The sequence below is a fragment of the Immundisolibacter sp. genome (assembly GCF_014359565.1).
Lineage (GTDB): Bacteria > Pseudomonadota > Gammaproteobacteria > Immundisolibacterales > Immundisolibacteraceae > Immundisolibacter.
The window spans coordinates 1-56,064 of record NZ_JACIZD010000014.1; the positions used below are offsets into that span (position 1 = coordinate 1).

55 protein-coding genes and 2 pseudogenes (1 of these 57 only partly in view) are annotated in these 56,064 nt (G+C 67.9%); 37 read left to right on the forward strand and 20 right to left on the reverse strand.

The window, feature by feature from the left end; all coding sequences use genetic code 11:
• Positions 1–248 precede the first annotated feature (248 nt).
• Positions 249–716, reverse strand: a complete 468-nt coding sequence (locus H5U26_RS12275; RefSeq protein WP_290620094.1) for a peroxiredoxin — start codon at positions 714–716, stop codon at positions 249–251.
• 101 nt (positions 717–817) lie between these two features.
• Here H5U26_RS12275 and dapA point away from each other — a divergent pair, with 101 nt between their 5' ends.
• Genes dapA through purL form a run of 5 tightly spaced genes read left to right on the forward strand, consistent with a single transcriptional unit; the run spans position 818 to position 7,820 of the window.
• Complete coding sequence (dapA, locus tag H5U26_RS12280; protein ID WP_290620096.1) at positions 818–1,693, forward strand: 4-hydroxy-tetrahydrodipicolinate synthase; 876 nt, start codon at positions 818–820, stop codon at positions 1,691–1,693.
• A 14-nt stretch (positions 1,694–1,707) separates the two neighbouring features.
• Positions 1,708–2,379 carry an outer membrane protein assembly factor BamC gene (gene bamC / locus H5U26_RS12285; RefSeq protein WP_290620098.1) on the forward strand — a complete coding sequence of 224 codons (672 nt, stop codon included), beginning with the start codon at positions 1,708–1,710 and terminating at the stop codon, positions 2,377–2,379.
• 10 nt (positions 2,380–2,389) lie between these two features.
• The gene (locus H5U26_RS12290) at positions 2,390–3,157 is read left to right on the forward strand and encodes an MBL fold metallo-hydrolase (RefSeq protein WP_290620100.1); all 768 of its coding nucleotides are present in this window, start codon (positions 2,390–2,392) and stop codon (positions 3,155–3,157) included.
• Between the two features lie 33 nt (positions 3,158–3,190).
• Complete coding sequence (purC, locus tag H5U26_RS12295) at positions 3,191–3,919, forward strand: phosphoribosylaminoimidazolesuccinocarboxamide synthase (protein WP_290620102.1); 729 nt, start codon at positions 3,191–3,193, stop codon at positions 3,917–3,919.
• 4 nt (positions 3,920–3,923) lie between these two features.
• A complete protein-coding gene (gene purL / locus H5U26_RS12300) occupies positions 3,924–7,820 on the forward strand; it encodes a phosphoribosylformylglycinamidine synthase (protein WP_290620104.1) in 3,897 nt (1,298 codons plus the stop codon).
• Between the two features lie 66 nt (positions 7,821–7,886).
• Here purL and H5U26_RS12305 read toward each other — a convergent pair whose 3' ends face one another.
• Together H5U26_RS12305 and H5U26_RS12310 are read right to left on the reverse strand one after the other, a co-directional pair.
• Complete coding sequence (locus H5U26_RS12305) at positions 7,887–8,135, reverse strand: YdcH family protein (protein ID WP_290620106.1); 249 nt, start codon at positions 8,133–8,135, stop codon at positions 7,887–7,889.
• Between the two features lie 137 nt (positions 8,136–8,272).
• Positions 8,273–9,526 carry a Rieske 2Fe-2S domain-containing protein gene (locus H5U26_RS12310; RefSeq protein WP_290620108.1) on the reverse strand — a complete coding sequence of 418 codons (1,254 nt, stop codon included), beginning with the start codon at positions 9,524–9,526 and terminating at the stop codon, positions 8,273–8,275.
• A gap of 141 nt (positions 9,527–9,667) precedes the next feature.
• Between H5U26_RS12310 and H5U26_RS12315 the strand changes: the two genes are divergently transcribed.
• On the forward strand, positions 9,668–11,473 hold the full coding sequence (locus H5U26_RS12315) for a bifunctional diguanylate cyclase/phosphodiesterase (protein WP_290620110.1): 1,806 nt from the start codon (positions 9,668–9,670) through the stop codon (positions 11,471–11,473).
• A 13-nt stretch (positions 11,474–11,486) separates the two neighbouring features.
• Here H5U26_RS12315 and H5U26_RS12320 read toward each other — a convergent pair whose 3' ends face one another.
• The 7 genes from H5U26_RS12320 to folD all read right to left on the reverse strand — a co-directional run bounded on the left by H5U26_RS12320 (position 11,487) and on the right by folD (position 17,379).
• A complete protein-coding gene (locus H5U26_RS12320; RefSeq protein ID WP_290620112.1) occupies positions 11,487–12,419 on the reverse strand; it encodes a hypothetical protein in 933 nt (310 codons plus the stop codon).
• 92 nt (positions 12,420–12,511) lie between these two features.
• A complete protein-coding gene (locus H5U26_RS12325; protein WP_290620114.1) occupies positions 12,512–13,882 on the reverse strand; it encodes a L,D-transpeptidase family protein in 1,371 nt (456 codons plus the stop codon).
• Positions 13,879–15,012 carry a succinyl-diaminopimelate desuccinylase gene (dapE, locus tag H5U26_RS12330; protein ID WP_290620116.1) on the reverse strand — a complete coding sequence of 378 codons (1,134 nt, stop codon included), beginning with the start codon at positions 15,010–15,012 and terminating at the stop codon, positions 13,879–13,881. Before dapE ends, H5U26_RS12325 begins: the two co-directional genes overlap by 4 nt.
• Positions 15,009–15,359, reverse strand: coding sequence for an arsenate reductase (locus H5U26_RS12335; RefSeq protein WP_290620118.1), 351 nt, complete (start codon positions 15,357–15,359; stop codon positions 15,009–15,011). Before H5U26_RS12335 ends, dapE begins: the two co-directional genes overlap by 4 nt.
• Before the next feature lie 7 nt (positions 15,360–15,366).
• Positions 15,367–16,011, reverse strand: coding sequence for a sulfotransferase family protein (locus H5U26_RS12340; RefSeq protein ID WP_290620120.1), 645 nt, complete (start codon positions 16,009–16,011; stop codon positions 15,367–15,369).
• The gene (locus H5U26_RS12345) at positions 16,008–16,400 is read right to left on the reverse strand and encodes a VOC family protein (RefSeq protein WP_290620122.1); all 393 of its coding nucleotides are present in this window, start codon (positions 16,398–16,400) and stop codon (positions 16,008–16,010) included. Before H5U26_RS12345 ends, H5U26_RS12340 begins: the two co-directional genes overlap by 4 nt.
• Before the next feature lie 112 nt (positions 16,401–16,512).
• A complete protein-coding gene (gene folD, locus H5U26_RS12350) occupies positions 16,513–17,379 on the reverse strand; it encodes a bifunctional methylenetetrahydrofolate dehydrogenase/methenyltetrahydrofolate cyclohydrolase FolD (protein ID WP_290620124.1) in 867 nt (288 codons plus the stop codon).
• Positions 17,380–17,526: 147 nt separating this feature from the next.
• Here folD and H5U26_RS12355 point away from each other — a divergent pair, with 147 nt between their 5' ends.
• The 8 genes from H5U26_RS12355 to H5U26_RS12390 are packed head-to-tail and all read left to right on the forward strand — an operon-like array spanning position 17,527 to position 24,148.
• Entirely contained in the window at positions 17,527–18,000 is a 474-nt protein-coding gene (locus H5U26_RS12355) for an SUF system Fe-S cluster assembly regulator (RefSeq protein ID WP_290620126.1), read from the forward strand.
• Positions 18,001–19,470, forward strand: a complete 1,470-nt coding sequence (gene sufB / locus H5U26_RS12360) for a Fe-S cluster assembly protein SufB (protein WP_290620128.1) — start codon at positions 18,001–18,003, stop codon at positions 19,468–19,470.
• 31 nt (positions 19,471–19,501) lie between these two features.
• Positions 19,502–20,257 (forward strand): Fe-S cluster assembly ATPase SufC, encoded by a 756-nt coding sequence (sufC, locus tag H5U26_RS12365; protein WP_290620130.1) that lies wholly within the window; start codon positions 19,502–19,504, stop codon positions 20,255–20,257.
• The gene (gene sufD / locus H5U26_RS12370) at positions 20,254–21,513 is read left to right on the forward strand and encodes a Fe-S cluster assembly protein SufD (RefSeq protein ID WP_290620132.1); all 1,260 of its coding nucleotides are present in this window, start codon (positions 20,254–20,256) and stop codon (positions 21,511–21,513) included. Before sufC ends, sufD begins: the two co-directional genes overlap by 4 nt.
• Positions 21,514–21,526: 13 nt before the next feature.
• Positions 21,527–22,780, forward strand: a complete 1,254-nt coding sequence (locus tag H5U26_RS12375; protein ID WP_290620134.1) for a cysteine desulfurase — start codon at positions 21,527–21,529, stop codon at positions 22,778–22,780.
• A complete protein-coding gene (gene sufU / locus H5U26_RS12380) occupies positions 22,777–23,229 on the forward strand; it encodes a Fe-S cluster assembly sulfur transfer protein SufU (RefSeq protein ID WP_290620136.1) in 453 nt (150 codons plus the stop codon). Before H5U26_RS12375 ends, sufU begins: the two co-directional genes overlap by 4 nt.
• A 34-nt stretch (positions 23,230–23,263) precedes the next feature.
• Positions 23,264–23,815, forward strand: a complete 552-nt coding sequence (gene sufT, locus H5U26_RS12385) for a putative Fe-S cluster assembly protein SufT (protein WP_290620138.1) — start codon at positions 23,264–23,266, stop codon at positions 23,813–23,815.
• A gap of 12 nt (positions 23,816–23,827) precedes the next feature.
• Complete coding sequence (locus tag H5U26_RS12390) at positions 23,828–24,148, forward strand: iron-sulfur cluster assembly accessory protein (protein ID WP_068807138.1); 321 nt, start codon at positions 23,828–23,830, stop codon at positions 24,146–24,148.
• Positions 24,149–24,273: 125 nt separating this feature from the next.
• Here the strand turns inward: H5U26_RS12390 and H5U26_RS14955 are convergent, their stop codons facing one another.
• Positions 24,274–24,432, reverse strand: a complete 159-nt coding sequence (locus H5U26_RS14955) for a phage integrase N-terminal SAM-like domain-containing protein (protein ID WP_366055949.1) — start codon at positions 24,430–24,432, stop codon at positions 24,274–24,276.
• 111 nt (positions 24,433–24,543) lie between these two features.
• Between H5U26_RS14955 and H5U26_RS12395 the strand changes: the two genes are divergently transcribed.
• From H5U26_RS12395 to H5U26_RS12405, 4 genes are all read left to right on the forward strand, one after another.
• Positions 24,544–25,569, forward strand: a complete 1,026-nt coding sequence (locus tag H5U26_RS12395) for an IS30 family transposase (RefSeq protein ID WP_290620142.1) — start codon at positions 24,544–24,546, stop codon at positions 25,567–25,569.
• 183 nt (positions 25,570–25,752) lie between these two features.
• Positions 25,753–25,965: a type II toxin-antitoxin system HicB family antitoxin gene (locus tag H5U26_RS12400; RefSeq protein ID WP_290620144.1), complete on the forward strand. Its 213-nt coding sequence runs from the start codon at positions 25,753–25,755 to the stop codon at positions 25,963–25,965.
• Entirely contained in the window at positions 25,962–26,150 is a 189-nt protein-coding gene (locus H5U26_RS14960) for a type II toxin-antitoxin system HicA family toxin (protein ID WP_366055946.1), read from the forward strand. Before H5U26_RS12400 ends, H5U26_RS14960 begins: the two co-directional genes overlap by 4 nt.
• A 54-nt stretch (positions 26,151–26,204) precedes the next feature.
• Complete coding sequence (locus tag H5U26_RS12405) at positions 26,205–26,708, forward strand: hypothetical protein (RefSeq protein ID WP_290620146.1); 504 nt, start codon at positions 26,205–26,207, stop codon at positions 26,706–26,708.
• A 212-nt stretch (positions 26,709–26,920) separates the two neighbouring features.
• Here the strand turns inward: H5U26_RS12405 and H5U26_RS12410 are convergent, their stop codons facing one another.
• Positions 26,921–28,309, reverse strand: coding sequence for a tetratricopeptide repeat-containing serine protease family protein (locus H5U26_RS12410; protein ID WP_290620148.1), 1,389 nt, complete (start codon positions 28,307–28,309; stop codon positions 26,921–26,923).
• A gap of 335 nt (positions 28,310–28,644) precedes the next feature.
• On the reverse strand, positions 28,645–29,127 hold the full coding sequence (locus H5U26_RS12415) for a glutathione peroxidase (protein WP_290620150.1): 483 nt from the start codon (positions 29,125–29,127) through the stop codon (positions 28,645–28,647).
• Positions 29,128–29,451: 324 nt separating this feature from the next.
• On the opposite strand from H5U26_RS12415, the gene H5U26_RS12420 reads away from it, so the two are divergent.
• The 4 genes from H5U26_RS12420 (at position 29,452) to H5U26_RS12435 (ending at position 32,858) form a co-directional block, all read left to right on the forward strand.
• A complete protein-coding gene (locus tag H5U26_RS12420) occupies positions 29,452–29,751 on the forward strand; it encodes a DUF2946 family protein (protein ID WP_290620152.1) in 300 nt (99 codons plus the stop codon).
• 69 nt (positions 29,752–29,820) lie between these two features.
• A complete protein-coding gene (locus H5U26_RS12425) occupies positions 29,821–31,194 on the forward strand; it encodes a hypothetical protein (RefSeq protein ID WP_290620154.1) in 1,374 nt (457 codons plus the stop codon).
• Positions 31,195–31,206: 12 nt separating this feature from the next.
• Positions 31,207–32,109 carry a zinc ABC transporter substrate-binding protein gene (locus H5U26_RS12430; protein WP_290620156.1) on the forward strand — a complete coding sequence of 301 codons (903 nt, stop codon included), beginning with the start codon at positions 31,207–31,209 and terminating at the stop codon, positions 32,107–32,109.
• Complete coding sequence (locus tag H5U26_RS12435; protein ID WP_290620159.1) at positions 32,106–32,858, forward strand: metal ABC transporter permease; 753 nt, start codon at positions 32,106–32,108, stop codon at positions 32,856–32,858. Before H5U26_RS12430 ends, H5U26_RS12435 begins: the two co-directional genes overlap by 4 nt.
• A 35-nt stretch (positions 32,859–32,893) precedes the next feature.
• Here the strand turns inward: H5U26_RS12435 and H5U26_RS12440 are convergent, their stop codons facing one another.
• The 4 genes from H5U26_RS12440 to H5U26_RS12455 form a co-directional block, all read right to left on the reverse strand.
• The gene (locus H5U26_RS12440; protein WP_290620161.1) at positions 32,894–34,165 is read right to left on the reverse strand and encodes a CNNM domain-containing protein; all 1,272 of its coding nucleotides are present in this window, start codon (positions 34,163–34,165) and stop codon (positions 32,894–32,896) included.
• Positions 34,166–34,171: 6 nt separating this feature from the next.
• A complete protein-coding gene (locus tag H5U26_RS12445; RefSeq protein ID WP_290620163.1) occupies positions 34,172–35,443 on the reverse strand; it encodes a heme biosynthesis HemY N-terminal domain-containing protein in 1,272 nt (423 codons plus the stop codon).
• Positions 35,440–36,330 (reverse strand): uroporphyrinogen-III C-methyltransferase, encoded by an 891-nt coding sequence (locus H5U26_RS12450; RefSeq protein WP_290620165.1) that lies wholly within the window; start codon positions 36,328–36,330, stop codon positions 35,440–35,442. The genes H5U26_RS12445 and H5U26_RS12450 overlap by 4 nt, the downstream gene beginning before the upstream one ends.
• A 124-nt stretch (positions 36,331–36,454) precedes the next feature.
• On the reverse strand, positions 36,455–36,958 hold the full coding sequence (locus H5U26_RS12455; protein ID WP_290620167.1) for an RNA pyrophosphohydrolase: 504 nt from the start codon (positions 36,956–36,958) through the stop codon (positions 36,455–36,457).
• A gap of 111 nt (positions 36,959–37,069) precedes the next feature.
• Between H5U26_RS12455 and H5U26_RS12460 the strand changes: the two genes are divergently transcribed.
• From H5U26_RS12460 to H5U26_RS12490, 7 genes are all read left to right on the forward strand, one after another.
• On the forward strand, positions 37,070–37,738 hold the full coding sequence (locus tag H5U26_RS12460) for an HAD family hydrolase (protein WP_290620169.1): 669 nt from the start codon (positions 37,070–37,072) through the stop codon (positions 37,736–37,738).
• Positions 37,739–37,970: 232 nt separating this feature from the next.
• Positions 37,971–40,172, forward strand: a complete 2,202-nt coding sequence (lptD, locus tag H5U26_RS12465) for an LPS assembly protein LptD (RefSeq protein ID WP_290620171.1) — start codon at positions 37,971–37,973, stop codon at positions 40,170–40,172.
• 29 nt (positions 40,173–40,201) lie between these two features.
• Positions 40,202–41,464: a peptidylprolyl isomerase gene (locus tag H5U26_RS12470; RefSeq protein ID WP_290620173.1), complete on the forward strand. Its 1,263-nt coding sequence runs from the start codon at positions 40,202–40,204 to the stop codon at positions 41,462–41,464.
• 7 nt (positions 41,465–41,471) lie between these two features.
• Positions 41,472–42,458 (forward strand): 4-hydroxythreonine-4-phosphate dehydrogenase PdxA, encoded by a 987-nt coding sequence (pdxA, locus tag H5U26_RS12475; RefSeq protein WP_290620175.1) that lies wholly within the window; start codon positions 41,472–41,474, stop codon positions 42,456–42,458.
• A complete protein-coding gene (rsmA, locus tag H5U26_RS12480) occupies positions 42,458–43,222 on the forward strand; it encodes a 16S rRNA (adenine(1518)-N(6)/adenine(1519)-N(6))-dimethyltransferase RsmA (RefSeq protein ID WP_290620177.1) in 765 nt (254 codons plus the stop codon). The genes pdxA and rsmA overlap by 1 nt, the downstream gene beginning before the upstream one ends.
• 2 nt (positions 43,223–43,224) lie before the next feature.
• Positions 43,225–43,998, forward strand: coding sequence for a 16S rRNA (uracil(1498)-N(3))-methyltransferase (locus H5U26_RS12485; RefSeq protein WP_290620179.1), 774 nt, complete (start codon positions 43,225–43,227; stop codon positions 43,996–43,998).
• 82 nt (positions 43,999–44,080) lie between these two features.
• Positions 44,081–44,521, forward strand: coding sequence for a hypothetical protein (locus H5U26_RS12490; RefSeq protein ID WP_290620181.1), 441 nt, complete (start codon positions 44,081–44,083; stop codon positions 44,519–44,521).
• Positions 44,522–44,569: 48 nt separating this feature from the next.
• Here the strand turns inward: H5U26_RS12490 and H5U26_RS14965 are convergent.
• A pseudogene (locus tag H5U26_RS14965) lies at positions 44,570–44,656 on the reverse strand (oxidoreductase); the annotation flags it as partial.
• Between the two features lie 40 nt (positions 44,657–44,696).
• Between H5U26_RS14965 and H5U26_RS12495 the strand changes: the two are divergent.
• Positions 44,697–44,948: a type II toxin-antitoxin system ParD family antitoxin gene (locus H5U26_RS12495; RefSeq protein ID WP_366055947.1), complete on the forward strand. Its 252-nt coding sequence runs from the start codon at positions 44,697–44,699 to the stop codon at positions 44,946–44,948.
• Positions 44,945–45,278, forward strand: a pseudogene (locus tag H5U26_RS14970) (type II toxin-antitoxin system RelE/ParE family toxin). The gene H5U26_RS12495 and the pseudogene H5U26_RS14970 overlap by 4 nt, the downstream one beginning before the upstream one ends.
• Before the next feature lie 100 nt (positions 45,279–45,378).
• Here H5U26_RS14970 and H5U26_RS12505 read toward each other — a convergent pair.
• Together H5U26_RS12505 and H5U26_RS12510 are read right to left on the reverse strand one after the other, a co-directional pair.
• The gene (locus H5U26_RS12505; protein ID WP_290620187.1) at positions 45,379–46,125 is read right to left on the reverse strand and encodes a 3-oxoacyl-ACP reductase family protein; all 747 of its coding nucleotides are present in this window, start codon (positions 46,123–46,125) and stop codon (positions 45,379–45,381) included.
• A gap of 57 nt (positions 46,126–46,182) precedes the next feature.
• Complete coding sequence (locus H5U26_RS12510; protein WP_290620189.1) at positions 46,183–48,285, reverse strand: thioredoxin domain-containing protein; 2,103 nt, start codon at positions 48,283–48,285, stop codon at positions 46,183–46,185.
• A gap of 18 nt (positions 48,286–48,303) precedes the next feature.
• On the opposite strand from H5U26_RS12510, the gene lgt reads away from it, so the two are divergent.
• From lgt to H5U26_RS12540, 6 genes are all read left to right on the forward strand, one after another.
• Positions 48,304–49,089: a prolipoprotein diacylglyceryl transferase gene (gene lgt, locus H5U26_RS12515; RefSeq protein WP_290620192.1), complete on the forward strand. Its 786-nt coding sequence runs from the start codon at positions 48,304–48,306 to the stop codon at positions 49,087–49,089.
• Entirely contained in the window at positions 49,089–51,062 is a 1,974-nt protein-coding gene (locus H5U26_RS12520) for a monovalent cation:proton antiporter family protein (protein WP_290620194.1), read from the forward strand. Before lgt ends, H5U26_RS12520 begins: the two co-directional genes overlap by 1 nt.
• A 304-nt stretch (positions 51,063–51,366) precedes the next feature.
• Positions 51,367–53,364 carry a transketolase gene (gene tkt / locus H5U26_RS12525; RefSeq protein WP_366055950.1) on the forward strand — a complete coding sequence of 666 codons (1,998 nt, stop codon included), beginning with the start codon at positions 51,367–51,369 and terminating at the stop codon, positions 53,362–53,364.
• Between the two features lie 199 nt (positions 53,365–53,563).
• Positions 53,564–54,574, forward strand: a complete 1,011-nt coding sequence (gene gap, locus H5U26_RS12530; RefSeq protein ID WP_290620198.1) for a type I glyceraldehyde-3-phosphate dehydrogenase — start codon at positions 53,564–53,566, stop codon at positions 54,572–54,574.
• Positions 54,575–54,583: 9 nt separating this feature from the next.
• Positions 54,584–55,771, forward strand: coding sequence for a phosphoglycerate kinase (locus H5U26_RS12535; RefSeq protein WP_290620200.1), 1,188 nt, complete (start codon positions 54,584–54,586; stop codon positions 55,769–55,771).
• Positions 55,772–55,839: 68 nt separating this feature from the next.
• Positions 55,840–56,064: the 5' portion of a glucose 1-dehydrogenase gene (locus H5U26_RS12540; RefSeq protein WP_290620202.1), read on the forward strand. Its footprint extends 561 nt past the window's final position; only the first 225 of its 786 coding nucleotides appear in the window; it begins with the start codon at positions 55,840–55,842; the stop codon falls past the right edge of the window.

Genomic DNA, 56,064 nt, shown 5'->3' on the forward strand with positions numbered 1-56,064 from the left:
TCCCAAGCAAGTCGTGGTCGCCGCCATGCGCAAGCTCGTACACCTGATTTGGGGCGTTCTCAAATCCGGGCGTCCCTTCGACCCAGCCATCGGCTTGCCATGATCGGAGGAAGACAGTATCTGAAATATTCAGCGGAAATTGTAGGAGCCCGGCTGTGCCGGGCGATCATCACGCCCCTACCGCGCTCCTACCGGGTTTTTTTTACGGTGGCGGGCAACCGGGCTCCAGGACGGTTGTTCGGCGCTTCCTAAAGCGCCTTCAGGCGCTCCAGCACGGCCGCGGCATGGTCCTTGACCTTTACCTTGCGCCAGGCCTCGCGCAGCACGCCGTCGGCATCGATCAGGAAGGTGCTGCGCTCGATGCCCAGCACGGTCTTGCCGTACATGTTCTTCTCGCGGATCACGTCGTAGGCGCGGCAGGCGGTTTCCTGCGCATCCGACAGCAGGTCGAAGCTGAATCCGTGCCGGGCGCGAAATTTCTCGTGGCTGGCCACGCTGTCGCGGCTGACGCCCAGGATGACCGCCCCCAGCGCCGCAAATTCGCCGAACAGCTGCTGAAACTCCTGTCCTTCCTGGGTGCAGCCGGGCGTACTGTCCTTGGGATAGAAATAAAGCACCACCGCCTGGCCACGCAGGTCGGCCAGGCTGATGGTCCGGTTGCCGGTGGCCGGCAGGCTGAAGTCGGGCGCCGGGGCGCCGATGATCGGTTCTGGCATGGCTCGATTCCGGGCAGGTTGCGGGCGGCGGACAGGGGCTTGGCTTGTCAGTCGGTGGACCGGGTCAGTACCATACCGGCCTTTTCCAGCCGGACTTTTGCATGATCCACGGCAGCGTTGTCGCCCTGGTCACCCCGATGACTGCGTCCGGGGCGATAGATTACGCGGCCCTGGCAAGGCTGGTCGAATTCCACCTCGCATCCGGCACGCACGGCATCGTGGCGGTCGGCACCACCGGCGAGTCGCCAACACTCGACATGGACGAGCACATCGGCGTGATCGCCGAGGTGGTGCGCCGTGTCGATGGCCGCATTCCGGTCATCGGCGGCACCGGTGCCAACTCCACCGCCGAGGCCATCGAGCTGACGCGGGCCGCGTCCGACGCCGGTGTCGATGCCTGCCTGCTGGTGACGCCGTACTACAACAAGCCGACGCAGGAAGGCCTGTACAGGCACTTTCGCGCCGTGGCAGAGGCGGCGCCGATCCCGCAGATTCTGTACAACGTACCCGGCCGCACGGCCTGTGACCTGCAGACCGACACCGTGCTGCGCCTGGCCGAGATTCCGAACATCGTCGGCCTGAAGGATGCCACCGGCAGCCTGGAGCGCGCCGCCGAGCTGCTGGCGCGGTGCCCGGCCGATTTCTGGCTATTCAGCGGCGAGGACGCCATCGCGGCCGAGCTCATGCTGCGCGGCTATCGGGGCGTGATTTCGGTCACTGCCAATGTGGCGCCCAAGGCCATGGCGGCGATGAGCGAGGCGGCGCTGGCCGGGAATCGCGAACTGGCGCTGGCGCTCGATGCGCCGCTGCAGGCGCTGCACCGCAATCTGTTTGTCGAGGCCAACCCGATTCCGGTCAAGTGGGCGCTGGCCGAGCTGGAGCTGATCGAGCCTGGCATTCGTCTGCCGCTGACACCCTTGTCTGCGGCCTGTCACGACACCGTGCGCGCGGCTTTGCGCCAGGCGTCCCTACTGTGATCCTGCGAGGCATCATGCAGTTTTTCGTGCTCCGGCCGCGGGCCCTGGTCCTGGCCATGACCCTGCCGCTGCTGGGTGGCTGCGGTGCACTCTCGGGGCTGCTCGGCCACGATCCGCAGGAGCAGCAATACAAGCAGGCCGAAACGCTGCCGCCGCTGGAAGTGCCGCCGGATCTGACCGGCGTGGCCAGCTCCTCGGCCCTGGTCGTGCCCGGCATCGACGATGGCAGCGCGGCGGGGGTGAGTGGCGATGCGGATGCGTCAGCGTCGGGCGTCTCGCCGCCGCCGGAACAGCTGGCCGGCGATGGCGCCAAGTCCGGTCCGGCCGGGCCGCGTATCGAGAAAGGCAGCGAGGGCGCGCCGCGGCTGGTGGTGCCGGAGGATTTCGCCCGCGCCTGGCGCACCGTCGGCAAGGCGCTCGAAGCCGCCGAAATGAAGGTGGACGACCGCGACCGCTCGCGCGGCCTGTATTTCATCGATTACAAGCACAGCAAGCCGCGCGGCCGCATTGCCCGCACGCTGATGTTCTGGGGGGGCGACGAGAGCACGCAGAAGGAGCGTTTCCTGGTGTTGCTGCAGTCCGCCGGCGAGCAGACCAACGTGCTGATCTTCGACGAGAAGGAAAAGCTGGTCACGGCGCCGGTCGCCGAGGATATCCTGCGCAAGATTCAGCAGAACCTGGACTGACCACCGCGGCATGCGCTTCGCCTCGCTGGGCAGCGGCAGTCGCGGCAACGCCACCCTGGTGCAGGCCGGCAGCACCACACTTCTGATCGACTGCGGCTTTGGCCTGGCCGACACGCGCCGCCGTCTGGGGCGACTGGGCCTGGAACTGTCCGACCTGACCGCCATCCTGCTCACGCACGAACACGGCGATCATGTGGCGGGGGTGGGTCCGGTGGCGCGCGCCGGCGGCATGCCGGTGTGGGCCACGCCCGGCACGCTGGCCGCGCTGGCGCCGCAGGTCGGCGATCTGCCGCAGGTGCGCACCATCAACTGCCACGCGCCCTGGGAAATCGGCGATTTGTCCATCACGCCGTTTCCGGTGCCCCACGACGGGCGCGAGAGCTGCCAGTACCTGCTGTCGGACGGCGCGCGGCGTTTCGCGGCGGTCACCGACCTTGGCCATACCACCGCTCACATGGCGGCCCTGCTGGGTGGCTGCGAGGGCCTGCTGTTCGAGTGCAATCACGACCGCGATCTGCTGCTCGGTGGCCCGTATCCGCCATCACTCAAGCGGCGGGTGGATGGCTATCTGGGGCATCTGAGCAACGCTGCGGCGGCGGCCTTCATCGGTGGCCTGGATTGTCGGCGCTTGCAGCACTTCGTGGCGGCGCATCTGAGCGAGCAAAATAACCGCCCGGAACTGGCACAGGCCGCCATGGCCGGCGCGCTGGGCTGCGGCGCGGACTGGATTGCCGTCGCCGACCAGGACCTGGGCATCGACTGGTGCGAGCTGGCCTGAACTGTTTTTGGACCATCAACCCGGAATCCGACCATGAGCTACCCGCACGGCGCCGAGCTGTACCGAGGCAAGGCCAAGACCGTCTACGCCACCGACGACGCCGATCTGCTGTTGATGCACTACCGCGACGACACATCGGCCTTCGATGGCGAGAAAAAGGCCGCCCTGGCGCGCAAGGGCATGGTCAACAACCACATCAACGCCTTCGTGATGACGCGCCTGGCGCAGGCCGGCGTGCCCACGCATTTCGTGCGCATCGTCGGCCCGCAGGAGAGCCTGGTGCGGCGCCTGGACATGGTGCCGGTGGAATGCGTGGTGCGTAACGTGGCCGCCGGAAGTCTGGTGCGGCGCCTGGGCGTGACCGAGGGGCTGGAACTGGACCCGCCGCTGTTCGAGCTGTTCCTGAAAAACGATGCCCTGCACGATCCGATGGTCAACGACGACCACGTGCTGGCCTTCGGCTGGGCTACGGCTGCGGAACTCAAGCGCATGCGGGAGCTGAGCATCGCCGTCAACGGTGTGCTCAAGCCCCTGTTCGCCGGCGCCGGCATCACCCTGGTCGACTACAAGCTCGAATTTGGCCGCTACCGGGGCGAGCTGCTGCTGGGCGACGAGTTCACGCCCGACGGCTGCCGTCTGTGGGACGCCGGCAGCGGCGAGCGCCTCGACAAGGACCGCTTCCGGCGCGACCTGGGCGGCGTGGTGGAAGCTTACGAGGAAGTCGCCCGGCGTCTGGGTGTCGACCTGCAGGCGCAGGGCTGAGCCGATGGCCAAGCCGCTGTTCCTGGTCGGTGGGCCGGCGCTGACCGAATTTCGCCTGGCCAGGCTGGTGCAAAACCTGCAGGCGGTGCTGCCGGACCTGCGCGACCTGCAGACCGAGGCCGTTTACCTGGCCCAAGTGATGCCGGGCACCGATCCGGCGCCGCTGGCCGCGCTGGTGCAGGGCACGCCCGCGCCGCTCGCGCTGGCGCCCGGCGAAGTGCTGGCCCTGCCGCGCCCGGGCACGCAGACGCCGTGGTCCAGCAAGGCCACCGACATTGCCGCCGTGTGCGGCCTGACCGGCGTGCGGCGTATCGAGCACGGCGTGCGCTATCGGCTGACCCTGGCCGGCGCAGCGCCGACGCAGGCGCAGCTTGCCGCCGCGGCGCCCTGGCTGCACGACCGCATGACCGAGGTTCTGACCGCCGACGCCGGCTTGGCCGGGCGGCTGTTCGAGGCCGCGCCGGCGGCGCCGCTGGCGATCGTGGATGTGCTCGGCGGCGGCCGGGCGGCGCTCGAGCGGGCCAACCGCGAGCAGGGCCTGGCCCTGTCGGCGGACGAGCTCGATTACCTCGAGCGCTGGTTCGCGCGCCTGCACCGCAACCCGACCGACGTCGAGCTGATGATGTTCGCGCAGGTCAACTCCGAGCACTGTCGGCACAAGATTTTCAACGCCGAGTGGCTCATCGACGGCGTGGCGCAGGAGCTGTCCCTGTTCGACATGATCCGCCACACCCACCGTCGCAGCCCGCAGGGCACGCTGGTGGCCTACCGCGACAACGCGGCGGTGATCGAAGGCCATCCGGCGCGCCTGCTGGTGGTGGACGCGGACAGCCGCGAGTACCGGCAGCTCGCCACCAGCGCGCACATCCTGACCAAGGTGGAGACGCACAACCACCCGACCGCGATCGCGCCGTTCCCGGGCGCCGCCACCGGCGCCGGCGGCGAGATTCGCGACGAGGCCGCCACCGGCCGCGGTGCCTTCAGCAAGGCGGGTCTGGCCGGCTTCATGGTGTCGAACCTGAACCTGCCCGGCCTGCCGCAGCCCTGGGAGCGGCCCTACGGCAAGCCGGACCGCATCGTGAGCGCGCTCGACATCATGCTCGACGGCCCGATCGGTGCGGCGGCCTTCAACAACGAGTTCGGCCGGCCGAACCTGGCCGGCTTCTTCCGCACCTACGAGCAGGCCGTCGGCGGCCGGGTGCGCGGTTACCACAAGCCGATCATGCTGGCCGGCGGCATGGGCAACATCATCCCGCAGCAGGTGCACAAGCAAGAGCCGCCGGTCGGGGGGCTGGTCGTGCAGCTGGGCGGTCCGGGCATGCGCATCGGCATCGGCGGCGGCGCCGCCTCGTCGCTGGGTGTGGGCGACAACGCGGCGGAACTCGATTTCAACTCCGTGCAGCGCGGCAATCCGGAAATGCAGCGCCGCGCGCAGGAAGTGATCGACCGCTGCTGGCAGTTGGGCGCGGACAACCCCATCCTGAGCATCCACGACGTCGGCGCCGGCGGGCTGTCGAATGCGGTGCCGGAAATCGTCGATGCCGCCGGGCGCGGCGGCGCGTTCGACCTGCGCGCGGTGCCCAGTGCCGACCCCAGCCTGTCGCCGCTGGAACTGTGGTGCAACGAGGCGCAGGAGCGCTACGTGCTGGTCATCGCCGCCGCCGACCGGGCGCGCTTTGCCGCCATCTGCGCCCGCGAGCGCTGTCCGTTCGCGGTGCTGGGCGAGGTCGGCGGCGACGGTCTCCTGCGCCTGTACGACGGCGCCGAGGGCGCCACGGCGGTCGACGTGGAACTCACATCCCTGCTCGGTCAGGGCGCCGCGGCGCCGGCCGCGCCGCAGGCCAGTGGGCACGATCGCCTGCCGCGCCTGCGGCGGGACGTGCGCTCGCTGCCGCCCAGCCCGGCGCCTTTCGACCTGGATGCGGTGGATATTGCCCAGGCCGCGCGGCGCGTGCTGCAACTGCCGGCGGTGGCCGACAAGCGGTTCCTGATCAGTATCGGTGACCGCAGCGTCGGCGGGCGCGTGTGCCGCGACCAGCTGGTTGGGCCGTGGCAGGTGGCGGTGGCCGATGTGGCCGTGACCGCCAGCGATTTCTACGGCTACACCGGCGAGGCGATGGCGCTCGGCGAGCGCACGCCGGTGGCGCTGCTGGATGCGGCCGCCGCGGCGCGCCTGGCGGTGGCCGAGGCCATCACCAACATCGCCGCCGCCGACGTGGCGCAGCTGTCGGCCATCAAGCTGTCCGCCAACTGGATGGCCGCCGCCGGCGAACCGGGCGAGGACGCCGCGCTGTATGCCGCCGTGCGCGCGGTCGGCATGGAGCTGTGCCCGGCGCTGGGCATCGCCATTCCGGTCGGCAAGGACTCGCTGTCCATGAAAACCACCTGGCGCGACGGGGACGGCACCGACAAGGCCGTCGTGTCGCCGGTGTCGCTGGTGGTCACGGCGTTTGCGCCGGTCGGCGACGTGCGCCGCACGCTGACGCCGCAGCTTCATCTGGATGCCGGTGACAGCCGCCTGCTGCTGCTGGACCTAGGCGCCGGTCGCGGCCGGCTGGGTGGCAGCGCGCTGGCGCAGGTGCTGGGCGCCACCGGCAGCACGCCGCCGGATCTGGAACATCCGCAGCTGCTGGCCGGGCTGTTCCGCTTCGTGCGCGAGGCTGCGGGCCATGGCCTGCTGCTGGCCTACCACGACCGCTCCGACGGCGGCCTGCTGGCGACGCTGTGCGAGATGGCCTTTGCCGGCCACTGCGGGCTGGATGTCGACCTCGATGGCGCCGGCAACCACCCGCTGCGGGCGCTGTTCAACGAGGAACTCGGCGTCGTGGTGCAGGTGCGCAGCGCGGACCTGGCGTCGGTGCAGGACCTGCTGACGGCTTGCGGCATCCGCGACCTGGCGATCGACCTCGGTGCGCCGTGCCCTGACGGCGACGTCACGTTCCGCTTCGGCGGGCAGACTGTGCTGCGCGCGCCGCGGGTCGAGCTGCACCGCCTGTGGTCGGCCACCTCGCACGCCATCGCGCGCCTGCGCGACGATCCCGACTGCGCGGACGAGGAATACGACGGCCTGCTCGATGCCGACGATCCGGGTTTGATCGCCCAGGTTCCATTCGCCCTCGCGCCGCCGCGCGGCACCGGCGCGAAGCCGCGCGTCGCCATCCTGCGCGAGCAGGGCGTCAACGGTCAGCTCGAAATGGCGGCTGCGTTCGAGCGTGCCGGCTTTGCGCCGGTCGACGTGCACATGAGCGACATCCTGGCCGGCCGGGCCACTCTGGATGAATTCCGCGTGCTGGCCGCCTGCGGCGGCTTCTCGTACGGCGACGTGCTCGGCGCCGGGCGCGGCTGGGCGCAGGCCATTCTGGGCAATCTGCAGGCCCGCGCGCAGTTCCAGGCCTTCTTCGCCCGGCCGGACACCCTCACGCTGGGCGTCTGCAACGGCTGTCAGATGCTGTCACAGCTCGATGGCCTCATACCCGGCACCGATCATTGGCCGCGCTTCGCGCGCAACCGCTCGCAGCAGTTCGAGGCGCGTCTGGCGCTGGTCGAGGTATTGGAAGGCCCGAGCGTGTGGCTGCGCGGCATGGCCGGTGCGCGGCTGCCGATCGTGGTGGCGCACGGGGAGGGGCGGGCGGTGTTCGACACCGACACCCCGGCACCGGCGGCGCTGCGCTACGTCGACGGCCGCGGCCGGGTGGCGGCGCGCTATCCGGCCAATCCGAACGGCTCACCGGGCGGCATGACGGGTTTCAGCTCCGCCGACGGCCGGGTGACGATCATGATGCCGCACCCGGAACGGCTGTTCCGCACCGTGCAGCATTCCTGGCACCCGGCCGACTGGGGCGAGGATGGCCCGTGGCTGCAGCTGTTCAGCAATGCGTATGCGTGGGTGGTGCAGGGCTGAGGGCGGCGCCGGTTGCTTGCGCGGAAGCGAGCGGGCGGCCGCGCGGCCGCCCGAGCAGGCGCCGCCTCAGTTGCCTGGCCAGGCGCGCAGCTTCTGGAACAGCGCGTCCTTGAGCGCGAGACGCTCTTTCTTGCGCTGTTCGAGGTAGCTGTCCGCGGTGTTCTCGATCCCGGCTTCGATGCGGTGCACTTCACGGTCGATTTCGTGGTATTGCGCGAACAGGGTCGCGAAATGCGGGTCGCCGACCTTCAGGGCATGAATGGCGTCGTTGAACTCGGGAAATTCGTGGTGCAGGTCGTGCTTGTCGAGACTCATGGGGGGTTCCTTGTGGAGACTGGCAGGCAACCGGGTGCCCGGCGGCTGATGACACGATAGGCGCAGACGCGGGCGGCGGCATTGATTGCCGGCAACCCGATATCTCACGGCTTGCTGCTTGATAGCCCCGGGTCGACTCACAGGCCCATGATCGCCCGATAGCCTCGCCAGAAGCCGCGCATGCCGACCTCGGTCAGCGTGCTGTCGATGTCGGCGATGTCGCGCCCGCCCATCTCGACGATGGAGCAGGCGTCGCCGTCGCGCACGATGGCGTTCTGCACCAGCTCGCACACGTCGCCGTCTTCCATCGAGATCAGCCCGGCCGGGCCGATCAGGTTGATCTGCTTGATGCGCATGGCGCGCTGGGCGGGCGTGTCGTCGACGTAGCCGAAGTAGGTCCAGATCAGCTCGAACTGCTGCGGCCCGTGGGTGACGATCTGGCGCGTGGCCAGGGTATTGGCGATCTGCTGCGCCACCAGGTTCGGGAAGATGACGTGGATGCACAGCGTGTCGCCGTCGGCATACTCCAGCCAGCCCTTGAGCACGCTGGGGTCGGCCAGGCTGTAGTTTTCCTGGTACGAGCGCCCGCCTTCCTGCTTGTAACTGTCCAGGCGCCCTTCGTCGGTGCCGGACCGGGCGTGGATGCAGTTGTGCATGCCCTCGTAGCCGCCCATCTCGGTGCCGCAGATCTGCGAGGCCCGGTACAGGCCAAACGTGGCATGGAACAGGTGGAGCAGGCTGGCGTGGTAGGGGTCGTGGGTGTTGTCGGCGTACAGCTTCCAGTTGGAATGCACGAACTGGCGGTGGTAGCCGAGCACCTCGACCGGCCGGTTGAACATGCGCCGGTGGTAGTCGGCCATGCGCGGGCCGAAATACTCCTCGACCGACGGCATGTCGGCGGCAAAGCTGGCGAAGATGCACTCGCCGAAGACCTCGACATTGAGCTTGTGCAGGCCATGCTGCTTCATGTCGAAATCGGCCGGGTAGCCGCCCTTGCCGCCCAGGCCCTTCCTGAACGGCACGCCGATCAGGTCGCCCTTGGCGTCGTAGGCCCACTGGTGGTAGACGCAGGTCAGCGTGTCGGCATTGCCGCGAAGGTCCCGGCACACCAGCGCGCCGCGGTGCGCGCAGCGGTTCACCAGCACATGGAACTGACCGGCGCGGTCGCGGCTGACGATGACCGGCGTGTCGCCGACATGGGTGGTCTTGTAGTCACCGGCGTTGGGCAGCTCGGCGGTCAGGGCGACGAAGTTCCAGGTCCGGCCGCGAAAGATGCGCTCCTGCTCCAGGGCGTAGATGGCCGGGTCCTGATACACCCGGTAGGGCACGCGGGTGAAGCCTTCCGCGGGCCAGACAAGATCGGTAACGGGCAAGGTACTTGGAGCGTTCATGGTGTTTCTCCGGCGGGCTGAAGCGTTGAACGGATTATGACTGCAGGACGGCGGGCCGCAAATTGACATCGGCCTGTCACCGCTCCGTCAACAAGTCACATTACTGTCACTTACTTTTTGTGACCATACAGGTATTGCAGCGTGTCTCCGCCAACGCTCGAAGACGTCAACAGATTCCGTGACGAGTTGGAGGCGGTCATCGACGGGCGCCGGCTCAGCATGTTGTTCCAGCCGATCGCGTCATTGCGGGGCCGGGCCGTGGTGGGTTATGAGGCGCTGGTGCGCGGCCCTGCCGACAGCATGATGCACAACCCGCTGGTGCTGTTCGGCGCTGCCCAGCATTGCAACCGGGTGGTGGAGCTCGACCTGCTGTGCCGCGAGCTGGCGGCGCAGCGGTTCGCGGCCCTGAACCTGTCCGGGCTGCTGTTCATGAACATCGTACCGGCCCTGATGCTGGATCCGGACTATCGGCCGCAGCGCGCGATCGACTGCATCGCCGCCAGCGGTCTGCCGCTGCACCGGGTGGTGCTGGAGCTGAGCGAGCGTTACCCGCTGGAAGATTACAGCGGCGTGCGGCGGGCGCTGGCCGAATACCGCGAAGCCGGCCTGGCGATTGCCATCGATGATCTGGGCGCCGGTTATGCCAGCCTGCGCCTGTGGTCCGAGTTGCAGCCCGGTTACGTCAAGATCGACCAGCATTTCGTGCGCGGCCTGGATGCGGATCCGGTCAAGCGCGAGTTCGTGCGCTCGATGGGCGAAATCGCCCGCGGCGTCGGCGCCCAGGTGGTGGCCGAGGGGGTGGAGACGGCCGCCGAGCTGCAGGCACTGGCCGATCTTGGTATCGAGATGGCACAGGGTTATCACCTTGGGCGGCCCGTGCCGGAGCCGCCGCTGGCCTTGCCGGTGGGCCTGTTCGAGCGCGACCTTCCGCTGCTGCGCGACGCCTGGCGCTGGCAACGCGGGCAGTCGGTGGGTGAACTGGCGCGGCCGAATCCGACCGTCACGCCAACCACCAGCATGGACGCAGTCAGCGCCTTGCTGGCAAAGCGGCCGGATGTCCACGCCCTGCCTGTGGTGGCGGACGGCAGGCCGCTGGGCCTGGTGCGACGCGGGCCGTTCACGGACCTGTACCTGTCGCGTTACGGGCGCGATCTGCACGGCAGAAAGCCGATTGCCTGGTTCATGGACACCGAGCCGCTGACCGTGGAGCACGACCTGCAACTGGCCGACGTCAGTCGGTTGCTGACCGATGTCGCGACCGGCCAGGTCGAGCATGAGTTCATCGTCACCCGCGACCGGCAGTACCTGGGCATGGCAAGGGTCATCGACCTGCTGCGGCGCATTACCGACCTGCAGGTGCGAAACGCCCGTCATGCCAACCCGCTGACGCTGCTGCCGGGCAACGTGCCGATCTACGAGTGCATCGATGACCTGCTGCGTCGACGCCTGGAATTCGCGGTGGCGTATTGCGACCTGGACCACTTCAAGCCCTTCAATGACGTCTATGGCTACAGCCGCGGCGATGAGGTGATCAAGAAGCTGGCCGAACTGGCGGTCGCCCAGACCGATGGCGAGTGCGACCTGGTTGGCCACATCGGGGGCGACGACTTCATGCTGGTGATGGTGAGCACGGACTGGCGGGAGCGTTGCGAGCGCTTGCTGGCGGCCTTCAACGCCGCGGCGCCGGATTTTTATGGCGCCGAGGATCGCGCCGCGGGCGGCATCTGGACCGAAGACCGGCAGGGTCAGCGCCGGTTTTTCCCCCTGCTTGGCCTGTCCATCGGCGTGGTGCTGCCGGACCTGGATCGCTGTCATTCGCATCATGACGTGGCCGTCCTGGCGACGGAGGCCAAACACCAGGCCAAGCTGCGCCGCGGCGAAGCCGGCGGCGGCGCGCTGTACATCGACCGGCGCCGCGGACCGGCGGTGGGTGCTCCGGCCGCCTGAGGCCGGCCAAGCGTCAGGCCGGCGGCCTGGCGAAGCGGAAATTCATGGTGCGGTCGTTGTAGTACAGCCCCGACAGCTGCACCACCAAGGTCAGGATGTCGGTCTTGCCGTCGTTGAAGTGGCCGTGCCACAGGTTCGGCGGCGTCAGGGACACCTGGCCGGGGTGCCAGTCGACGCGCAGTGGGTCGACGATGGCGCCGTCCTGCAGCGTCTCGCCCAGCAGCGAGTAGCTGGCCTCGTTGGACTCGATGACGTAGGTGATGGCGGCCGAGGCATGGCCGTGCACAGTGTTGGCGGCGCCGGGAGCCAGACGATTCAGGTGCGCGAACAGGTTGGGCGTAGCGAGTTTTTCGGCCTTCAGGCCCTGATGGGCCAGGAACACGCCCGACGCGGTGATGCCTTCGGCCGCCGTGTCGGCGAGCTTTTGCGCCAGCAGCGCCGCCGGCCAGTGGGTGAATGCGATGCGTTCGGTCGGCTGCACCTGCCAGCCCATGTAGCGCGTCAGCGGGCTGTCGTCGACGTAGTAGAAGCGCAGACCGTTCGCGCCGGCTTGGGCGCCAGCCCCGACGCTGCCGGGCACGGCCAGGATGTCACCGGCGCCGACGGTGGCGGTCTCGGCGCCGACCGTGAACGTGCCGCTGCCTTCCAGCACCAGCACGATGACCCCGCCGGCCGCTTCGCCGACCGGCGTGGCGCCCTGCGCGGGCAGCGCGTGGGTGCCGGCCAGCAGGGCCGGCAGGGTGGCCGGGTAGGGCAGGCCAAGCCGGGCACTGAAATCGAGCGGACCGTCCTGCGGCGCCATCGCCGCCGCCGGCAGAACCTTCTCGATCGGGGTGGGCAGCGCGGCGCCCATGAAGTCGCGCTCGGACAGATACAGCGCGCGGGCCGTGGCGGGCGTGGCGGCCGGCACCGGGCTGGCGTTGCGGTAGGCGATGGCGTGGCTCATGGAAGGCTCCTCTGGCAGTCGGTTTTATCGGTGGTGCCCGGCCGCGCGCGCGGCAGCGCCGCACCGGGCGCGAGCCGGATGGCCGGGCATCCTCAGGGCAGCATAGCCGACGGCGGCGCTGCGTTGCTGGCCACGGCGGGCGCGAGGCGAATGGGCTGCCCGGTTTCGCTGAGATCGCGTTCGATGCGGCGCGCCGCGGCACTTGCCAGTGCCTTCGAGGGATACGGTCCGGCCAGCACCCGATGCTGCCCGTCACCGGACACGCGCAGGGCCGGAATGGGCGGCCCCTGGTGGGTGAGCATGGCCACCAGGCGGCGGGCGTTGTTCTCGGACTTGAAGCGACCGAGGTCCACGTACCACTCGCCCTGGCCGACTGGCGCCACGTGCGGACTTGGCAAGGGCGGCGCCGCCGGCAGGGCGGCCAGATAGGCGTCCTGCGCCGGCGCGCTGGCGTCGATCGGCAGCGGGTAGCCGGCGTGCCGACCGGCATGCGCCTGCGCCAGGTCCAGGTCCACCAGCGCGGTGTCCTGCAGCCGATGGCGGGCGATGGCGGCCTCGATGGCGCGCGTCACGGCCGCCTCGCGGCGTGTGCCGGACATGGGTTTCACCGGCTCGTGCGCTTCCAGCAGCAGCCCGTCGGCGCCGACCCCGGCCAGGTAGGGCTGGTCGACCACGGTCACCGGCGTGCCGACCGGTACCGCCTCGAACAGCGGCGCAATGTCTTCCGGATACAGCTGCATGCAGCCGTGGCTGACGCGCATGCCGATGCCGGCCGGCTTGCTGGTGCCGTGGATCAGGATGCTGGACCAGCCCAGGCGCAGCGCATGGCTGCCGAGCGGATTTTCCGGTCCCGGTGGCACGACGGCCGGCAGCGGGTCGCCCTTGGCGGCGTGCTCGCGACGGATCGAGGCTGGCACGGTCCAGGCCGGTGCGGCATGCTTTTTGGCCACTTTTGTGCGGCCAAGTGGCGTCGCCCAGCCCTCGCGCCCGATGCCGATCGGGTGGGTGATGACCCGCGCCGGCTCGTCTTCGTGCCGCGGCGGGTAGTAATACAGACGGCGCGCCGCGAGGTTGATCACGATGCCCTCGCGCGGCGCATCGGGCAGCACATGGGCGGTGGGCAGCAGCACGCGCTGGCCGCTGGCGGGCGTCCACGGATCGATGCCCGGGTTGGCCGCCAGTATCTCGTCGTAGCCCAGATCGTAGGCGCGGGCGATGTCGAGCAGGGTTTCCTCGCCCTGCACGGTGGTGTATCGCAGCCGGCCAACGACGTCGGTGTCGTCCCGAAGCTCGAAGCTGTTGAGCGCGAACGGTTCCGGCGCTGGCGGCGCGGGCGCAAGTTGCGGCCGCTGCCGGGCACCCCAGCCGGCGCAGCCGGACAGCACAATCAACATCAGCGCCGCACCGGCCAGCCGCAGCAGCTGGGCCGGGCGGGCGGTGCGGTTCACGTCGAGACGGTTCATCGCTTCCCCAGCAGCCGGTGCAGCACCGCTTCGTACACGTCCGCCAACTGGTCGATTTCGGTCACTGGCGTGCATTCGTCCACCTTGTGGATGCTGGCGTTGCGCAGGCCAAGCTCGATCACCTCGGCGCCGGACGGTGCAATGAAGCGCCCGTCCGAGGTGCCGCCGCCGGTCGAAAGTGTCGGCTCGACGCCCAGTACCTCGCGCAGCGCCGCCTGCGTCGCCTCCAGCAGACGCCCGCCACGGGTGATGAACGGTTCGCCGCCCAGTGTCCAGTGCACCTCGCAGCGGGCGCCGCCTCGGGCCACGATGCCCTCGAAGCGGGCCTTGAGCGCCGCCGCGCCGGGCTGCGGCGGGAAGCGGAAGTTACAGTCGACGAGCAGCTCGCCGGGGATGACGTTGCCGGCGCCGGTGCCGGCGTGGACGTTCGAGATCTGAAAGCTGACGGGCGGGAAGGCCGGATCGTCGCCACCCCAGTCCTCGCTGCACAGCGCGGCCAGCGTCGGCGCGAAGGCGTGGACGGGATTGAGCGCCTTTTCCGGGTACGCCACGTGACCCTGCACGCCGTGCACGCGCAGGCGCGCCGACAGCGAGCCGCGCCGGCCGATGCGCAGCGTGTCGCCCAGGCGCTGGTCGCTGGACGGCTCGCCGATCAGGCAGCAGTCGATGGATTCGCCGCGCGCGGTCAGGGTTTCCATGACCCGCACGGTGCCGTCGACGGCGTCGCCTTCCTCGTCGCTGGTCAGCAGGAAACCGATCGAGCCTGCGGGGTGCGGGCAGGCCGCCAGGAAGCGCTCGCAGGCCACCACCATTGCCGCCAATGCGCCTTTCATGTCCGCAGCGCCGCGGCCGTACAGCAGGCCATCGCGGATTTCAGCCGCAAACGGGTCGCAGCACCAAGCGCCTGCATCGCCGACCGGCACCACGTCCGTATGGCCGGCGAACACGAACAGCGGGCCATCGGTGCCCCGCCTAGCCCACAGGTTGTCGACGGCGCCGAAGCGCATCGGCTCCAGGAGAAAGCCGAGCCGCGCCAGCCGCTGCCCCAGCAGTTCCTGGCAGCCGCCATCCTGCGGCGTGATCGAGGGGCGGCGGATCAGGGCCTGGGCGAGTTCGAGCGCCACGCTCATGTGCCGGCCTCAAGCAAGTCGGCCCAGGTGTCCGGCACGAAGCCGACCGTGATCGCCTCGCCGATCTGGACCACCGGCCGACGGATTAGCGTTGGCTGCGCCAGCAGCAGGGCGACCAGCGCGTCCTCATCGGTGATGGCTTGCTGCGTGGGTGTGAGCGCCCGCCAGGTGGTGCCGCTGCGGTTCACCAGCCGCGCGGCGCCCACTGCCGCCAGCCAGCGGCGCAGGACATCGGCTTGCAGGCCATCGCTGCGCAGGTCGTGAAACGGCATTTCGATGCCGCGCCCGGCGAACCAGGCGCGCGACTTCTTGACCGTGTCGCAGTTCTTGATGCCGTACAGGGTCATTCAGAATTCAGTCGCGCTGGCGGCCCGGGCCGTGATGGAACTCGTCGCGCCGGTTGGCGCTCGGGAACGGCGTGGCCGGCACCGGCACGCCCAGAAAATCGCACAGCGGCTCCCAGCCCTGCGAAACGTCGTAGGTCAGCAGGCGGTCGGCCGGCACGCTGCGCTGCACCGCGGCATTGTGAGCGGCGTAACGGGCCAGTACGTGGGCCTTGTCCAGGGGCCGGTTGTCGAAGGCGCGCTCGACGATGACGTCCTTGGCCATCACGCGCTGGCCGCGGGCGGCGTCGTCCTGCTGCGGCAGCGGTTGTTCCAGCGCCTTGAAGATGGTGTTGCTGATGCTGTCGTACCAGGACTCAGGGTCGCGCACGGTCAGGATGATCTTCGCGTTCGGGAAATCGTGCACCAGCTCGCGCCAGAAATGCACCGATGGCCAGTCCAACGTCGAGCGAAAGCCGCCCAGCAATTCGTCCCAGCCGACCGCTTCGCCACGCGCCCGGGCTTGCCAACGCGCCGCGTCGCCGGGGCGCTGGAACAGCTCCAGCATGTGGTGGCAGGGGCCGAAGCCCAGTTGCTCCAATGCCAGCTTGAGGCTGGCCGTACCGGTGCGGCCCAGGCCAACGCCGATCACGTCCAGGCGCGCCGTCCCGCTCACGGTCGCTGCCTCCACTCGCGCAGTTCGATGGCATTGCCGTCCGGATCGCTGATCTCGGCGCGGATGAAGGCCGGGGTTTCCATGGGCCCCCAGCTGGGCGTGACGCCGTGGGCCGACAGTTTTGCCAGTGTCTGCAGCATGTCGCCGACCTCGAAGGCCATCAGCCGGTAGCCGATGCGCTCACCGGTCTGCGCCAGGGCCTCGGCGCCCGGCACCCGCACCAGCTCCACGGCCGAGTCGCCGATCTTGATGTAGGCGATTTCGCTCACGCCGGGTGTGTCAACGGCGTAACGCTGGGCCAGACTGCCCTCCAGAACGGTGGTGTAGAAGTCCAGACTGCGTTCGAAATCGCTGGGGATGAGTTCGACGTGGTCGAGTCGTTTCAGCATGCGGGGCTCCTCCGTCGCCGCTTCCACAGCGGCCGATTATGGCACCGCGGGAGGGGGGCGCCTCGGTTGTGCATCCGGCGGGATCGGTGCGCGTGGTCCGTATTGCCGGTGCTTACGGGGTTTGCGCGGTGCAGCGCCCGTGCGCCGCCGCGAGGGTGTTCTCCAGCAGCAATGCGATGGTCATCGGCCCGACGCCGCCGGGCACCGGAGTGATCCAGGCCGCGCGCCTGCGGGCGCCTTCGAAGTCGACGTCGCCGCGCAGGCTGCCGTCCGGCAGGCGGTTGATGCCGACGTCGATGACGGTCGCGCCGGGGGCGATCCAGTCGCCGGGGACCAGGCCCGGCTTGCCGACCGCAACCACCAGCAGCTGTGCGCGCTCGACATGCGCTTTCAGGTCGTGCGTGAAGCGGTGGCAGATGGTCACCGTGGCGCCGGCCAGCAGCAGTTCCAGTGCCACCGGCCGGCCGACGATGTTGGAGGCGCCCACCACCACCGCGTGCTGGCCGCGGACCGGAATCTCGTAATGCTCCAGCAGGCGCATGATGCCGCGCGGCGTGCACGGCCGCAGGCCCGGCAGGCGCTGCACAAGACGCCCGACGTTGTAGGGGTGAAAGCCGTCCACGTCCTTGGCCGGATCGATCCGCTCCAGCACCACTTCCGGCTGGATGTGATTCGGCAGGGGCAGTTGCAGCAGGATGCCGTCCACGGCCGGGTCGGCGTTCAGCCGGTCAATCAGGGCAAGCAGATCCGCTTCGCGGGTGTCGGCCGGCAGGTCGTGGGCAACGGACGCCATGCCGACTTCCTGGCAGGCGCGCCGCTTGTTGCGCACGTACACCTGCGAGGCGGTATCGCTGCCCACCAGCAGCACGGCCAGGCCCGGCGGGCGTCCATGCCGGGCGGTGAAAGCCGCGGTGCGGGCCGCCAGCGCCGTGCGCAGCGCGGCCGCCACGCCTTTGCCGTCGATGATGCGGGCTGGCATATGGGAGTTTGGTCAGGTGTCGGGGCGCGCAATGATCGCATGCGGCCCGAAAGCGGGCCAAGGCACGGCTTGTTCGGTCCGGGCAATCAGGACTAAAATGGTCCACAACTTCATTTCGACCCGACCTCATACACGAGCCCAGCCCGCATGCTGCGCGTAAGCAAACTGACCGACTATGCCACGGTAGTGATGGGTCATCTGGCCGCCGCGGCGGATCAGGTGCACTCGGCCTCCGAGGTGGCGCAGGGCACGGGCATTGCCCTGCCGACCACCAGCAAGGTGCTCAAGGCGCTGGTGCGGGCGGGCCTGCTGCGCTCGGCGCGCGGGCAGGGCGGTGGTTACATCCTGGCGCGCCCGGCGGAGCAGATTTCGGTGGCGCAGATCGTTCGCAGCTTCGAGGGGCCGGTGGGTCTGACCGAATGCGGCAGCAGCGAGGGGCTGTGCGTGCAGGAATCGGTGTGCTCCATCCGCGGCAACTGGCAGCGCATCAATCAGCTGGTGCTGGCGGCGCTGGAGGCCATGACCCTGGCCGACATGATCCGCCCGGCGCCAACACCGATCCGCCCGCTGGCGCGACCGCACACCGCGCAACCGGGCCTGATTCGAGCGGGGACTCCGTAGATGAACACCACGACCGACATTGGCCACTTTCTGGAACGCGACTACAGCGCGGGCTTCGTGTCGAACATCGACGCCGACACGTTGCCGCCGGGGCTGAACGAGGACGTGATCCGTCTGATCTCGGCCAAGAAGGGCGAGCCGGAATTCATGCTCGCCTGGCGCCTGGAGGCGTATCAGCACTGGCTCAAGATGACGCCGCCCGAGTGGGCGCATGTGCATTACCCGGCGGTGGACTTTCAGGACATCGTCTATTACTCGGCGCCCAAGTCCCAGTCGGACGGCCCCAAGAGCCTGGACGAGGTTGATCCGGAGCTGCTGGCCACGTTCGAGAAGCTGGGCATCCCGCTGCACGAACGGGCCGCGCTGGCCGGCGTGGCGGCCGAGGCCGGGCCTGGCGTGGCCGTGGATGCGGTGTTCGACAGCGTGTCGGTCGGCACCACGTTCAAGAAAAAGCTGGCCGAGCACGGCGTGATCTTCTGCTCGTTCTCGGAGGCCGTGCAGGACCACCCGGAACTGGTGAAGAAATACCTGGGCAGCGTGGTGCCGTCGGCCGACAACTTCTACGCGGCGCTCAATGCCGCCGTGTTCACGGACGGCTCGTTCGTGTACATCCCGCCGGGCGTGCGCTGCCCGATGGAGCTGTCCACCTATTTCCGCATCAACGCCGCCAAGACCGGCCAGTTCGAGCGCACGCTGATCGTGGCCGACGTCGGCAGCCACGTGTCGTACCTGGAAGGCTGCACGGCGCCGATGCGCGACGAGAACCAGCTGCACGCCGCGGTGGTGGAGCTGGTGGCCCTGGACGACGCCCAGATCAAGTACTCGACGGTGCAGAACTGGTATCCGGGCGATGCCGAGGGTCGCGGCGGCATCTACAACTTCGTCACCAAGCGCGGCGACTGCCGCGGCCGCAACGCCAAGATTTCCTGGACGCAGGTCGAGACCGGCTCGGCCATCACCTGGAAGTACCCGTCCTGCGTGCTGACCGGGGACAACTCGGTCGGTGAGTTCTATTCGGTGGCGCTGACCAACAATTTTCAGCAGGCCGACACCGGCACCAAGATGATCCATGTCGGCAAGAACACGCGCAGCACCATTATTTCCAAAGGCATTTCGGCCGGCCGCGGCAGCAACGCCTACCGCGGCCTGGTCAAGGTGCTGCGCGGCGCGCAGGGCGCGCGCAACTACACGCAGTGCGACTCGCTGCTGATCGGCAGCCGCTGCGGCGCGCACACCTTTCCGTACATCGAGGTGCAGGAGCCGACCGCCACGGTCGAGCACGAGGCGACCACCTCCAGGATCGGCGAGGACCAGCTGTTCTACTGCCGCCAGCGTGGCATCGGCGAGGAGGACGCGGTGTCGATGATCGTCAACGGCTTCTGCAAGGAAGTCTTCAAGGAACTGCCGATGGAATTCGCCGTCGAGGTGCAGCGCCTGCTGGGCGTGAGTCTGGAAGGCAGCGTCGGTTAAACGGAATCAGTCAGGGCACGTCATGCCAGTCATGCTTGAAATCAAAGGGTTGCGCGTCGCAGTGGATAAAAAGGAGATCCTGCGCGGCCTGGACCTGTCCATCGGCGCCGGTGAGGTGCACGCCGTCATGGGCCCGAACGGCTCGGGCAAGAGCACGCTCGCCAACGTCATCGCCGGGCGCGATGGCTACCAGGTGCTGGGCGGCAGCGTCACCTACCGTGGCCAGGACCTGTTGGCGCTGGCGCCCGAATACCGCGCCCGCGCCGGCGTGTTCCTGGGCTTCCAGTACCCGGTCGAGATTCCGGGTCTGTCGACGGCGGTGTTCCTGCGCGCGGCGGTCAACGCCCGGCGCAAGCACCGCGGCGAGGAAGAACTCGACGCCATGGATTTTCTGGTCATGGTCAAGGGCCGCATGAAGGAGCTGGGCATCCGCGAGGACTTCCTGCAGCGGGCCATCAACGAGGGCTTTTCCGGCGGCGAGAAAAAGCGTGCCGAGATTTTCCAGATGGCGCTGCTGGAGCCGGAACTGGTGCTGCTGGACGAGATCGACTCCGGCCTCGACATCGACGCGCTCAGGGTGGTTTCCGAGGGCATCAACCGCCTGCGTGCCCCGGATCGGGCCATGCTGCTGGTGACGCACTACCGGCGGCTGCTCGACTACGTGCCGCCGGACCGTATCCACGTACTGTCGGAGGGCCTGATCGTGCGCTCCGGCGGTCCGGAGCTGGCCGGTGAACTGGAACAGAGCGGCTACGGCTGGCTGCGTGCGGAGGCGGCCTCCGCATGAGCGCGCTGGCGCACTGGCAGGCGCAGTACGCGCAGCGCAGCGGCGGCGCTGAGCCGGCCTGGTTGCTGGAACTGCGCGAGGCGGCCTGGAGCGGTTTTTCGGCGCGCGGCCTGCCCGGCCGGCGCGACGAGGACTGGAAGTACACGCGCCTGGCGGCACTGGAACGCTTCGCGCCCAAGGCGCCGCTGGCGCTGACGGATCTGCCGGCGATCGCGCCCACTGACGGCGCGCTGCTGGTGTTCGCCGGCGGGCGGCTGGTGCCACAGTGGTCGCGTCTGCCGGTAACGCCCGATGTTGAAGTATCGAATCTGGCCGCGGCGCTGGCCACCGACGGCGATGCCCTGCGCTCGCGGCTGCGACTGGAAGGCCCGCAACGCCCGTTCGCCACCCTCAACCAGGCCCTGTTCGAGGACGGCCTGTGGCTGCGCCTGGCGCCCGGCGCGCGTCTTGCCGAGCCCCTGCACGTGGTGCACGTGGGCGGCGTGGCGCAGTCATCCGCGCACCTGCGCCTGCTGATCGAACTGGGCGAGCACAGCGAGGCGCTGGTGGTGGAGCACTACCTAGGTGCCGGCACGGACGCCTACCATGTCAACGTGCTGGCGCAGGCCACGCTGGCGCCGGGCGCACGCCTGCGGCGCGTCACGCTGCTCACCGAAGGGCCGGCGGCGATTCATGTCGGCGATTTTCGGGTGCGCGTGGGCCGCGATGCGCGCTTCGAGTCGCACGCGCTGGCGGCCGGCGGCGGCCTGGTGCGGCAGGACATCGACGTCAACCTGGACCAGCCGGGCGGCGAATGCAGCTTGCGCGGTCTGTACACGGCGGGCTCCGGCGAGCACGTGGACTTCCATACCCGCATCGAGCACATCGCCCCGCACTGCCGCAGCGAGGAGACCTACAAGGGCCTGATCGGCGGTACCGGCCGGGCGGTGTTCAACGGCCGGGTGCACGTGCATCCGGGCGCCGACAAGACCGATTCGGCCATGACCTGCGCCAACCTGCTGCTGTCGAATCGCGCCGAGGTGGACGCCAAGCCGGAACTCGAGATCTACGCCGACGACGTCAAGTGCAGCCACGGCGCCACCGTCGGCCAGCTCGACGAGGCGCAGGTGTTCTATCTTCGGTCCCGCGGCATCGCCGAAGCGGCCGCCCGCGAGCTGCTGATGACGGCTTTCGCCCGCGACGCGCTCGGTGGCCTGGACGTGCGCCTGCAGGACGCGGTCGCCGCCTTGATCGACGCGCGCCTGCCCCAGCTCTGACCGGTTTCGAATCATGACCATCGCAAGCTACAGCGCCCATCGACAAGACTTTCCGGCCGCCCGCTGGCGGGCCGACTTCCCGCTGCTGCAGCGCAGCGTGCGCGGCCAGCCGCTGGCGTATCTGGACAACGCCGCCACCACGCAAAAGCCGCAGGCGGTCATCGACGCCGAGGCGCGTTATTACCGCGAGATCAACGCCAACATTCACCGCGGCGTGCACTGGCTGTCCGAGCAGGCCACCGCGGCGCACGAAGGTGCGCGCGAGCGTGTGCGGAGCTTTTTGAATGCCCGCGAGACGGCCGAGATCATCTTCGTGCGCGGCACCACCGAGGCCATCAACCTGGTGGCGCAAAGCTACGGCCGGGCCAATCTTGGCCCCGGCGACGAGGTGTTGATCACCGGTCTTGAGCACCACTCCAACATCGTGCCCTGGCAGCTGCTGTGCGCGCAGACCGGCGCCGTGCTCAAAGTGGCGCACATCGACGACACCGGCAGCGTGCGCATGGACGAGTTTCGCCGGCTGCTGGGCGGGCGCACCCGGCTGGTGGCGGTGGCGCACGTGTCCAATGCACTGGGCACCATCAACCCGGTGCACGAGATGATCGATCTGGCCCACGCCCAAGGCGTACCGGTGCTGGTCGACGGCGCGCAGGCGGTGGCTCACACGCCGGTCGACGTGCAGGCGCTGGACTGCGATTTCTATGCCTTCTCCGGCCACAAGCTGTACGCGCCGACCGGCATCGGCGCGCTGTACGGCCGGCGCGCGTTGCTGGAGGCCATGCCGCCCTGGCAGGGCGGCGGGGACATGATCCGCACCGTCAGCTTCGAGGGCAGCACCTGGAACGACCTGCCGTTCAAGTTCGAGGCCGGCACGCCGGACATTGCCGGCGCCATCGGCCTGGGTGCCGCCATCGAGTATCTGAGCGAGGTCGGTCTGGAGGCGGTGGCCGCCTACGAGCATGAGCTGCTGGTCTACGGCACGGCACTGTTGCAGGAGATTCCCGGCCTGCGGATGATCGGCACGGCCGCCCACAAGGCCGCCATCCTGTCGTTCGTGATCGACGGCCTGCACGCCCACGACATCGGCACCGTGCTCGACACCGAGGGCGTCGCCATCCGCGCCGGCCATCACTGCGCCATGCCGGTGATGGAGCATTTCGGCGTACCGGCCACGGCGCGCGCGTCGCTGGCTTTCTACAACACCCGTGAGGACTTGGACCGGCTGGCGCAGGCCCTGCGCCGGGCCGTGGAGATGTTTGTCCGATGAGCAGCTTGCGCGACCTGTATCAGGAACTGATCGTCGACCACAACAAGAACCCGCGCAACTACGGGGTTCTGGTCGATGCGAATCGGCAGGCCCACGGCTACAACCCGCTGTGCGGCGACAAGATCACCGTCTACCTGCACCTGGACGGCGACCGCATCACCGACGTGCGCTTCGAGGGCGCCGGCTGCGCCATCTCGACCGCCTCCGCGTCCCTGATGACGCAGGCCATCAAGGGCAAGACCGTGCCCGAGGCCGAAGCCATGTTTCACGACTTTCACGCCATGGTCACCGGCGAGGACCCGCGCGAGGAGACCGCCGACAAGCTCGGCAAGCTGGCCGTGCTGGCCGGCGTGCGCGAGTTCCCGTCGCGCGTGAAATGCGCCACGCTGGCCTGGCACACCCTGCACAACGCCGCCCATGGCGACGCCACGCCGGCCAGGACCGAATGATCGCCGCGTCCATCCCCCACCCGAGAATCCTGCCGTGACCGAACGCGAAACCGTCGTCCTGAGCCGAGACTGCAAGGCCCTGTTCGTGCCGCTGGGCATCCAGGTGAACGCCAAGAAAGGCACCGAGGTCACGCTCCTGCAGCAACTGGGCGGCAGCTACACGGTGCTGCTGGAAGGCCAGATGGCGCGCATCGACGCCAAGGACGCGGATGCGCTCGGCAAGACGCGGGTGCCGCTGCCGGCCGAGAACTTTCACGGCGCCGTTTCGCAGCAGGCGGTCGAGGATCTGGTCTGGCAGCACCTTCGCACCTGCTACGACCCGGAGATTCCGGTTGATATCGTGGAACTGGGCCTCATCTACGGGTGCGATGTCGAATCGATCGGCAAGGATCGCTACCGGGTCGAGGTCAAGATGACCCTGACCGCGCCCGGCTGCGGCATGGGTGATGTGATCGCCGAGGACGTGAAGGAAAAGCTGCTGGTCATCCCCGGCGTGGCCGAGGCGAATGTCGAGGTGGTGCTCGACCCGCCGTGGACCGCCGACATGATGAGCGAAGCCGCCCGTCTGCAAACCGGCATGATGTAAGGAGCCCAGAGCATGAACATTCGACTGACCGAAGCGGCCGCCAAACGGGTGGCGCACATCCTGGCCGGCCAGCAGCCGCCGATGCTGCGCCTTGGCGTGCGCAAGAGCGGCTGCTCGGGCTATGCCTACGTGGTGGAGCCGGCGCAGCAGATCAACGACGACGACCTGCAGTTCGACGACCAGGGCGTGCGCCTGGTGGTGTCCCGCGACAGCCTGCCGATCCTGGACGGCATGGAACTGGACTACCGCAAGGAAGGCCTCAACGAGGCCTTCAAGTTCAACAACCCCAACGTCAAGGACAGCTGCGGCTGCGGCGAGAGCTTCAGCGTCTGAGGGGTCTGGACAATCGGGCCTGCGGGTTCCGGCTCTGATACGGGATTGACGCAACCGCGGTTAGTCCAACAAGGGCTATTCTTATTTTTCGGATTAACCAAAAAAAGGCCGTGGTCCGTGCCCCATTACAGCCCGGCCAAATGTCTCAGAAACGTCTCGATTCGGGCCGCGCCTAGCCCACGCGGGTGCCCACTGCCGTGGAACAGCACGAATCGCCGCACGCAATCGACATACGCATCCTGGGTGCGGACGGTGTAGTGCAACCGCCGGATGCGGGCACGCACCTTGTCCAGCAGCTTCGGTTCGGGTGCCCCGCCGGAGGTGTGATCGCCACATGTTTTGGGGGGCGGTTTCAAGTCTGAAGTGCAACACCCTACCCGGAGTAAGGTGCTGCCATGGAAAAACAACGTTCGTACACGCAGCTGCGGCCTGAGGATCGGGTCGTCATTGCCGGCATGACTCGACTGGGGGCCAGTGTGCGGGCCATGGCCCGCACACTGGAGCGCTCGCCCTCGACCATCAGCCGCGAGCTGGCCCGCAACCGCGGGCCCGATGGGCGCTATGCCAGTCAGGCCGCCGACGCACTGTTTGGCGCCCGGCGAGCCGCTACCCGGCCGCCGCGTAAGCTGGACCTGCACTCCGTTTGCTGGGGCGTAGTGCGCACCCTGCTGGACTGGAAATGGTCCCCGCAGCAGATTGCCGCTACCCTCAAACGGGTCTACCCCGACGATCCGGTCCAGCACGTGTCCCACGAGACGATCTACACGGCGATCTACGCCCAGCCGCGCGGCGAACTGCGCCGCCAGCTGATCGCCTGCCTGCGCCACGGCCGCAGCACACGTCGGCCACGCACGGGCGGCACCGACCGGCGCGGCCAGATCCCGGACATGATCAGCATTCACGTGTGGGCGCCCCAGATCAACGACCGGGTGATGCCCGGCCACTGGGAGGGCGACCTGATCAAGGGCGCCGGTAACGCCTCCGCCGTGGGCGTGCTGGTGGAGCGCACCAGTCGCCTGGTGCTGCTGGCCAGGATGGACGACGCCACCGCCGCCTCGGCGCTGGCCGGCTTCACGGCCAAGCTCAATGCGATCCCCGCGCCGCTGCGCCACAGCCTGACCTACGATCAGGGTAAGGAGATGACCCGCCATCGCGACCTGACGCGCGCCACGCACGTACAGGTCTACTTCTGCGACCCGCACAGCCCCTGGCAGCGGGGCACCTGCGAGAACACCAACGGGTTGATCCGCCAGTACCTGCCCAAGGGCACGGACCTGTCGGTGCACACGCAAGACGACCTGGACGCCATCGCCGACAGCCTGAACACCCGCCCGCGGGCGATCCACCACTGGCAAACGCCGCTGCAGGTCTTCGCCCAGGCCCTGGCCAATGCTCATCAACCTTCACCCAGCCTTCATTGAAGACTGTGTTGCACTTCGGATTTGAGAACGCCGGGTGTATTGCCATGTTGACACCATGGCCAAGCACGCAGTAGCCTCGCTTGACGGAGTATTAGGCACCCCGGAGGCGCAAAAAAAGACGCCTTTTGGTGTGTCTATTTATAGTTATCGGCATCAAATATTCAGTAAGAAGGTAGTGATCTCATGCAAAACGAATATACAGCGGTTGTAAAACAGGAAGACGACTGGTGGGTGGGCTGGATCGAGGAAATCCCCGGCGTAAATTGCCAGGAAAAAACCTACGCGGAATTGAAAGAGACTTTGGAGGTTACTCTAAAAGAGGCATTGGAATTCAACCGCAAGGACGCATTGACCGCTGCCGGCAGCGGCTACAAGGAAGAAAAAATTGCCATATGAAGAGAAATGAACTTCTCAAGTATCTGCGCAGCCAAGGATGCGATCTTTTACGAGAAGGTGGTAAGCATTCGTGGTGGCATAATCCAGCGCAAAATAAGCGGTCGGCGGTTCCTCGGCATGCCGAAATCAAGGACATCCTAGCGAGAAAGATATGCAAAGACCTTGGTATAGAGCCAGTAAAATAGCCGCTAACAAGGCGCTGCACTTGACCGTTTTCTCGCTGCGCTCAAAAACGGCAAGTGAGCTTTGTCGTTATGTTTTCGGTAGAGATTGTGCGTAAAGAAGAGATTAATAATGAGTTGAAAGATCTCACGTTCGATTTCTTTTACTGGTTTTCGCAGTTTGAATTTGCTCTGAAAGAGAGAAAATGCCTAAAGCGGGATGGCATTGGAGATAACGCTGAGCCAGATTGGGATAAGTTTATTGACCAGAACAAGCAGGCTTTTCAGCATACAGATGAGACGAGAAATCTTCTGGAGCTCAACCCTAAAAGGCAAAAAGTCAGTGAAAACTCCGGTTTGGAATGGAAAAGCGTCGGTTTAGATGACTGCGATTCAGAATTGTGTAAGGTAGTTCGTCCGCTAAAAACCATTAGAAATAATCTATTTCATGGTGGGAAGCACGGCGCTGAAGGCTGGGATAACCCTAAAAGAACTAAAGAGTTATTGGTGGTTGGGAAAACTATATTGGATCAACTGGCCGGGATAGCAGGTTTTGAAGCCGACTATACGCAGTACTACTAAGAAAATAACAATGCCATGCACGCGACAAGCGCGTGATGGCGGGCGTTGAGGCTGTAGAAAACCCCGCAAATTGCTATAGCGGGCGATAATCAGGGCCATCGGGATCAGCCGGGAGGGTGGTGGGGATGGCGCGGTTCAAACCGGTTCACCAGGGTTTGCAGCTGCTGCCGGTCGATTTCGATAAGCAGCTACAGGCTCACCCCAACTACGGGCTACGGCAGCACAGTCTTGTTGAAGAATTCGTCGGCCAACGCAGGATCGAGACGCTTCAACTGTCGATGAGCCTCCATGACCTTGCTGGTCTGGCCTGCTTGCCTATAGGCGACGCCCAGGTTGTTCCAAGCGTGGGCATATTCCGGATTGATGCGCAGGGCCTGCAGGTAGGCTTCGATCGCCTTGGCCGTCTGGCCTGCTTGCCCATAGGCGACGCCCAAGTTGTTCCAAGCCTCGGCCTGTTCCGGATTGATGCGCAGTGCCTGCTGGAAGGCTTCGATCGCCTTGGTCGTCTGGCCTGCTTGCCCATAGGCGATGCCCAGGTCGTTCCAAGCCTCGGCCTGTTCCGGATTGATGCGCAGTGCCTGCTGGTAGGCTTCGATCTCCTTGGTCGTCTGGCCTGCGTTCCTATAGGCGACGCCCAGGTTGTTCCAAGCCTTGGCATGTTCCGGATTGATACGCAGTGCCTGCTGGAAGGCTTCGATCGCCTTGGCCGTCTGGCCTGCTTGCCTATAGACGACGCCCAGGTTGTTCCAAGCCTCGGCCTGTTCCGGATTGATGCGCAGGGCCTGCTGGAAGGCTTCGATCGCCTTGGTCGTCTGGCCTGCTTGCCCATAGGCGAAGCCCAGGCTGTACCAAGCCATCGAATCTTGTGATTGTGCCCGTGTCCAGGCCTGTGCGTGTTTCAGCAGTCCCGGCCAGTCTTTCTCGCCCTCAAGCTCCAACGCCTTGTTGAGCCACGAGATCGCGGGCTGCGCGGTCGGCTTCGTGCTGCGCTGCGGCAGTGCCTTGATCCACTCCACCGGCACGGCGAAGTTCAACTGCTGTCCGCCACCGAGGTAGAAGGTCGGCAGGCCGATCAGCCGTCCTTCTTCATCGAACAGCCCGCCGCCGCTGGAACCGGGCGAGATCGGTGCGCTGATTTGCAGGTAGCGCCCGCCCGTCACTTCGCGCAAGCTGGAGATGATGCCTTCGGACAGCGTGAGTTCCAGCCCCTGCGGTGCACCGATGGCGAAGACCTTCTGCCCGACCTTGAGCGGTTTTGTGCTGCCCAGCACTGCCGCAGGCGCATCGAAACCCGTGACGTTCAGGCTGCACACGTCGTGGTCGTAGTCGGAATGCTTGAGCGTGGCCGAATACTCCCGTCCCCGGTGCTCGACCGACAGCGTGGCGGATTTCTCGATGACGTGGCAGTTGGTGACGATCTCATCCTTCGAGAGCACCACGCCGCTGCCGAGGCTCTGGGGCTTGCCCTGGTTGTCCATGCCATGCACCACGACGATGCTGGACGAGACGGACTCGAACAGTTCGGTGGGCGATTTCGCCTGAACGACTGCCGAAACGGGCAAGGCAGCAAGTGCCATAACAACGGAAAAAAATCGGATCACGGTGCGTCATCCTCGGCCAAGTATCGGAAGGGCAGAATCGTAACTCGCTGTAGCGCTGAATAAATCCATCCGCCGCTTCAAGGGGGCAGCCCGCCGTAGGCTGGGAGAAGGCTGCCAAGCCGTAACCCATCACCCGGGGCCGGGCGCACGCCTGCCCCTGGCAGTCCGGCTGCGTGTACCTACTCTTGCGAATTGGTGGGTTTCGCGGCGCTCTGCCCATCCGACGCGCTGTCCTGCGGGCTGCGGCTCTGATACGGGACTGACGCAGCCCGTTGCGGCAGGTCCTTCCTTCGCTGGTGCAACCGACGAGGGCCGCTGCAGATCGCGGGGCCCGATCAGGCCAGCGCGGCCTCGATATCCGCCTCGATCTTGTCGGGCTTGGTGGCCGGCGCGTAGCGTTTGATGACCTTGCCGTCGCGGCCGACCAGGAACTTGGTGAAATTCCACTTGATGGCCTCGCTGCCGAGCACCCCCGGCGCCGCGGACTTGAGCAGGCGATACAGCGGGTGGGCACCGTCGCCGTTGACCTCGATCTTCTCGAACATCGGGAAGCTGACGTCGTAGCGGGTGCTGCAGAAATTGGCGATTTCCTGCGCGTCGCCCGGCTCCTGCTTGCCGAACTGGTTGCACGGAAAGCCCAGAATCTGCAAGCCGCGATCCTTGAACTTGCGATACACCGCTTCGAGTGCCTGGTACTGCGGCGTGAAGCCGCACTTGCTGGCGGTGTTCACGATCAGCAGGGCCTTGCCCTTGAACTGGTCCAGCGTCACGGGCTCGCCGTTCAGCCGTTTTGCTTCGACGTCGTAGATGCTTGCCATGGGGACGCCTCCTGGGCGAGGTTTAGCGTCAGGGTGGTCGCTGTCGGCCGTTTGTCATCGGGGCGGTCGCGCCGGTCCTGCGGCGGTCGGTATTCCGGCGCGTCGGCTGCCGCCGCAGTGGCCATGTCCGATAGTACGGCTGGAGCCTGCGCCGCGCATGCGGCGGGTCGCATCGAGGCTCCGCCGATCGAGGCCGCCTTCCATGTCGGGGCTTGGCGGGCCGTTCATCCGCTGTGGCATGATTGCGCCGCATTTCCCCCGCCGCTTATCGACCCGCCCCGCCGACCCAGCATGACCGTGCGGTCCCGCCAAGCCTTACCGAAGTTGCTGACGCTGCTGCTGGCCTTGTTGCTGGTGGCATTGCAGACGGGCGGCATGCTGCACGCGCTGGGCCATCTGTCGCACGACCAGCGGACCGACTCACCCGCGGTGCCGCAGCATGCGGTGTGCGTGCTGTGCGTGGCCTATGTCGGCCACGACGGCGCACTGGCGCCGGCACCGCCGGCGGTCGTGTCCCTGGACACGGTCGCACCGGCACCGGTCGCGCTGCGGCCCCACGTTTTCCTTCCTCCTGTTGCTCTCCCGTATCAGGTTCGCGCGCCGCCGGCATACGCCGTCGTCTGAAACCTGATCGGCGGCCATCGGCCGCCGCGACCAATGGCCCGTTTGTCGGGCCGTCACGGGAGTGTTTCCATGTTCCATCGTCTGTTGCTTGCAGCAGGCCTCGCTATCGTGTTGGCGAGCCCTGCCAGGGCCGCATCGCCGGATGAAATATCCGCCCTGCGGGCCGAGTTCGATCGCAAATTCCAGTCCCTGCAAGCCGACTACGAGGCGCGCCTCAAAGTGCTGGAGAGCCGCGTGCAGACGGCCGAAATCAAGGCCGACAACGCCCAGCAGGATGCCGCCGCGAATGCCAGTCCGCCGCCGGTCTCGTCCAACGCCTTCAATCCCGACATTTCGCTGATCCTGCAGGGTGCCTACATCGACCGCGCCGGCGGCGAGCGGCCGATCACCGGTTTCATGCCGGCCGGCGAGCACGCGCACGGCGAGCGCGGCTTCACCCTGGACCACACAGAGGTGGTGGCCAGCGCCAACGTCGATCCGTACTCGCGCGCCTTCGTCAATCTGGCGCTGGCGGACGAAGAAGTCGAGGTCGAGGAAGCCTGGTTCCAGAGCCTGCGTCTGGGCCACGGGCTGACGGTCAAGGGTGGCCGCTTCCGGTCCGGCATCGGTTACCAGAACGAAAAACACCCGCACGCCTGGGACTTTGCCGACAACAACCTGATGTACTCGGCGCTGTTCGGCGAAGCGCTGAAACAGGACGGTGTGCAAGTGCGCTGGCTGGCGCCGACCGAGCTGTTCCTGGAACTGGGCGCCGAAGTGGCCAAGGGACAGTTCTTTCCCGGCTCGGATGGCGGCGCGGACAAGAACGGCGCCGGCGCCTGGGCCGCTTTTGCCCATGTCGGTGGCGATGTCGGTATCGCGCATTCCTGGCGCGCCGGCGTGTCCTACCTGCGCGCATCGCCCCGGGAGCGTGAGGCCTTCCTGGACGACATCAATGACTTCGAGGCGCTGACGGCGTTCTCGGGCCGGTCCAGTGCCTGGCTGGCCGACTTCGTCTGGAAATGGGCGCCGGACGGCAATCCGCGGCAGCGCAATTTCATCTTCGCGGCGGAGTATTTCGATCGCGACGAGGACGGGGACCTGCTGTGCCAGGACGATTCCGCGGCGGGCGGCGCCTGCCTGGGTCTGACGGACCGCTATGACAGCGCCCAGTCGGGCGGCTACGTGCAGGCCATCTATCAGTTCATGCCGCGCTGGCGCACCGGCCTGCGCTATGACCGGCTGGATGGGGGGTCGGTCGATTTGGGCGCCAACGGGGCCTTCTTCGACAGCGCCGATTTCGACCCGAGCCGCTGGAGCCTCATGACCGACTACTCGCCCTCGGAGTTCTCGCGCTTTCGGCTGCAATTCGCACGGGACAAGTCGTTCCAGGATGACCCCGACAATCAGGTCATCCTGCAATACATCATGAGCATCGGCGCGCACGGCGCCCACAAATTCTGAAGGAAAACGACCATGAAGCACTTGATAGCCATGAGCTTGATCCTGCTGGGCCTGGCCGCTCCCGCGGCCCGGGCGGCGCTCAACGTGCTGAGCTGCGAGCCGGAATGGGCCGCGTTGGCCCAGGAACTGGGCGGCGATTTGGTAGAAGTCAGTTCCGCCACCACCGCGCTGCAGGATCCGCACCATATCGAGGCACGCCCGTCCCTGCTGGCCCGGGCGCGCCGCGCGGACCTGCTGATCTGCACTGGCGCCGAGCTGGAGACCGGCTGGCTGCCGCTGTTGCAGCGCGAGGCCGGCAATGCGCGCATCCAGCCCGGCCAACCGGGTTATTTCGAAGCGGCGCGCTTTGCCCGCATCATCGAGCGGCCGACGGCGCTCAATCGGGCGCAGGGCGACGTGCACGCCGCCGGTAACCCGCACCTGCATCTGGACCCGCGCAACATTGCCCGGGTGGCGGACGGTATGGCCAAGCGCCTGGCCGACCTGGACCCGGCAAACGGCGCCCGCTATGCGCAGCGCAACGCGGACTTCCAGGGCCACTGGGCGGCGGCTATGGCGCGCTGGGAGCAGCAGGGCGCGCGCCTGCGGGGCGCGCCAGTGGTGGTGCATCACCGTAACCTGAGTTACCTCGTCGACTGGTTGGGTCTGGCCGTGATCGGCGAGCTCGAGCCCAAGCCCGGCATGGAGCCGACCGCCGGCCACCTTGCCGAATTGCTCGAGACGCTCAAGGCCACGCCGGCCAGAATGGTGCTGCGCGCTGCCTACGAGTCGCCCAAGGCGTCCGCGTGGCTGGCCAGCCGGGCCAATATCCCGGCCATGGAACTGCCCTACACGGTCGGCGGCTCGCCGGGCGCAAAGGATCTGTTAGGTCTGTTCGACGACACCCTGAATCGCCTGTTGCAGGCCGCGCCATGACCCTTGACGGCCTGCAACCGACCATCCTGCTGCCGGCCTTTGCCGCCGGCCTGCTGGTGCTGGCCAGCCATGTGCCGCTGGGCAGGGAGGTGCTGCGCAGGGGGATCATCTTCATTGATCTGGCCATCGCGCAGATCGCGGGTCTGGGTATCGTCATTGCGAGCACGCTCGGCTTCGAGGTGAACGGCTGGCGCACCCAGCTCAGCGCGGTGATCGCCGCCCTGGCCGGCGCGCTGTGCCTGCGCTGGATGGAGAAGAAAAACCCGGCGCACCTGGAAGCGGTGATCGGCGTCAGCTTCGTGGCAGCGGCCTGCGCCGCCATCCTGTTGATGAGCCACGACCCGCACGCCGGCGAGCACCTGCAGGATTTGCTGGTCGGGCAGATTCTGTGGACCACCTGGGCCGGCCTGCTGCCGCTGGCGCTGGTCACGGCCGGCGTGTTGGCAGGCTGGTTCGGCGGCAATCTGAAAGCCTCGCCGCTCGGCTTCTATCTGCTGTTCGCGCTCACCATTACGGCCTCGGTGCAGGTGGTCGGCGTGTACCTGGTATTCGCCAGCCTGATCGTGCCGGCACTGGCGGCGGGGCGGCTGTGGCGCGCGTATGCGATTGGGATTGCCGGCTACGCAATGGGACTGACGGCGTCGGGACTGTTGGACCTGCCGGCCGGGGCGACAGTGGTGCTGGCGTTGGTGGTTGTGGCGGCGCTCAGCGCGGCATTGGTGCCGGCCGGGAATCACGCGCAGCCCTGAGCGGGTTTCACGCCGGCATCCGGCGCGCCAATCCGCTATGCGCTGCGCTTCATGCGAGCGCCGATGCGCGCCACCTGGACCACGTTGCCCCGGGTCTGCACGATTTCGACCGGGTACTCGCCCAGCAACAGGCTGGTGGCGGGCGTGGGGATGTCTTCCAGGTGCTCCAGGATGGCGCCGTTCAGGGTCTTGGCGTCGCTCAGGGGCAGGTCCCAGCCCATGGTACGGTTCAGTTCCCGCACGCTGGCGCTGCCGGCCACCAGATAGGAACCATCCGGTTGCGGGTGCACGTCGGTTTTGGCTGCCGTCGGCGTGTCGGTGAACTCGCCGATGATCTCGCCCAGGATGTCCTCGACCGTGACCAGGCCGACGGTGTCGCCGTACTCGTTGACCACCAGCGCCAAGCGCTCGTGTTCGGTCTGGAACTGCAGCAACTGCTGCGTCAGCACGGTACCCTCGGGCACGTAGTAGGGCTCCTGCAGCAGGGTTTGCAGGCGCTGTGCGTCGAAGTACTGGTCAGCCAGCAGGTGCATCACGCGGCGCAGGTGCAGGATGCCCAGCACCTGGTCGAGCGAGCCGCGGCACACCGGCAGCCGGGTATGGGTGCTGTTGCGCAGCTGCTCCAGCAGGTCCGGCCAGCTGTCGTCAAGGTCCAGATAACGCACCTCGTGGCGGTGCACCATCACGTCCTCGACCACTACGCTTTCAAGGTCCAGGATGCGCAGCAGCATGCCGCGATGACGGGGCGAGAAGTGCTGCCCGGCCTCGAACAGCAGGCTGCGCAATTCCTCGCGACCCAGCGCGTCAGGCGCGGCGTCGCCGGTGCGCACGCCCAGCAGGCGCAGTACGCCGTTGGCGACGAAATTCACGCTGACCACGATCGGCAGCAACACCGACATCAGCGCCGACAGCGCGTAGGCGGCCGGAAATCCGACCCGCTCCGGGTGCAGTGCGGCCAGTGTCTTGGGGGCGACCTCACCGAAGATGAGTGCAAAGATGGTCAGCACACCGGCCATCAGCGCGATGGCTCCATCGCCCCACACCTGCAGGGCGATCAGCGTGGCAGCGCTGGAGGCCAGGATGTCGCAGAAGTTGTTGCCCAGCTGCACCAGGCCGATGAAACGGTCCGGCTGACGCAGCAGTGCGTCGGCGCGGCGGGCACCGGGGTGGCCGGCGCGTACCAGATGTCGCAAGCGATAGCGGTTAAGGGACAGCAGCGCCGTTTCGGCGGCGGCAAACAGGCCCGATAACAGAACCAGCCCAATCAGCGCCGCAATCAGCAGCGCCAGGGGTAAGTCGTCGTCCAAGCAGGATCAGGCCTCGTGTGGCAACAGGATGGCCCGATCATCGGCAGCCGACGTGGCGGCTGTCAAGGCGGCCCCCGGAGGCGCCGGCTCGATCGATGTGCCCGCCCGGTCGATCGCCAGTGGCACGGCCAGCTGCAGGCCCGCGCGATAGTGACCGGCCGCCGTCTCGGGCTGACCGATTTGCTCCAGCAACTGCGCCAGTTCGAGGTGGCCTTGCGCGGTCGGCGCCAGCAGCAGGCTACTGTCGAAATAGGCCTGTGCCTTGGCCCACAGCCGTGCCCGTCGGGCCAGCCGGCCCAATGCCAACAGCAGCGTCGGATCGCCCGCATGCGCTGCCAGCCAGCGTTCCGCCACCGACAGCTGGCGCTGCGGGTCATCGCCCGCGTAGCGTCCGAAGGCATCGACCGCTGCCGGTTGCCAGTCGTCGAGCAGCAGCTGGCCAAGCACTTCCTGTGCGGCATCGTGCCGGCCGACCCGGCACAGCGCCTGTGCGTAGGCGAGCTGCGCCCGGCCGTCACGGCGCAGGCGCCGGCTCAGTTGCGGCCACAGCAGGTCTGGCACTTCGCTGTCGGCGAGGCGCGCGCAGGCGATGTCGACTTCCTGGCGAGCTGCTTCGGCGGCGTCGATGACGCCAGCGCGTCGCAGGCGCGGCAGCAGATCGTGCAGGGTCTGCCAGTCATGACGCTGGCGCGCCAGATGCGCCTGGAGCTGCAGCAGGCGCGGACTGTCGTGATCGGGCAGGTCCTTGAGCGTGGCCGCCGCGGCGGTGGTGTCGCCCGCATCGAGCTGGGCCTGTGCCTGCAGATGCGCGATGGCCAGTCGGGCGTGGGGTGCTGCCGCCCGGGCGGCGGCGAACTCGCGCTCGCGGCCGGCTGCATCCGCGCGCAGCCTTGCCAGATGAGCCAGCGCCAGGGCGTGCAGGACCGGCGCTGCTGCCGCGCGCCGGCTGCGCTGAAGCAGTTTTTGCGCTTGCGGGTAACGGCCTTCGAGCAACGCGAGGACACCCGCCGCGAGGTCCGCTTCGGACTGCTCACGGCGGCGCAGCTGGCGTCCGAGTCGCCGCCGCAGCAAGGCCTGGCGGGTCCGGTAGGCGGTGCCCAGCAGCCAGTGCAGAAGGCCGAACAGCAACAGCGCGAGGACCAGCGCCAGCAGCAGGCTGCGAATCTCGATCCGCCAATCCCCCCACGCCAGCAGCAGGTATCCCGGTTGCCCGGCCACCACGCTGGCCGCCAGCACGCCGGCCGCGGCCGCCAGCAGCAGCCACAGCAGGCGCCTCATGGCATGCGGTCCGTGCTCACGGCGCGGCGCAGCGCTTCGAGTTGCTCATCGAGGCCGGACAGATCCGGCAGCGGCGGGCGAAGGTCGATGCCGGCCAGACGGGTCAGCGAGGCCAGGGCTTCGGCGGTGGCCGGCTGGCTGGTGTCCAGATACGCGTCGGCCCAGCTGCGCAGGTCGGCCAGTTCTGACTGCAGGGCGAGGCTATCGCGCCGGTGCAGGGCGAAGTCGGCGGCGGTCAGCTTCAAGGCCAGTTGCTGTCGCAGATACGCATGTTCCTGCGGTCGCAGCAGCGGTTGCACTGGCGTGCCGACGCGCTGTACCACGATGATGTCCCCCAGCTGATTCCAGACCTGCTGCACCGTGCCGCGCCAGCCGGACGGGGCGGCTGCGACAGCCGTCGTGCCCGGTTCCCGCAGGGCGGCGGTGCGCAGGGCGGCGGCAACCTGCGCCAGTTCCTGGCCAAGCGCGTTCACGTCCGGCACCTGCACCTTCTCCAATGCGGCGCGGGCACTGGAGATCGCCCGGCGCAGGTCGTCGCTGTGGGGGACAGCCTCCAGACTGGCACTGGCCAGGCCAAGTGCCAGTGCGGCTCGCCCAGGGTCGTAATCCATCCCAGCCGAGCGTTGTGCACCGCGCAGCAGATACGCCACTTCCGCCAGCGACCATTCGGCGAGCTGCGCCGGACCCAGCCGGTCCAGGCGCCTTGCCAGGTCGCGGCTGCGGGCTTCGAGGGTGGCAACGTCGTCGTTCACGGTGGCCTGCCAGGCGTCGAGTGCATCCAGGCGCCGCGCCAGTTCGCTCTGATTTGCAGCCTGTTCGGCCAGTTGTGCCCGCAGCGGCAGCCAGATGCGCAACCACACGCCCGCGCCGGCGAGGACCAGCGCCACGAGCACCAACACGGCGCCCAGCAGCCGCGGAACACGCGATCGCCCCCCGGGCCGACCGACTTTTGCGCCCGCCGCCGCAGGTGGGTCCGCCGCGGTCGGCGACCCGGCCGGTTCTGCCGTTGAATCAGGCACGCTGGGACTGCGGGTGTGCGAGCGGCGGCGCCGGCACCCGGCACGCCAATTCCTCCAGCGCCAGGCGGTAGACCTCGCGTTTGAAGTTGACGATCTGCGTCAGCGGGGCCCAGTAATCGACCCAGCGCCAGGCATCGAACTCCGGGGTGCCATCGGCGTCGAGGCGGATGCGCTCCTCGCCCGCGGTCAGGCGCAGCAGGTACCACAGCTGTTTCTGGCCGATGCACGGCGGCCGGTCGCGCCGCACATAGCGGCGCGGGATCATGTAACGCAGCCAGCCCTGGGTGGCGCCCAGCAGTTCCACGTCCTCACAGGTCAGGCCGACCTCTTCCCGCAGCTCGCGATACAGCGCCTGTTCGGGCGACTCTCGGTGCTTGATGCCGCCCTGGGGGAACTGCCACGCGTTCTGGCCGATGCGCCGGCCCCAGAACACGAGGCCAGCGTCGTTGACCAGGATGATGCCGACGTTTGCCCGGAAGCCTTCCGCATCGATCATGGCGCGATCCTTCTGCTATTGCGTACGCTGCCGGCAAGGGCCGAAGCCTTGGCACGGCACTGTAAACTTGCGGTCGATGTTAGCACGCAGCCCTACCTGGAACGGCCCCGAATGGCCCGCACGCTTGCCCTGTTCGATCTGGACAACACCTTGCTGACCGACGATAGCGACTACCTGTGGGGGCGCTATCTGTCCGACGCCGGCTTGGTCGACGGCCCCGCCTACGAGGCCCAGAACGCGCGCTATTACGCCCTGTACAAGGCCGGCGACCTGGACATCCACGAATTTCTGGCCTTTGCGCTGCGCCCGTTGCGGGAGCTGCCCCTGGCGCGCCTGCTCGAGCTGCGCGAGCGTTTCGTGGCCGAGTGGATCGTCCCGCGGGTGGCGCCGGGGGCGAGGGCCCTGATCGAGCGCCACCGCCGCGATGGCCACATGCCGGTCATCATTACGGCCACTAACCGTTTCGTGACCGGGCCGATCGCCGGCCTGCTGGGCGTGCCGGCGTTGATCGCCACCGAGCCGGAGCGTGACGCGGAAGGTTTCACCGGGCGCGCGCTGGACCCGCCCTGTTTTCAGGCCGGCAAGGTGGCTCGCCTCAAGGCCTGGCAAAGCCGCTATGGCTACGCCGGTGCGTACACCTATTTCTATAGCGATTCCCACAACGATCTGCCGCTGCTGGAGCAGGTGGATGTGCCGGTCGTGGTGGATGCGGACCCGCAACTGACGGCGATTGCCGCCGCCCGTGGCTGGTCGCAGATCAGCCTGCGCGGGGTGCCCTGAGCGTGCTGCGCGGCAGCCGGGCCGGCGCCGCTGGGGGTCTGCTATCATCGTCGCCGCTCGTGGGTGATCCGCCGTGGTGTTCAGGCACACGGCAATGCCCCACGAACATGCAACGCCCCGCACCCGCCGGGGCGTTTTGTTAACCGTCCGCGCCTGGGCTTAACTTACGTTGCGCTACTCCAATTCAGCGGTTTTTCGACGGGCGTGCACGGCCGTCGTCGGGCTTTATGCAGTGCTCCTGAGCGTGGCCGGGCAGGCGGCGGTGAGCCAGCCGAGCGATGCCCAGTGCGGCAGCGCATTCGAGTTCATCGGTCCCGATCCGGCGGTGGCGGCGCGGGCCAAGGCGAGCGGTCAGCCGATCTACGTGGTAGCCGACTCGTCGGAAGCCCAGCCCTCGGGGGATATTTTGCTCAGCGGCCAGGCGGCCATCGTCAAGGGCGATCGTCAGCTCAACGCCGACGAGGTCACGTTCAACCGCGACAGCCAGGCGGCGGTGGCCACCGGCGCGGTGGTGTTCGGCGACAGCCGCATGATGCTCGAGGGCAGCAGCCTGTCCTACAACATCGACGCCGACCAGGGCACCATCGAGAACGCCAGCTATGCGCTGCGCGAGAAGCGGGCGCGGGGTCGCGCCACGCGCATCATTCGCCGCGATGCCAGCCGGCATACGCTGGAAGGCGCTTTCTACACCACCTGTCCGCCGGGCAAGCGCGACTGGGCGGTGCGCTCGACCAAGGTCGATCTGGATTTTGACGCCGGCAAAGGCTCGGCGCGCAACGTGGTGCTGGACTTCAAGGGCATACCGATCCTGTACAGCCCGTATTTCAGCTTTCCGCTCTCCGACAAGCGCAAGTCGGGTTTCCTGGCGCCAAGCGCCGGCAATTCCGACGAAATCGGTTTCGAGCTGCGGGCGCCGTACTACCTGAACCTGGCGCCCAACTACGACGCCACCATCACCCCCCGCTACATGAGCAAGCGCGGGTTGATGATGGAGGGGCTGGGGCGCTACCTGTTCACTGACGTGCAGGGCGAGATCGGCGGCAGTTTCCTGCCGTCCGACAAGGTTGCCGACCGCAACCGCAACGCCCTGTTCATGTCCCAGTCAGGCGCCTTCACGCCGCGCTGGACGCATTACCTCACCTACAACAGCGTGTCCGATGACGCCTATTTCGAGGACTTCGGTAACGGCATCAGCGATGTAAGCACCACCCACTTGCAGCGCCTGGCAAACACCACCTACAACGGTGACAACTGGCGTGTCATGGGGCAGGTCGAGACCTATCAGACCCTCAGCGGCACGCGGCCGTACCGGCGCCTGCCGCAGCTGATGTTCAACACATCCGGCTTCACGTTCGGTGGCCTGAATTACGCACTGGACAGCGAGTACACCGCCTACGACCACCCGGACCTGGTCGATGGCACGCGCCTGGACCTGTATCCCAGCATCAGCCTGCCGTGGGAGCGGGCGGCGTTTCGGATCGAGCCACGGGTCGGCTTTCGCTACACGCAGTACCAGCTGAACGACCAGTTGCCGGGGCTGGACGATGCGCCGAGCCGCTCGGTGCCGATCCTCAGCCTGGACAGCGGGCTGTTTTTCGAGCGTGACCTCGACCTGTGGGGCGTGAGCGCGCAGCAGACGCTCGAACCGCGGCTGTTCTATCTGTACATCCCGCAGCGGGACCAGGACGACATTCCCGTGTTCGACACCGGCGATACGGATTTCAGCTTCCAGTCGCTGTTTCGTACCAACCGCTTTTCTGGCCCGGATCGCCAGGGCGATGCCAACCAGGTCACGGCGGCCGTCACCAGCCGTTTCCTGAGCGGGACCAGCGGGGTCGAGATGCTGCGCGCGAGCCTCGGCCAGATTCGCTACCTGCGGGATCGCCAGGTCAGCCTGCGCCCGGGCCCAGCGCTGGACAGCCGCGAGTCGGCCATCGTCGGCGAGCTATGGGCGCGCCTGACACGCGCATTGACGGCCAGCGGTGATCTGGAATGGGATCCGGACAGCGGCAGCACGCAGCGTTCCGTGTTTGGCCTGCATTACCGGGGCACGGGCGGCACGCTGCTGAATGCGTCCTATCGCATGCGCCGGGAGCTGCCCAACTTGTCTGCGCCGGGTCTCACCGACAGCCTGGAACAGATCGACCTGTCGGGCGTCGTCCCGCTGGGCCGAAACTGGCAGCTGGTGGGCCGGTCTTACTACTCGCTGCCGGAGTCCAAGATCATCGAGAGCTTCGTCGGTCTGGGTTATGAGAGTTGCTGCTGGGGCGCGCGGGTGGTTACCCGGCGCTACATCCGCAACCTCAGCGGCGAGACCACCAGCGCCATCATGTTCGAGCTCGAACTGAAGGGACTGACCAACATCGGCAACAAAGTGGAAAACCTGCTCACCGAAGGCGTGTTCGGCTACGACCGCAACGCCTACGGCTTCTGATTGCGATCCTGCGGACAAGGCACCCTGACGTGAAACGATTGCTCGCCGTGCTGTGCGCCGTTGTGTTGCCGTGGGCGGCACCGGCGGCCAACCTTGACCGCGTCGTGGCGGTCGTCAACAAGGACGTGATCGTTCAGAGCGAACTCGAGCGCGAGGTGCAGCGCATCCTGGCGGATTTGCGCAGCCGGGGCACGGCCACGCCGCCGCGACGGGAGTTCGAGCGGCAGGTGCTCGAGCACCTGGTAGTGCGGCGCTTGCAGATGCAGCTGGCCGACCAGGCCGGCATCAACATCGGCGACGACGAACTGAATTTCACGCTGCAGAACATCGCCGCCCGCAACAATCTGTCGCTGGCCCAGATGCGCGAGGCAGTCGTCGCCGACGGCGGCAGCTTCGAGGATTTTCGTGAGCAGATCCGCAGCGAGATGCGCATCACCCAGCTGCGCCAGAAGGAAGTCATTTCCCGCATCAACGTGTCCGATGCCGAGGTCGAGCGCTTCCTGGCCGAGGGCGGCGATACCGCCGCCGGCCGCTACCACCTGGCGCACATCCTGATTGCCCTGCCGCCGGACCCGACGCCGGAGCAAGTGCGAAGCATCGAAGCCCAGGCACAGCAGGTGCATTCGGAGCTGATCGCAGGCGCCGATTTCGCCAGCACCGCGGTGGCGGTATCCAAAGGTCAGCAGGCCCTGGAAGGCGGCGATCTGGGCTGGCGCAACGCCGACGAGCTGCCGCCGCCGTTCGTGGCCGCGGTGCGCGATCTGCCGCCCGGCGGCATCAGCGCCGTGATTCCGAGCGCCAGCGGCTTTCACATCCTGAAACTGCTGGAGTCCGATGCCGCCGGCGGCCGTCATGTGGTCGAGCAGACGCATGTCGAACACATCCTGGTCAAGGCCGAGGCCGGGCGCGAGGAGGAGGCACGGGCGCGCATCGAATCCCTGCGCCAGCGCATCCTGGCCGGCGAGGACTTCCATGAACTGGCGCGTACCCATTCCGACGATCCGGGTTCGGCGGTCAAGGGCGGCGACCTGGGCTGGGTCAGCGCCGAGGAAGTGGTTCCGGCATTCTCCAGCGCAATGCAGAGTCTTCCAGAGGGCGAGCTGAGCCAGCCGGTGCAGTCCAACTACGGATTTCATCTGATCCGCGTGCTCGGACGGCGCAGTCACGACGACACTGAAGCGTACCGGCGCGCCCACGCCCGCGACCTGCTGCGGGCGCGCAAGGCAGAAGAAATGACGCAGGCCTGGCTGCAGCGCCTGCGCGACGAGGCGTACGTGGAGCTGCGGCTGTAGGCGCGCAATGATCCGTCTGGCGATCACGGTCGGCGAGCCGGCCGGCATCGGGCCGGACATCTGCCTCGAGCTGGCGCGCACGGCGCAGGCAGCGGACCTCGAACTGACCTTCATCGGCGACGCCGGGCACCTGTTGGCCCGCGCGGCGGCGCTCGGCCAGGCGGTGGGCATCGAGCCGTTCGATCCGCATCAGCCGGCCGCCGCGGCTGCACCCGGCACGCTGCGCGTCTGGCAGGTGGACCTGCCGCGCCCGCCGTCGCCCGGCCGGCCCGATCCTGCCAACGCCCTGGCGCTGCTGGAGGGCCTGGACCTGGCCGTCACCGGCTGCCTCGGCGGCCGCTTCGATGCACTGGTGACCGCGCCGCTGGACAAGGGCGTGATCTGCGACGCCGGCATTCCATTCAGCGGCCATACCGAGTACCTGGCCGCCCGCACCGGCACCGCGCAGGTGGTGATGCTGCTGGTGGCCGGCACGCTGCGCGTGGCGCTGGCCACCACCCATCTGCCGCTGCGGCAGGTGCCGGACGCCCTCAGCGTCGAGGGCCTGGCCGGCACGCTGCGCATCCTGGATCACGACCTGCGCAGCCGGTTTGGCATCGCCCGGCCGCGCATCGCCGTGTGCGGCCTGAATCCCCACGCCGGCGAGCGCGGTCATCTGGGGCGCGAGGAGATCGACCTGATCGCCCCAGCCATCGCCGTCGCGCGCGCACGGGGTCTTGACCTGACCGGGCCGCTGCCCGCTGACACGCTGTTCACGCCCGCGCGCCTGACGCCGTTCGACGCGGTGCTGGCGATGTACCACGACCAGGGCCTGCCGGTGCTCAAGTACGCGGGTTTCGGCCAAGCGGTCAATGTGACGCTGGGGCTGCCGATCATCCGCAGCTCGGTCGACCACGGTACCGCCTACGATCTGGCCGCCACCGGCAAGGCCGACGCTGGCAGCCTGCGCGCGGCCGTGACACTGGCGGCCGAGCTGGTCAGGGCAGGGCGCTGATGCAGCCGGCCAGAAAGCGCTTCGGCCAGAACTTCCTGCACAGCCCGGGCGTGATCGCGCGCATCGTGGCCAGCCTGGCGCCACGGCCGGGGCAGGCGCTGGTCGAGATCGGCCCCGGCCACGGCGCGCTCACCGAGCCGGTGCTGGCCCTGGCCGGGGCGCTGAACGCCATCGAGCTGGACCGGGATCTGGCCGCCGAGCTGCGCACGCGCTTTGCCGGCCGTGGCCTCGACCTCATCGGCGCCGATGCGCTGCGCTTCGACTTCGCCAGCCTGGCGCCGCCCGGCGGACGTCTGCGCATTTTCGGCAACCTGCCGTACAACATCTCGACGCCGCTGCTGTTTCACCTGCTCGATCAACGGGCGGTCATCGGCGACATGCTGTTCATGCTGCAGCGCGAGGTGGTCGACCGCATGGCAGCCGCGCCGGGCGATCCGGACTACGGGCGCCTGTCGGTGATGATCCAGTACGCGTGCGCGGTCGAGGCGCTGTTCATCGTGCCGCCGGGCGCCTTCTGGCCGGCGCCCAAGGTGCAGTCGCGCATCGTGCTGCTGACGCCGTACCTGAATCTGCCGCATCCGGCCGCCGACGAAAGGCGCTTTGCCGAGGTCGTGCAGCGGGCCTTCGCGCAGCGCCGAAAGACCCTGCGCAACAGCCTGTCGGGCGTAGTCACGGAAACTCAGTTCGCTGCGGCGGACATCGACCCGGGGCTACGCCCAGAGGTGCTGTCGGTGGCCGATTTCGTTCGCCTGGCGGACGCCTGAGCGTGCGCATCCCGCGCCTTTATGTCGACCAGCCGCTGGCGAGCGGCGCCGACTGCCCGCTGGACCGGCGGGCGCTCGATCACGCGGTCAAGGTGCTGCGCCTGCGGGCCGGCGATCCGCTGTGCCTGTTCAACGGCCAGGGCGGCGAGTTTTCTGCCGTGCTGGCGCGCGGGGGCGATGGCGCCCTGCTGGCGCAGGTCGGCGAGTTCACCCCGGACCGGCGCGAATCGCCCTTGTCGGTGCGGCTGGTGCAGGGCATCTCGCGCGGCGAGCGCATGGACTACACCCTGCAGAAGGCGGTCGAGCTTGGCGTGACCGACATCGTGCCGGTGGTCACTGAGCGCACCGTGCTGCGCCTGGCCGGCGAGCGGGCCGAGCGCCGCCTGGCGCACTGGCGTGGCGTGATACTGGCCGCCTGCGAGCAGAGCGGGCGCACCCGCGTGCCGGCGGTGGCCGAGCCGCGTGCGTTGTCCGAATACCTGGCCGACCACAGCGCGGACCCGGTGGCGGGCGCTGGCCTGTTGCTGGACTGGGCCGCGCCGGACGCACTCACCGACCTGGGTGCCCTGACCGGACCGGTTAGCGTGCTGATCGGGCCCGAGGGCGGACTCGCGGCGGCCGAACGCCAGGCCGCGCTGGCTGCCGGCTACCGGCCGGTGCGCCTGGGGCCGCGAATTTTGCGGACCGAAACGGCCGCAGTCGTGGCGCTGGCCGTGTTGCAGGCGCTGGCCGGCGATCTTGGCGGTCGCCAGGGCGGGGCTGGCGCTGATCGGTAATAAGGGCGCTGCACGTGCTCCACGTGCATCAATCGACACAGCGAGCCTGATCATGCCTATTCGTCCAGCACACGTTGCAACAATGCTCGCCGCCGCCCTGCTGCTGGCGAATGCGCCCGCCGGCGCCGCGCTGTCGGCTGGCGATGCGGCTGCCGTCTTCAAGGCCGCCGGCTTCACCAAGGCTGCCGACGGGCGTTACATCCGCTGCGTGGAGGAAACGCCGACCGCGTCCTACACGCCAGGGGCGATCGAAGAGGTCGACGTCAACGGCGATGGCCAGCCGGAAGCCTTCGTCACCGAGAGCAGCATGTTCTGCTACGGCTCGCCGCACACCTTCTTTGGCCTGGTGGCCAAGCGAGCGGGCGGCTGGACCATGCTGCTCGACGACGTCGGCACGCCGGTGGTGCTCGACACCCGTCGCAGTGGCTGGGCCGATGTCGAGGTCGGCGGCCCCGGCTTCGGGGCGATGCCGGTGTGGCGGTGGAACGGCCAGGCCTACCAACGCAAGACGCCCGGCGAGTGACGCCGTCCCGGCGCTGCGGAAAACGCTGATTGCGTCAGCGTTTCCCCAAGCCGTAAAGCCGCCGTCGATCGTCAGGCTGGCGCCGGTGACGAAGCCGGCCTCGGGACTTGCCGGACAGGCGACCATCCCGGCCACTGCCTTGCCAACTTTTGTCAAAGTGCCTTAGTCTGCGGACATGAGCACGATGAACATTTCCCTGCCCGACAGCCTCAAGTCCTTCGTGGACGAGCAAGTCAGCCAGCGCGGTTACGGTACCAGCAGCGAGTATGTGCGCGAGTTGATCCGCAGGGACCAGGATCGGCTCCAGCTTCGCGGGCTTCTGCTGGCGGGCGCCGCGTCCGCGCCAACCGCCGCGGCCGACGCAGCTTATTTTGATGGCCTGCGTGACCAAGTTCATCAGGCCGCCAAGTCCGGCGCCCGTGGGTGAAGGCGAAGCCGATCGTCCCGCGTGAGCAGGCCAACCGGGACATCGACCAAGCCATCGCGTACTACCTGGCTGAGGATGCCGGGCCGGCAGCGCCTGGATTCATCGACGCCCTGCAGCAGGCCTATGACCACATCGGCCGCCACCCTGCGGACCGGCTCGCCCCGCTACGCGCACGAATTGAACCTGCCGGGCCTGCGCTGCTGGCCGCTGACGCGGTATCCCTATCTGGTTTTCCATGTCGAACGGCCCGACCACGTCGACGTTTGGCGCGTGCTGCATGCCGGACGCGACATCCCGGCGTGGATGCGCGAGCCCGGCGACACCATTTGACGGGCGGTCCGCTCACAAACAGGCGAGGCTTCCTGACCTGTAGCCGCCGATTGTGGCAGCGCATCCCTTGGCTGCGGGAAACGCTGATTGCGTCAGTGTTCTAGGCCGTAAAGCCGCCGTCGATCGTCAGGCTGGCGCCGGTGACGAAGCCGGCCTCGGCGCTTGCAAGATACGCGACCATGCCGGCCACTTCGTCGGCTGTGCCGTAACGCGGCACGGCCAGTATCTGCTCCCGCACGGCGGCGCCAAACTCGCTGTCGGCGGGATTCATGTCGGTGTCGATGGGTCCGGGCTGGACGTTGTTGACGGTGATGCCGCGCGGGCCCAGATCCCGCGCCAGACCCTTGACCAGCCCCACCAGCCCGGCCTTGCTCATGGCGTAGACGGCGCCACCGGCGAAGGGCATGCGCTCGGCGTTGCAGCTGCCGATCATGATGATGCGCCCGCCCGGGCGCATGTGTTTCACGGCCGCCTCGGTGGCAACGAAGGCGGCGCGCAGATTCACGGCCACCGTGCGATCGAACTGCGCCAGCGGAAACTCGCCGGCCGGCGCCATGTGAAACACACCGGCGTTGTTGACCAGGATGTCGATGCCGCCGAGCGTTGCCACGGTTTGCTCCACGGCTGCCACCACGGCGCTGGCGTCTGCACTGTCGGCCTGAATCGCCAGCGCCTGGCCGCCGAAGGCTTGGGCGGCCTGGACGCTGGCCGCGGCCTGCTCGGCGTTGTGGACGTAGGTCAGGGCCACCTGCGCGCCGTCGCGTGCCAGGCGCCGCACGATGGCGGCGCCGATGCCGCGGCTGCCGCCGGTGACCAATGCGCGCATGTTCTTCAGGGCTTGCGTCATGCCGGACCTCGTGATGGGTAAGGAAGCGGATCAGTAACGGCTCGCGCGGCAGGCGCTTCAGGACTGGCCGGAAAGGGCGCCCAGCAATCCGTCGAGCGTGGTGATCGGTGCGCTGCACTGACCGCCCTGGCACAGGTACGCCACGGCTTCGCCCTGTGGCCGGCAGTGGGCGAGCACGCCGGGCAGGTCGGCAGCCTCGGGCGGGATGGCCAGCGTGATGCGCAGCGGCTGGTAGCCGGTGCGGGCGGCGGACAGCCAGGGGTCGAGTGCGCTGGGCGCGCCGCGCAGGATTAGCGTTTGCGGTGGCGTGAGCTGTTCTTCGAGCGCCGTCAGCAGGCTGCAGAAGCCGAGGGGGTGTTCCTGGAAGCGGCCGGCGGCGCCTTGCACGGCACGCGCGGCGGCGTCCAGGTAGCGGCTTTCGCCCAGCAGGTGACCGAGCCGGCCGAGCGCGCGCGCGGCAATGGCGCTGCCGGCCGGCGTGGCGTCGTCGCCCAGCGGCCGGGTGCGCACGATGAGCCGTTCGTGATCGTCGGCGGTATGGAAAAAGCCGCCTCCGTCCGGGTCCTCAAAATGCGCCAGCATCACCTCGGCCAGATCGATCGCAAAGGCCGGATGCTCGCCGTTCCAGCGGGTCTGCAGCAGCTCCAGAAGGCCATCGAGCAGGTAGGCGTGATCGTCCAGATAGGCGGCCAGATACGCCTGCTCGCCCTTGGCGACGGCCTTCAGGCGGCCGTCCTGCCACAGCACGCGGCGGGCAAAATCAGCCGCCGCCGCGGCGGCGTCGATGAAGGCGGTTTCGTTCAGGTGTCGCCCGGCCTGCGCCAGGCCGCCGATCATCAGGCCGTTCCAGCCGGCCAGGATCTTGTCGTCCAGGCCCGGCCGCACGCGCCCGCTGCGGGCGACGAACAGCTTTTGCATGGCGCCGGACAGCACCACGGCCACGCGCTGGGGCGAGAGGCCGACCTCGCTGGCGATGTCCGCCACATCGGTGCAGACGCGCAAATGCCAGCGGTGCTCGAAATTGGGCGTGCTGTCGAGGCCAAAGCGACGGGCCAGGATGGCGTATTCCTCGGCGCTGAGCAGGGCTTTCACCTCGGCCCGATCCCAGGCGTAGAAGCGGCCTTCCTCGCCCTCGGAATCGGCATCCAGCGCCGCGTAAAAGCCGCCGCCCGGCGAGCGCATTTCGCGCAGCACCCACTGGCCGGTGGTATGCAGCACGGCGTCGAAGCGCGCGCTGGCGGTGATCTGCGCCGCCTGTGCGTACAGGCGCAGCAGCTGGCCGTTGTCGGACAGCATTTTCTCGAAGTGCGGGATGCTCCATTCGGCATCGACCGAGTAACGGCAAAAGCCGCCGCCCAGATGGTCGTGGATGCCGCCGCGGGCGATTTGTTCGAGCGTCAGCAGCGCCATGCGCAGCGCCTGTTCGTCGCCGCTGCGGGCGTGTTCGCGCAGGCAGCGCTCGATCAGTGGTGCCTGCGGGAATTTGGGCGCGCCCCCAAAGCCGCCGTTCACGGGGTCGAACAGGCCGCTCAGTTCGGCCATGGCGCGGCGCAGCGGTGCGTCGCCGGCTGCCGCCTTGGCGTCGCCGAGGGTCTGGTTGCCCGCCAGGGCTTCCAGTAACTGGTGGTTCTGCTGGTCGATTTGCGCCCGGTGGCCGCGGTAGTACTCGTCCACCCGGCCCAGCAAATCGGTGAAGGCCGGCAGGCCGTAGCGGGCCTCCTTGGGGAAATAGGTGCCGCCGAAGAACGGCACCTGGTCCGGGGTGAGGAACATGGTCAGCGGCCAGCCGCCGCCGCGACCGGTCAGCATCTGGTGGGCCAGTTGATAGATGCGGTCCAGGTCCGGCCGTTCCTCGCGATCGACCTTGATGTTGACGAACAGGCTGTTCATCACCGCCGCCGTGGCGGGGTCCTCGAAGGACTCGTGCGCCATCACATGGCACCAGTGGCAGGCCGAGTAGCCAATCGACAGCAGGATCGGCTTGTCCTGCGTGCGCGCCAGGGCCAGCGCCGCGTCGCCCCAGGGGTGCCAGTCGACCGGGTTGTGGGCGTGTTGCAGCAGATACGGACTGCACTCGGCAGCCAGGCGGTTGGGCGGGTGGCCGGATGAGATGGTGTTGGACATGGCGACAGGCGGTGGCAAGCGGGGTTGCCGGATCATGCCGGATAATCGGTGCCCATGTTGCACCATCCCGCCATCGATCCGGTCGCCCTGCACCTTGGCCCACTGGCCATCCGCTGGTATGGCCTCATGTACCTGGTCGGTTTCGCGGCCGCCTGGTGGCTGGGTCGAAGGCGCGCGCAGCGCCCCGGCAGCGGCTGGCAGGCGAGCGAGCTCGGCGACCTGATTTTCTACTGCGCCATGGGCGCCGTGCTCGGCGGGCGCATCGGCTATGTGCTGTTCTATCAGCCCGCTTACTACCTGTCTCATCCGGCAGCCATCCTGCAGGCCTGGGAGGGCGGCATGTCCTTCCACGGCGGGCTGATCGGCGTGCTGTTGGCGTGCTGGCTGTTCGGGCGCAAGACCGGCCGCGGTTTCTTCACGGTGACCGATTTTGCGGCGCCGCTGGTGCCGACCGGGCTGCTGGCCGGGCGGCTTGGCAACTTCATCAACGGCGAGCTGTGGGGGCGGGTCACGGACCTGCCCTGGGGCATGGTGTTCGAGGGCGCCGGGCCGCTGCCGCGCCATCCATCGCAGCTTTATCAGGCGGCGCTCGAAGGCGGGCTGCTGTTCGTCATCCTGTGGCTGTATTCGGCCCGGCCACGGCCGGTGATGGCGGTGTCCGGGGTGTTTCTGATCGGCTACGGCACGCTGCGTTTCATCGGTGAATTCGCGCGTGAGCCGGATGCCTTTCTGGGCTTCGTCGCCTTCGACTGGCTGACCATGGGTCAGCTGCTGTGCCTGCCGATGTTGGTCGCGGGAGCGGCGCTGCTGATGCTCAGTCGTCGGCACAGCGCGGCCTGATGCACGGCTTCTTTGCCGAACTGGTCATCATCCTCACCGCCTCGGCGCTGGTGCTGGCGGCGTTCTACCGCCTGCGCCTGCCGCCCACGCTGGGCTATCTGACCACCGGCCTGCTGATCGGGCCCGGTGCGCTCGGTCTGGTGGGCAACCAGGAGGCGGTGCAGTACCTGGCCGAGTTCGGTGTGGTGTTCCTGCTGTTCTCGCTGGGTCTGGAATTTTCGCTGTCGCGCCTGCTGGCCATGCGCCGGCTGGTGTTTGGCCTGGGCGGCGGGCAGGTGCTGATCTGCACGGCGGCGTTCATGGCGGTCGGGCTCGGGTTTGGACTGTCGCCGCCGCTGGCACTGCTGATGGCGGCGGTGCTGGCGCTGTCGTCCACCGCGGTGGTGACGCGCGAGCTGGCCCGCAACGGCGAGCTGTACGCCCGCCACGGCCAGCTCGGCGTCGCGGTGCTGCTGTTTCAGGATCTGGCGGCCGTGCTGTTCCTGATTCTGATCCCGGCCCTGGCCACCGAGGGCGATGGCCTGCCGCTGGTGCTCGCCATTACTGTCGCCAAGGGCCTGGTGCTGTTCGCGGCGCTGATCGGCATCGGCAAGTGGGTGCTGCCGCGGGTGTTCTTCGAGGTCGCCAAGACGCATTCGGATGAGCTGTTCGTGCTCGCCGCGTTGCTGGTGGCCCTGCTCGCCGCGCTGCTGACGGACGCGTTTGGCCTGTCGATGACGCTGGGCGCCTTCATCGCCGGCATGATGCTCGGCGAGAGCCATTTCCGGCACCGCATCGAGGTCGAGATCCGGCCGTTTCGGGATGTGCTGCTGGGCATTTTCTTCGTCAGTGTCGGCATGTTGCTGGTGCCGGCGCAGCTGCTGCCGCGCTGGCCGGCGCTGCTGGGCCTGACGGCGGCCCTGCTGGTGTTCAAGACGGTCATTGTGATGGTGCTGGGGCGTTGGCTGGGCGAGGACCGGCTGACTTCGCTGCGCGCGGCGCTGCTGTTGGCACAGGGCGGTGAATTCGGCTTTGCCCTGCTGGCGGTGGCCGGTACCTACCGCTTGATCGACCCCGGCCAGGCCACGCTGGTGGCCGCCAGCATCGTGCTGAGCATGGGACTGACGCCGCTGATCGTGCGTCACAACGGTCGCATCGCCGCCTGGTTTTTGCGGCACCACCACCCGCTGCCCGCCGCGCAGGCCGATCTTGTCGACGTGAGCGGCGCCACCGGCGCGCTGAGCGGTCACGTCGTCATTTGCGGCTACGGGCGCGTCGGCCAGGCGGTGGGGCGCATCCTGAGCCGCGAGGGCGTCGCGTTCGTCGCCGTGGACGAAGACCCGGTGCGCGTGCAGGAGGCCCTGCTGGGCGGCGAGAACGTGTTCTATGGTGACGCCCGCCGACCTGCGCTGTTGCATGCGCTTGGTATCGCTCGGGCGCGTCTGGTGGTGGTGAGCTTCACCGACCACCGGCAGGCGCTGGCCATCGTGCGGGCGGTGCGCGAGCTGGCCCCCGAGCTGCCGATCCTGGTGCGCACCACCGATGACCGCCACCGGGACATTCTGAAGCAGGCCGGCGTGACCGCCGTGGTGCCGGAAACCTTCGAGGCCAGCCTGACGCTGGCCTCGCACGTGCTGGCGCTGCTCGATTTCCCGATGGAGCGGGTACAGCAAAGCGTGCAGGGCGTGCGCGAGGAGCGTTACGGCGTGCTGCGCGGCTATTTTCACGGTCAGCGCTCGCGCATCGAGGACACGCAGGGCCAGGCCCTCGAAGTGCGCCACGCCGTGCGCCTGCCCGACGATGCGCGCGCGGTCGGCCAGCGCCTGGACGAGCTGGATCTGGCCCGGACCGGCGCCGAGGTGCGCAGCGTGCGCCGCGGTGCAGGCGAACTGACGCCGGCCGATGACTTGCGTCTGCAGGCCGGCGACGCGGTGGTGTTGTTTGGCACTGCCAGCCAGGTGGAGAACGCGGAAAGACGCCTGCTGGGCGGTTAGGGAAAGGCTGAAGTATTCAGCGTTTCCCGCAGCGCAGGGATGCGCTGCCAAAATCAGTGGCTATAAGCCGCTGATTTTGTGAGCCATCGGAAAACCACGCTTTTCCGATGGCGGGCGCTGAGAAATCCAGGATGGATTTATTCAGCGTTTCCTCGGGGCGCACCGGGCGCGCCTTGTGGTCGGGGTGACCTGCCCCTGCAAGCGGCGCTCGGGCTGCGTTATCCTTGCCGCCCCCCGCGGCCGGCGGGTGTCCGTCTGCCGGTCTCCTGCCGATTTTGGTCCCGATCCGGAGAACTGTATGTCCCTGCCGCGCCGGCAACTTGCCAACGCCGTCCGGGCGCTGGCCATGGACGCGGTAGAGGCCGCCAAGTCCGGCCACCCCGGCATGCCGATGGGCATGGCTGACATCGCCGAAGTCCTGTGGAACGACCTGCTGCGCCACAACCCGGCCGACCCGGCCTGGCCGGACCGCGACCGCTTCGTGGTCTCCAACGGCCACGGCTCGATGCTGCTGTACGCGCTGCTGCACCTGAGCGGCTATGACCTGCCGCTGGATGAGCTCAAGCGCTTCCGGCAGCTGCACTCCAAAACCCCCGGCCATCCCGAGTACGGCCTGACGCCGGGCGTGGAGACCACGACCGGGCCGCTGGGTCAGGGCCTGGCCAACGCGGTCGGCATGGCGATCGCCGAACGGCGGCTGGCGGCGGAGTTCAACCGGCCCGGCCATGCCATCGTCGATCACCACACCTACGTGTTCGTCGGCGACGGTTGCCTGATGGAAGGTGTCTCGCACGAGGCCTGCTCAGTGGCCGGCACGCTGGGCCTGGGCAAGCTGATCGCGCTGTACGACGACAACGGCATCTCCATCGACGGTCAGGTCAGCGGCTGGTTTGCCGACGACACGCCGGCCCGCTTCGAGGCCTACGGCTGGCAGGTGATCCGCGACGTGGACGGCCATGATGCCGCTGCGGTCGCCGCCGCCCTGCAACAGGCGCGGGCCGAGACCGCCAGACCCACACTCATCTGCTGCCGCACGGTGATCGGTTTCGGGGCGCCCAACAAGCAGGGCAAGGCGTCGGCGCATGGCGCGCCGCTGGGTGGCGACGAAATCGCCGCGGCGCGCGCGCAGCTGGGCTGGACCTGCGGTCCGTTCGAGATTCCGGCTGACATCTATGCCGCCTGGGACGCCCGGCCACGGGGCGCCGCGCTGCAAGTCGACTGGCAGGACCGCTTCGATCGCTATGCGGACGAGTACCCCACACTGGCGGCGGAATTCCGGCGGCGCATGGCCGGCCTGCTGCCGGCTGATTTCGAGGCACAGGCACAAGCCATCGTGGCCCGTTTTCAGGCCGACGCGAAGGACGTCGCCAGCCGCCAGGCCTCGCAACTGGCACTCGAAGCCTTCGGTCCGCTGCTGCCGGAGTTTCTGGGTGGCTCGGCCGACCTGACAGAATCGAACCTCACCGACTGGTCCGGCGCCACCCGGCTGGACGCAGCCAATCCGGGTGGCGACTACCTGCACTACGGCGTGCGTGAGTTCGGCATGACCGCGATCATGAACGGCATCGCCCTGCACGGCGGCTTGCTGCCGTATGGCGGTACCTTTCTGGTGTTCTCGGATTACGCCCGCAACGGCATCCGGATGGCGGCGCTCATGGGCCTGCGGGTGACCTATGTGCTGACACACGATTCGATCGGCCTGGGCGAGGACGGCCCCACCCACCAGCCGGTGGAGCATGTGTCCAGCCTGCGACTGGTGCCGGGTCTGAGCGTGTGGCGGCCGTGCGATGCGGCCGAGACCGCCGCTGCCTGGGCACAGGCTTTGACGGCCGAGGGGCCGAGTGCGCTCGCCCTGTCGCGCCAGAAGCTGCCGCATCAGGCGCGCGATGCCGGGCAACTGGCAGCGGTCGAGCGGGGCGGCTACGTGCTGGCGGACACGCCGAGCGCGCCGGACCTGATCCTCATGGCCAGCGGCTCGGAGGTGGCGCTGGTGATGGCGGCGCGCGAGCGGCTGGCCAGTGAGGGCATTGCGGCGCGTGTGGTGTCCATGCCGTGCCTGGAGCGTTTCGCGGCGCAGGACGCGGGCTACCGTGACAGCGTGCTGCCGCCGGCGGTGACGGCGCGGGTGGCCGTGGAGGCGGGCGTGACGGGGCTTTGGTGGCGTTACGTGGGTGATTGCGGTCAGGTGATCGGCCTGGACCGCTTCGGCGAATCGGCGCCGGCCGGGGCGCTGTTCGAGTATTTCGGATTCACGCCCGAGGCCGTGATAGCCGCGGCGCGGGCGACGCTGCAAAGGGGCTGACACGGGCGGGGTCGATGATCATCGCGCCGTAAGGAGGGCGATTATTGTTGTAGGAGCCCGGCTTGCCGGGCGATCGCGCAGCGAAGCTGTGCTCCTACACGTGTGCGGTGTGGTGTGCTTGGCGCGCGGGGGAACTCTGGCTCGATCAGCGTTCACCAAGTCAATTAGTTAATTCGATTTCTGCAAGGAGAACGGTGCAATGGCGATCAAGGTGGCAATCAACGGCTATGGCCGCATCGGACGCAACGTGCTGCGTGCGCTCTACGAGAGTGGGCGCACCGGCGAAGTGCAGATAGTGGCGGTCAACGACCTGGGCGATGCCAACATCCTGGCCCACCTGACCCGTTACGACACCGCCCACGGCAAGTTCCCCGGCACCGTCGAGGTGACCGACGGCGCCATGATCGTCAACGGCGACCGCATCCGCGTGACCAGCGAGCGCGATCCGGCCAAGCTGCCCTGGGGCGAGCTTGGCGTGGACGTGGTGCTCGAATGCACCGGTTTTTTCACCAGCAAGGACAAGGCCTCGGCGCACCTGAAGGCCGGCGCGCGCAAGGTGCTGATCTCCGCGCCGGGCAAGGAAGTGGATGCCACCGTCGTCTACGGCGTGAACCATCAGGTGCTCAAGGCCGGCGACACGGTGGTCTCGAACGCTTCCTGCACCACCAACTGCCTGGCGCCGCTGGCCAAGGTCATGCACGAGAAGTTCGGCCTGCTGCAGGGCCTGATGACCACCGTGCATGCCTACACCAACGACCAGGTGCTGACCGACGTCTATCACGAGGACGTGCGTCGCGCCCGCTCGGCCACGCAGTCCATGATTCCGACCAAGACCGGCGCTGCCGCCGCGGTCGGCCTGGTGCTGCCGGAGCTCAAGGGCAAGCTGGACGGCTTCGCCATCCGCGTGCCGACCATCAACGTGTCGATCGTGGACCTGACCTTCACCGCCGGGCGCGCCACCAGCGTGGACCAAATCAACGCCGCCGTGCGCGAGGCCGCCAATGGCCCGCTCAAGGGCATCCTCGCCTACACCGACGAGCCGCTGGTGTCGGTCGACTTCAACCACAACCCGGCCTCGTCCACCTACGACGCCACGCTGACCAAGGTCATCGACGGCACGCTGGTGAAGGTCTGCTCCTGGTACGACAACGAGTGGGGCTTCTCGAACCGCATGCTGGACACGGCGCTCGTCCTGGCCAAGGTCGGCTGAGGGCACGTCATGGCAAACGTGCTGCGCATGAGCGAGCTGGCCCTGGCCGGCAAGCGGGTCATGATTCGCGCCGATCTGAACGTGCCGCTGCGCGACGGCGTGATCCTGGACGACACGCGCATCCGCGCCTTCGTGCCGACCGCGCAGGCGGCGCTGGCGGCCGGCGCCGCGGTACTGGTGCTGTCGCACCTCGGCCGGCCAAAGGAAGGCGCCTTCGATGCCGAGGCCAGCCTGGCGCCGGTGGCCCGTCGCCTGGGAGATCTGCTCGGCCGGCCCGTGCCGTGCCTGCGCGACTGGCTGGATGGCGTCGCCATCCAGCCGGGCGAGATCGCGCTTGGCGAGAACGTGCGCTTCAACGTCGGCGAGAAAAAGAACGACGATGCCCTGGCGCAGCGCATGGCGGCGCTGTGCGACGTGTTCGTGATGGACGCCTTCGGCACCGCGCACCGGGCGGAGGCCTCCACCCACGGCGTGGCCAAGTACGCGCCGGTGGCCTGCGCTGGTCCGCTGCTGGTGGCCGAACTGGACGCCCTGCACCTGGCGCTGGCGGCGCCCAAGCGCCCGCTGGTGGCCATCGTTGGCGGTGCCAAGGTGTCGAGCAAGCTCGCCGTGCTGACCAACCTGCTGCCGATGGTGGACCGCCTCATCGTCGGTGGCGGCATCGCCAATACCTTCCTGGTCGCGGCTGGCCACGACGTCGGGCATTCCCTGTATGAACCGGACCTGGTCGAAACCGCCCGCGGCCTGCTGGAACAGGCCAAGGCCCTCGGGCGGCCGATTCCGTTGCCACAACGCGTGGTGGTCGCCACCGAGATCGGCGACACCGTGCCCAGTGCGGTCAAGGACGTGGGCAACGTGGACGCCGACGAGATGATTCTGGATTTCGACGCCGATTTTGCCCGCGAACTGGGCGACATCATCCGCAGCGCCGGCACGGTGGTCTGGAACGGGCCGCTGGGCGTGTTCGAGTACCCGGCCTTCGCGCAGGGCACGCGCCTGCTGGCGGAGGCGATTGCCGACTCGCCGGCGTTTTCCATCTGCGGCGGCGGCGAGACACTGGCCGCCATCGCCAAGTTCGGTATCGCCGACCGCGTGTCGTACATTTCGACCGGCGGCGGCGCCTTCCTGGAAGTACTGGAAGGCAAGACCCTGCCGGCGGTCGAGGTGCTTGAGCAGCGCGCGGCAACCCGGACATAAAGGCACCAGCGGCGACCTCGACCACCGTCGCCGCAGCTGACACAAAACATTCAAGAGGAGACGCCAACATGAGCCAACGTTTCGCCGGCAAGGTAGCCATCGTCACCGGCGGCGGCGCCGGCATCGGCCGCGCCATCGTCGATGAGTGGGTCCGGGACGGCGGCAGCGTCACCGTCTGCGACCTGGACCTGCACGCGGCCGAGAAGGCCGCCGCCGAAGTCGCCGCGGCCGGCGGCCAGGCGCTGGCGCTGGAGATGGACGTCAACGATCTGGATGCCGTCGCCGCCATGGTG

Coding starts and splice junctions, on each gene's coding strand:
- purC (WP_290620102.1), top strand. CDS start 3,191: ATGAGCTACCCGCACGGCGCCGAGCTGTACCGAGGCAAGGCCAAGACC.
- H5U26_RS12275 (WP_290620094.1), bottom strand. CDS start 716: ATGCCAGAACCGATCATCGGCGCCCCGGCGCCCGACTTCAGCCTGCCG.
- H5U26_RS12355 (WP_290620126.1), top strand. CDS start 17,527: ATGCTGCGCGTAAGCAAACTGACCGACTATGCCACGGTAGTGATGGGT.
- pdxA (WP_290620175.1), top strand. CDS start 41,472: ATGATCCGTCTGGCGATCACGGTCGGCGAGCCGGCCGGCATCGGGCCG.
- H5U26_RS12390 (WP_068807138.1), top strand. CDS start 23,828: ATGAACATTCGACTGACCGAAGCGGCCGCCAAACGGGTGGCGCACATC.
- sufB (WP_290620128.1), top strand. CDS start 18,001: ATGAACACCACGACCGACATTGGCCACTTTCTGGAACGCGACTACAGC.
- H5U26_RS14960 (WP_366055946.1), top strand. CDS start 25,962: ATGAAGAGAAATGAACTTCTCAAGTATCTGCGCAGCCAAGGATGCGAT.
- H5U26_RS12425 (WP_290620154.1), top strand. CDS start 29,821: ATGTTCCATCGTCTGTTGCTTGCAGCAGGCCTCGCTATCGTGTTGGCG.
- dapE (WP_290620116.1), bottom strand. CDS start 15,012: ATGAGCGTGGCGCTCGAACTCGCCCAGGCCCTGATCCGCCGCCCCTCG.
- dapA (WP_290620096.1), top strand. CDS start 818: ATGATCCACGGCAGCGTTGTCGCCCTGGTCACCCCGATGACTGCGTCC.
- H5U26_RS12375 (WP_290620134.1), top strand. CDS start 21,527: ATGACCATCGCAAGCTACAGCGCCCATCGACAAGACTTTCCGGCCGCC.
- purL (WP_290620104.1), top strand. CDS start 3,924: ATGGCCAAGCCGCTGTTCCTGGTCGGTGGGCCGGCGCTGACCGAATTT.
- H5U26_RS12510 (WP_290620189.1), bottom strand. CDS start 48,285: ATGATCCGGCAACCCCGCTTGCCACCGCCTGTCGCCATGTCCAACACC.
- H5U26_RS12435 (WP_290620159.1), top strand. CDS start 32,106: ATGACCCTTGACGGCCTGCAACCGACCATCCTGCTGCCGGCCTTTGCC.
- H5U26_RS12305 (WP_290620106.1), bottom strand. CDS start 8,135: ATGAGTCTCGACAAGCACGACCTGCACCACGAATTTCCCGAGTTCAAC.
- H5U26_RS12445 (WP_290620163.1), bottom strand. CDS start 35,443: ATGAGGCGCCTGCTGTGGCTGCTGCTGGCGGCCGCGGCCGGCGTGCTG.
- H5U26_RS12415 (WP_290620150.1), bottom strand. CDS start 29,127: ATGGCAAGCATCTACGACGTCGAAGCAAAACGGCTGAACGGCGAGCCC.
- H5U26_RS12430 (WP_290620156.1), top strand. CDS start 31,207: ATGAAGCACTTGATAGCCATGAGCTTGATCCTGCTGGGCCTGGCCGCT.
- H5U26_RS12335 (WP_290620118.1), bottom strand. CDS start 15,359: ATGACCCTGTACGGCATCAAGAACTGCGACACGGTCAAGAAGTCGCGC.
- H5U26_RS12325 (WP_290620114.1), bottom strand. CDS start 13,882: ATGAACCGTCTCGACGTGAACCGCACCGCCCGCCCGGCCCAGCTGCTG.
- H5U26_RS12535 (WP_290620200.1), top strand. CDS start 54,584: ATGGCAAACGTGCTGCGCATGAGCGAGCTGGCCCTGGCCGGCAAGCGG.
- H5U26_RS12495 (WP_366055947.1), top strand. CDS start 44,697: ATGAGCACGATGAACATTTCCCTGCCCGACAGCCTCAAGTCCTTCGTG.
- H5U26_RS12455 (WP_290620167.1), bottom strand. CDS start 36,958: ATGATCGATGCGGAAGGCTTCCGGGCAAACGTCGGCATCATCCTGGTC.
- lgt (WP_290620192.1), top strand. CDS start 48,304: ATGTTGCACCATCCCGCCATCGATCCGGTCGCCCTGCACCTTGGCCCA.
- bamC (WP_290620098.1), top strand. CDS start 1,708: ATGCAGTTTTTCGTGCTCCGGCCGCGGGCCCTGGTCCTGGCCATGACC.
- sufU (WP_290620136.1), top strand. CDS start 22,777: ATGAGCAGCTTGCGCGACCTGTATCAGGAACTGATCGTCGACCACAAC.
- sufC (WP_290620130.1), top strand. CDS start 19,502: ATGCTTGAAATCAAAGGGTTGCGCGTCGCAGTGGATAAAAAGGAGATC.
- gap (WP_290620198.1), top strand. CDS start 53,564: ATGGCGATCAAGGTGGCAATCAACGGCTATGGCCGCATCGGACGCAAC.
- H5U26_RS12395 (WP_290620142.1), top strand. CDS start 24,544: ATGGAAAAACAACGTTCGTACACGCAGCTGCGGCCTGAGGATCGGGTC.
- H5U26_RS12505 (WP_290620187.1), bottom strand. CDS start 46,125: ATGACGCAAGCCCTGAAGAACATGCGCGCATTGGTCACCGGCGGCAGC.
- rsmA (WP_290620177.1), top strand. CDS start 42,458: ATGCAGCCGGCCAGAAAGCGCTTCGGCCAGAACTTCCTGCACAGCCCG.
- H5U26_RS12290 (WP_290620100.1), top strand. CDS start 2,390: ATGCGCTTCGCCTCGCTGGGCAGCGGCAGTCGCGGCAACGCCACCCTG.
- folD (WP_290620124.1), bottom strand. CDS start 17,379: ATGCCAGCCCGCATCATCGACGGCAAAGGCGTGGCGGCCGCGCTGCGC.
- H5U26_RS12490 (WP_290620181.1), top strand. CDS start 44,081: ATGCTCGCCGCCGCCCTGCTGCTGGCGAATGCGCCCGCCGGCGCCGCG.
- H5U26_RS12400 (WP_290620144.1), top strand. CDS start 25,753: ATGCAAAACGAATATACAGCGGTTGTAAAACAGGAAGACGACTGGTGG.
- H5U26_RS12320 (WP_290620112.1), bottom strand. CDS start 12,419: ATGAGCCACGCCATCGCCTACCGCAACGCCAGCCCGGTGCCGGCCGCC.
- H5U26_RS12345 (WP_290620122.1), bottom strand. CDS start 16,400: ATGCTGAAACGACTCGACCACGTCGAACTCATCCCCAGCGATTTCGAA.
- H5U26_RS12310 (WP_290620108.1), bottom strand. CDS start 9,526: ATGAACGCTCCAAGTACCTTGCCCGTTACCGATCTTGTCTGGCCCGCG.
- H5U26_RS12520 (WP_290620194.1), top strand. CDS start 49,089: ATGCACGGCTTCTTTGCCGAACTGGTCATCATCCTCACCGCCTCGGCG.
- H5U26_RS12460 (WP_290620169.1), top strand. CDS start 37,070: ATGGCCCGCACGCTTGCCCTGTTCGATCTGGACAACACCTTGCTGACC.
- sufD (WP_290620132.1), top strand. CDS start 20,254: ATGAGCGCGCTGGCGCACTGGCAGGCGCAGTACGCGCAGCGCAGCGGC.